The 56063-nt window shown below is 68.8% G+C and carries 56 protein-coding genes, 1 pseudogene and 1 riboswitch (2 of these 58 running past the window's edge); of the genes and pseudogenes, 29 read left to right on the top strand and 28 right to left on the bottom strand.

Annotation, left to right across the window (positions count from 1 at the left end):
* The 6 genes from OG947_RS06015 to purD all read right to left on the bottom strand — a co-directional run.
* A protein-coding gene (locus OG947_RS06015; RefSeq protein ID WP_328813337.1) for a DUF4012 domain-containing protein crosses the window boundary here: on the bottom strand, positions 1-187 show its start. The gene continues 1601 nt to the left of window position 1, outside the view; the window shows 187 of its 1788 coding nt (coding positions 1-187); its start codon is at positions 185-187; its stop codon lies beyond the left edge, outside the window.
* Positions 188-265: 78 nt separating this feature from the next.
* Positions 266-1588 (bottom strand): UDP-glucose dehydrogenase family protein, encoded by a 1323-nt coding sequence (locus OG947_RS06020; RefSeq protein WP_285187721.1) that lies wholly within the window; start codon positions 1586-1588, stop codon positions 266-268.
* 67 nt (positions 1589-1655) lie between these two features.
* Positions 1656-3077 (bottom strand): adenylosuccinate lyase, encoded by a 1422-nt coding sequence (gene purB / locus OG947_RS06025; RefSeq protein WP_328813338.1) that lies wholly within the window; start codon positions 3075-3077, stop codon positions 1656-1658.
* 53 nt (positions 3078-3130) lie between these two features.
* Positions 3131-3775 (bottom strand): TetR/AcrR family transcriptional regulator, encoded by a 645-nt coding sequence (locus OG947_RS06030; protein ID WP_027504321.1) that lies wholly within the window; start codon positions 3773-3775, stop codon positions 3131-3133.
* An 87-nt stretch (positions 3776-3862) separates the two neighbouring features.
* On the bottom strand, positions 3863-5017 hold the full coding sequence (locus OG947_RS06035; protein ID WP_328813339.1) for a pyridoxal phosphate-dependent aminotransferase: 1155 nt from the start codon (positions 5015-5017) through the stop codon (positions 3863-3865).
* Positions 5018-5019: 2 nt separating this feature from the next.
* Positions 5020-6279, bottom strand: coding sequence for a phosphoribosylamine--glycine ligase (gene purD / locus OG947_RS06040; RefSeq protein ID WP_328813340.1), 1260 nt, complete (start codon positions 6277-6279; stop codon positions 5020-5022).
* Between the two features lie 103 nt (positions 6280-6382).
* Between purD and OG947_RS06045 the strand changes: the two genes are divergently transcribed.
* Both OG947_RS06045 and OG947_RS06050 read left to right on the top strand, forming a co-directional pair.
* Positions 6383-7480, top strand: a complete 1098-nt coding sequence (locus tag OG947_RS06045) for a serine hydrolase (RefSeq protein WP_328813341.1) — start codon at positions 6383-6385, stop codon at positions 7478-7480.
* Positions 7477-7932: an ArsR/SmtB family transcription factor gene (locus OG947_RS06050; protein ID WP_056446646.1), complete on the top strand. Its 456-nt coding sequence runs from the start codon at positions 7477-7479 to the stop codon at positions 7930-7932. Before OG947_RS06045 ends, OG947_RS06050 begins: the two co-directional genes overlap by 4 nt.
* Positions 7933-7988: 56 nt before the next feature.
* On the opposite strand, the gene OG947_RS06055 is transcribed toward OG947_RS06050, so the two are convergent.
* Together OG947_RS06055 and OG947_RS06060 are read right to left on the bottom strand one after the other, a co-directional pair.
* Complete coding sequence (locus OG947_RS06055; RefSeq protein WP_442973094.1) at positions 7989-9974, bottom strand: glycosyltransferase family 39 protein; 1986 nt, start codon at positions 9972-9974, stop codon at positions 7989-7991.
* Positions 9971-11350, bottom strand: coding sequence for a bifunctional glycosyltransferase family 2/GtrA family protein (locus tag OG947_RS06060; protein ID WP_328813342.1), 1380 nt, complete (start codon positions 11348-11350; stop codon positions 9971-9973). Before OG947_RS06060 ends, OG947_RS06055 begins: the two co-directional genes overlap by 4 nt.
* A gap of 94 nt (positions 11351-11444) precedes the next feature.
* On the opposite strand from OG947_RS06060, the gene OG947_RS06065 reads away from it, so the two are divergent.
* Positions 11445-11873, top strand: a complete 429-nt coding sequence (locus OG947_RS06065) for an HIT family protein (protein ID WP_328813343.1) — start codon at positions 11445-11447, stop codon at positions 11871-11873.
* Here OG947_RS06065 and OG947_RS06070 read toward each other — a convergent pair.
* A complete protein-coding gene (locus OG947_RS06070; RefSeq protein WP_056446641.1) occupies positions 11833-12732 on the bottom strand; it encodes a LysR family transcriptional regulator ArgP in 900 nt (299 codons plus the stop codon). The two genes, OG947_RS06065 and OG947_RS06070, sit on opposite strands and share 41 nt — an antisense overlap.
* 76 nt (positions 12733-12808) lie before the next feature.
* Here OG947_RS06070 and OG947_RS06075 point away from each other — a divergent pair.
* A pseudogene (locus tag OG947_RS06075) lies at positions 12809-13342 on the top strand (LysE/ArgO family amino acid transporter); the annotation flags it as partial.
* Here the strand turns inward: OG947_RS06075 and OG947_RS06080 are convergent.
* Both OG947_RS06080 and OG947_RS06085 read right to left on the bottom strand, forming a co-directional pair.
* A complete protein-coding gene (locus tag OG947_RS06080) occupies positions 13232-14872 on the bottom strand; it encodes a sensor histidine kinase (RefSeq protein ID WP_328813344.1) in 1641 nt (546 codons plus the stop codon). The pseudogene OG947_RS06075 and the gene OG947_RS06080 sit on opposite strands and share 111 nt — an antisense overlap.
* Positions 14869-15585, bottom strand: a complete 717-nt coding sequence (locus OG947_RS06085; protein ID WP_328813345.1) for a response regulator transcription factor — start codon at positions 15583-15585, stop codon at positions 14869-14871. Before OG947_RS06085 ends, OG947_RS06080 begins: the two co-directional genes overlap by 4 nt.
* Before the next feature lie 118 nt (positions 15586-15703).
* Positions 15704-15767: riboswitch (guanidine-III (ykkC-III) riboswitch) on the top strand.
* 15 nt (positions 15768-15782) lie between these two features.
* On the opposite strand from OG947_RS06085, the gene OG947_RS06090 reads away from it, so the two are divergent.
* Together OG947_RS06090 and OG947_RS06095 are read left to right on the top strand one after the other, a co-directional pair.
* Complete coding sequence (locus OG947_RS06090) at positions 15783-16097, top strand: DMT family transporter (RefSeq protein WP_328813346.1); 315 nt, start codon at positions 15783-15785, stop codon at positions 16095-16097.
* A 73-nt stretch (positions 16098-16170) separates the two neighbouring features.
* Positions 16171-17043, top strand: coding sequence for a hypothetical protein (locus OG947_RS06095; protein ID WP_051612993.1), 873 nt, complete (start codon positions 16171-16173; stop codon positions 17041-17043).
* A 12-nt stretch (positions 17044-17055) separates the two neighbouring features.
* Here the strand turns inward: OG947_RS06095 and OG947_RS06100 are convergent, their stop codons facing one another.
* The gene (locus OG947_RS06100) at positions 17056-17760 is read right to left on the bottom strand and encodes a dienelactone hydrolase family protein (protein ID WP_328810305.1); all 705 of its coding nucleotides are present in this window, start codon (positions 17758-17760) and stop codon (positions 17056-17058) included.
* An 11-nt stretch (positions 17761-17771) separates the two neighbouring features.
* Positions 17772-18857: an alanine dehydrogenase gene (ald, locus tag OG947_RS06105; RefSeq protein ID WP_328813347.1), complete on the bottom strand. Its 1086-nt coding sequence runs from the start codon at positions 18855-18857 to the stop codon at positions 17772-17774.
* Between the two features lie 104 nt (positions 18858-18961).
* Between ald and OG947_RS06110 the strand changes: the two genes are divergently transcribed.
* Both OG947_RS06110 and OG947_RS06115 read left to right on the top strand, forming a co-directional pair.
* Positions 18962-19492, top strand: coding sequence for an Lrp/AsnC family transcriptional regulator (locus OG947_RS06110; RefSeq protein WP_027504334.1), 531 nt, complete (start codon positions 18962-18964; stop codon positions 19490-19492).
* Between the two features lie 138 nt (positions 19493-19630).
* Complete coding sequence (locus tag OG947_RS06115) at positions 19631-20365, top strand: anti-sigma factor (protein WP_328810307.1); 735 nt, start codon at positions 19631-19633, stop codon at positions 20363-20365.
* 375 nt (positions 20366-20740) lie between these two features.
* Here the strand turns inward: OG947_RS06115 and OG947_RS06120 are convergent, their stop codons facing one another.
* On the bottom strand, positions 20741-21754 hold the full coding sequence (locus tag OG947_RS06120; protein WP_328813348.1) for a proline dehydrogenase family protein: 1014 nt from the start codon (positions 21752-21754) through the stop codon (positions 20741-20743).
* A gap of 3 nt (positions 21755-21757) precedes the next feature.
* The gene (pruA, locus tag OG947_RS06125) at positions 21758-23395 is read right to left on the bottom strand and encodes an L-glutamate gamma-semialdehyde dehydrogenase (RefSeq protein WP_328813349.1); all 1638 of its coding nucleotides are present in this window, start codon (positions 23393-23395) and stop codon (positions 21758-21760) included.
* A gap of 140 nt (positions 23396-23535) precedes the next feature.
* Between pruA and OG947_RS06130 the strand changes: the two genes are divergently transcribed.
* Positions 23536-25218, top strand: a complete 1683-nt coding sequence (locus OG947_RS06130; RefSeq protein ID WP_328813350.1) for a PucR family transcriptional regulator — start codon at positions 23536-23538, stop codon at positions 25216-25218.
* Here the strand turns inward: OG947_RS06130 and OG947_RS06135 are convergent.
* The gene (locus tag OG947_RS06135; protein WP_056446613.1) at positions 25203-25835 is read right to left on the bottom strand and encodes a DUF2461 domain-containing protein; all 633 of its coding nucleotides are present in this window, start codon (positions 25833-25835) and stop codon (positions 25203-25205) included. The genes OG947_RS06130 and OG947_RS06135 overlap by 16 nt on opposite strands.
* 65 nt (positions 25836-25900) lie before the next feature.
* Positions 25901-27037 (bottom strand): acyl-CoA dehydrogenase family protein, encoded by a 1137-nt coding sequence (locus OG947_RS06140; protein ID WP_222627948.1) that lies wholly within the window; start codon positions 27035-27037, stop codon positions 25901-25903.
* 106 nt (positions 27038-27143) lie between these two features.
* On the opposite strand from OG947_RS06140, the gene OG947_RS06145 reads away from it, so the two are divergent.
* The 8 genes from OG947_RS06145 to OG947_RS06180 all read left to right on the top strand — a co-directional run bounded on the left by OG947_RS06145 (position 27144) and on the right by OG947_RS06180 (position 32882).
* A complete protein-coding gene (locus OG947_RS06145; protein ID WP_056447480.1) occupies positions 27144-27716 on the top strand; it encodes a TetR/AcrR family transcriptional regulator in 573 nt (190 codons plus the stop codon).
* Between the two features lie 75 nt (positions 27717-27791).
* Positions 27792-28268: a VOC family protein gene (locus OG947_RS06150; protein WP_027504343.1), complete on the top strand. Its 477-nt coding sequence runs from the start codon at positions 27792-27794 to the stop codon at positions 28266-28268.
* A gap of 43 nt (positions 28269-28311) precedes the next feature.
* Positions 28312-28989, top strand: coding sequence for a phosphodiesterase (locus OG947_RS06155; RefSeq protein WP_328813351.1), 678 nt, complete (start codon positions 28312-28314; stop codon positions 28987-28989).
* Between the two features lie 252 nt (positions 28990-29241).
* A complete protein-coding gene (locus OG947_RS06160) occupies positions 29242-29856 on the top strand; it encodes an FAS1-like dehydratase domain-containing protein (RefSeq protein WP_051612996.1) in 615 nt (204 codons plus the stop codon).
* 167 nt (positions 29857-30023) lie between these two features.
* Positions 30024-30584, top strand: a complete 561-nt coding sequence (locus tag OG947_RS06165) for a pentapeptide repeat-containing protein (protein WP_231476201.1) — start codon at positions 30024-30026, stop codon at positions 30582-30584.
* Positions 30585-30873: 289 nt separating this feature from the next.
* Entirely contained in the window at positions 30874-31083 is a 210-nt protein-coding gene (locus tag OG947_RS06170) for a dodecin (RefSeq protein ID WP_027504346.1), read from the top strand.
* A gap of 78 nt (positions 31084-31161) precedes the next feature.
* On the top strand, positions 31162-32310 hold the full coding sequence (locus OG947_RS06175; protein WP_328813352.1) for a zinc-dependent alcohol dehydrogenase: 1149 nt from the start codon (positions 31162-31164) through the stop codon (positions 32308-32310).
* An 11-nt stretch (positions 32311-32321) separates the two neighbouring features.
* Positions 32322-32882 carry a hypothetical protein gene (locus OG947_RS06180; protein WP_222639617.1) on the top strand — a complete coding sequence of 187 codons (561 nt, stop codon included), beginning with the start codon at positions 32322-32324 and terminating at the stop codon, positions 32880-32882.
* Positions 32883-32894: 12 nt separating this feature from the next.
* Here OG947_RS06180 and OG947_RS06185 read toward each other — a convergent pair whose 3' ends face one another.
* The 3 genes from OG947_RS06185 to OG947_RS06195 all read right to left on the bottom strand — a co-directional run bounded on the left by OG947_RS06185 (position 32895) and on the right by OG947_RS06195 (position 37091).
* The gene (locus tag OG947_RS06185) at positions 32895-34397 is read right to left on the bottom strand and encodes a carboxyl transferase domain-containing protein (protein WP_222629238.1); all 1503 of its coding nucleotides are present in this window, start codon (positions 34395-34397) and stop codon (positions 32895-32897) included.
* Positions 34397-35605, bottom strand: a complete 1209-nt coding sequence (locus OG947_RS06190; protein ID WP_222627958.1) for a CaiB/BaiF CoA transferase family protein — start codon at positions 35603-35605, stop codon at positions 34397-34399. The genes OG947_RS06185 and OG947_RS06190 overlap by 1 nt, the downstream gene beginning before the upstream one ends.
* Positions 35606-35717: 112 nt before the next feature.
* Positions 35718-37091, bottom strand: coding sequence for an SLC13 family permease (locus OG947_RS06195; RefSeq protein WP_222627960.1), 1374 nt, complete (start codon positions 37089-37091; stop codon positions 35718-35720).
* A gap of 208 nt (positions 37092-37299) precedes the next feature.
* On the opposite strand from OG947_RS06195, the gene OG947_RS06200 reads away from it, so the two are divergent.
* The 6 genes from OG947_RS06200 (at position 37300) to OG947_RS06225 (ending at position 42131) form a co-directional block, all read left to right on the top strand.
* Entirely contained in the window at positions 37300-37995 is a 696-nt protein-coding gene (locus OG947_RS06200; protein ID WP_222627962.1) for a FadR/GntR family transcriptional regulator, read from the top strand.
* Between the two features lie 92 nt (positions 37996-38087).
* The gene (locus tag OG947_RS06205; RefSeq protein ID WP_222650934.1) at positions 38088-39149 is read left to right on the top strand and encodes a hypothetical protein; all 1062 of its coding nucleotides are present in this window, start codon (positions 38088-38090) and stop codon (positions 39147-39149) included.
* Between the two features lie 99 nt (positions 39150-39248).
* Positions 39249-40319, top strand: a complete 1071-nt coding sequence (locus OG947_RS06210; protein ID WP_328813353.1) for an amidohydrolase family protein — start codon at positions 39249-39251, stop codon at positions 40317-40319.
* A 28-nt stretch (positions 40320-40347) separates the two neighbouring features.
* Positions 40348-41409 carry a threonine aldolase family protein gene (locus tag OG947_RS06215; RefSeq protein WP_328813354.1) on the top strand — a complete coding sequence of 354 codons (1062 nt, stop codon included), beginning with the start codon at positions 40348-40350 and terminating at the stop codon, positions 41407-41409.
* A gap of 18 nt (positions 41410-41427) precedes the next feature.
* Entirely contained in the window at positions 41428-41781 is a 354-nt protein-coding gene (locus OG947_RS06220) for a TetR/AcrR family transcriptional regulator (RefSeq protein ID WP_222650932.1), read from the top strand.
* On the top strand, positions 41778-42131 hold the full coding sequence (locus OG947_RS06225) for a hypothetical protein (protein WP_307109313.1): 354 nt from the start codon (positions 41778-41780) through the stop codon (positions 42129-42131). The genes OG947_RS06220 and OG947_RS06225 overlap by 4 nt, the downstream gene beginning before the upstream one ends.
* 3 nt (positions 42132-42134) lie before the next feature.
* Here OG947_RS06225 and OG947_RS06230 read toward each other — a convergent pair whose 3' ends face one another.
* From OG947_RS06230 to OG947_RS06245, 4 genes are all read right to left on the bottom strand, one after another.
* Complete coding sequence (locus tag OG947_RS06230; RefSeq protein ID WP_328813355.1) at positions 42135-43121, bottom strand: 2-hydroxyacid dehydrogenase; 987 nt, start codon at positions 43119-43121, stop codon at positions 42135-42137.
* Entirely contained in the window at positions 43118-44314 is a 1197-nt protein-coding gene (locus tag OG947_RS06235; protein ID WP_328813356.1) for a CaiB/BaiF CoA transferase family protein, read from the bottom strand. Before OG947_RS06235 ends, OG947_RS06230 begins: the two co-directional genes overlap by 4 nt.
* A 13-nt stretch (positions 44315-44327) precedes the next feature.
* On the bottom strand, positions 44328-44849 hold the full coding sequence (locus OG947_RS06240) for a MarR family winged helix-turn-helix transcriptional regulator (RefSeq protein WP_328813357.1): 522 nt from the start codon (positions 44847-44849) through the stop codon (positions 44328-44330).
* Positions 44850-45132: 283 nt separating this feature from the next.
* The gene (locus tag OG947_RS06245; RefSeq protein ID WP_328813358.1) at positions 45133-46113 is read right to left on the bottom strand and encodes an iron-siderophore ABC transporter substrate-binding protein; all 981 of its coding nucleotides are present in this window, start codon (positions 46111-46113) and stop codon (positions 45133-45135) included.
* A gap of 176 nt (positions 46114-46289) precedes the next feature.
* Between OG947_RS06245 and OG947_RS06250 the strand changes: the two genes are divergently transcribed.
* From OG947_RS06250 to OG947_RS06260, 3 genes are read left to right on the top strand one after another with little or no spacing between them, the layout of a single operon-like run.
* Positions 46290-46583 (top strand): chorismate mutase, encoded by a 294-nt coding sequence (locus tag OG947_RS06250; protein WP_037184031.1) that lies wholly within the window; start codon positions 46290-46292, stop codon positions 46581-46583.
* A gap of 24 nt (positions 46584-46607) precedes the next feature.
* A complete protein-coding gene (locus OG947_RS06255) occupies positions 46608-46940 on the top strand; it encodes a DMT family transporter (RefSeq protein WP_056446576.1) in 333 nt (110 codons plus the stop codon).
* Positions 46940-47266: a DMT family transporter gene (locus tag OG947_RS06260; RefSeq protein WP_027504356.1), complete on the top strand. Its 327-nt coding sequence runs from the start codon at positions 46940-46942 to the stop codon at positions 47264-47266. Before OG947_RS06255 ends, OG947_RS06260 begins: the two co-directional genes overlap by 1 nt.
* A 13-nt stretch (positions 47267-47279) precedes the next feature.
* On the opposite strand, the gene OG947_RS06265 is transcribed toward OG947_RS06260, so the two are convergent.
* Positions 47280-49634 (bottom strand): transketolase-like TK C-terminal-containing protein, encoded by a 2355-nt coding sequence (locus OG947_RS06265; RefSeq protein WP_328813359.1) that lies wholly within the window; start codon positions 49632-49634, stop codon positions 47280-47282.
* Between the two features lie 314 nt (positions 49635-49948).
* Between OG947_RS06265 and OG947_RS06270 the strand changes: the two genes are divergently transcribed.
* From OG947_RS06270 to OG947_RS06280, 3 genes are all read left to right on the top strand, one after another.
* Complete coding sequence (locus OG947_RS06270; RefSeq protein WP_328813360.1) at positions 49949-50671, top strand: ANTAR domain-containing protein; 723 nt, start codon at positions 49949-49951, stop codon at positions 50669-50671.
* A 36-nt stretch (positions 50672-50707) separates the two neighbouring features.
* The gene (locus OG947_RS06275) at positions 50708-53095 is read left to right on the top strand and encodes an HAD-IC family P-type ATPase (protein ID WP_328813361.1); all 2388 of its coding nucleotides are present in this window, start codon (positions 50708-50710) and stop codon (positions 53093-53095) included.
* Between the two features lie 61 nt (positions 53096-53156).
* Positions 53157-53849, top strand: a complete 693-nt coding sequence (locus tag OG947_RS06280) for a glycosyltransferase (protein ID WP_051612999.1) — start codon at positions 53157-53159, stop codon at positions 53847-53849.
* Here OG947_RS06280 and OG947_RS06285 read toward each other — a convergent pair whose 3' ends face one another.
* The 3 genes in view from OG947_RS06285 to OG947_RS06295 are tightly spaced (each overlapping or abutting the next) and all read right to left on the bottom strand, a layout consistent with a single transcriptional unit that may run on beyond the window.
* Positions 53850-54947, bottom strand: coding sequence for a class I SAM-dependent DNA methyltransferase (locus OG947_RS06285; RefSeq protein ID WP_328813362.1), 1098 nt, complete (start codon positions 54945-54947; stop codon positions 53850-53852).
* Entirely contained in the window at positions 54944-55696 is a 753-nt protein-coding gene (locus OG947_RS06290; protein WP_328813363.1) for a PIG-L deacetylase family protein, read from the bottom strand. Before OG947_RS06290 ends, OG947_RS06285 begins: the two co-directional genes overlap by 4 nt.
* A protein-coding gene (locus OG947_RS06295) for an acyl-CoA dehydrogenase (RefSeq protein ID WP_442973095.1) crosses the window boundary here: on the bottom strand, positions 55693-56063 show its 3' end. It continues 595 nt past the right edge of the window; only the last 371 of its 966 coding nucleotides appear in the window; the start codon falls outside the window, past its right edge; the stop codon is at positions 55693-55695. Before OG947_RS06295 ends, OG947_RS06290 begins: the two co-directional genes overlap by 4 nt.

A 56063-nucleotide genomic window follows, 5' to 3' on the forward strand; every position in this document is an offset into this window, starting at 1 on the left:
TGCCGGCCAGGATCGCCGACCGTGCCGCGAGTGCATCGTCACGGGCGGAGCTCAGCCCCTTGTACGCCGTGGAGACGGTCCACCCGAACCACGCGACCAGAGCCAGGAGGACGACGGCCACGATCCACACCCAGATCGGGACCCGCCGTCGCCGTGCCGTCGTGGTTCCACCGAGCTCATTCGACACGACAATCCTCTGCTCGTTCTCGGACCGATATTCGGCAGGAGTGTATCAATGGCGTTGTCGACTGTCGTTTCGTCGGACTCAGGGTCGTCCGAGACCGCGATAGTGCCACCCGGCAGAACGCCACATATTCACGTCGAGGCAATTGCGTCCGTCGATGATTCTGCGTTCTCGCACCACGCCCTCCAGATCGGCGGGAACCAGCTCGCGGAATTCACGCCATTCGGTGAGCACGAGTACCACGTCGGCCTTCGCGCACGCCTCCAGCGCAGAGCTCGCGTACCCCAGCGTGGGGAACAGCGCGCGCGAGTTGTCGTTGGCCTTCGGGTCGTACACGGTCACACCGGCACCCTGAAGTTGCAGTTGCCCAGCGACATTGAGAGCCGGCGAATCGCGGACGTCGTCGGAATCGGGCTTGAAGGCGGCACCCAGCACCGCGACCTGAGCTCCCAGCAGAGTTCCCACGGTGTCGCGCACGACCTCGACCATGCCGGTGCGACGACGCATGTTGATGTTGTCGACCTCGCGCAGGAAGGTCAGCGCCTGATCGGCTCCCAACTCACCGGCACGGGCCATGAATGCGCGAATGTCCTTGGGCAGGCAACCGCCACCGAAACCGATCCCGGCGTTGAGAAATTTGCGTCCGATTCGATCGTCGTGACCGATTGCGTCGGCCAGAACGGTGATATCGGCGCCTGCCGCGTCACAGACCTCGGAAATAGCGTTGATGAACGAGATCTTCGTCGCGAGAAATGCGTTGGCCGACGTCTTGACCAATTCGGCGGTGGCCAGATCGGTCACGATGAAGGGGATCCCCTCGGCGAGCAGGGGCGCGTAGACCTCGCGCGCGACCTCCTCCGCGCGCCGAGGACGGTTCCTGTCGACCCCGAGCACCAGCCGGTCCGGGTGCAGCGTGTCCTCCACGGCGTGACCCTCGCGCAGGAACTCCGGGTTCCAGGCCACCTCGAGGTCCTCGCCTGCCGGCGAGAGCGCATGGGCCATCGTGCCGAGTCGCTCCGCCGTGCCCACGGGGACCGTGGACTTGCCGAAGAGGACAGCGGGTCCGGTGATCAGCGGTGCGAGGTTCTCCACCACCGAGTTCACGTACGTCACGTCAGCGGCGTACTCGCCCTTCTTCTGCGGCGTGCCCACCGCGAGGAAGAAGATGTCACCGAACGCTGCAGCGTCCGCGTAGGACGCGGTGAAGCGCAGGCGGCCCGCTGCGATGTTGCGCTGCAACACTTCCTCGAGCCCAGGCTCCCAGAAGGGCACCTCCCCCGCCTCGAGCTTGGCCAGCTTGCTCGGGTCGACATCGACCCCGAGGACGTCGTGTCCGATCTCGGCCATGCACGCAGCGTGCGTGGCGCCCAGGTAACCCGTTCCGATGACGACAACTTTGCTCACATGACGAACCGTAGGGTCTGACGGCCGTCACTTCCACCGGGAGACCGCCCCGTCGTCACGGTTCACATCACAGAATGGGAGCCGGTGTGTACCGAGCCGCCTCCGGGTTCGCGTCGACCAGTGTCTGCACCGCGGCGACGACCGCAGCGACCTGAGCGTGCGCGGCGCCGATGAACGCCGACCGATCCGCCAGCGCCGTGTCGAGTGCCGCGCGGTCGAGCGGCAACCGCTCGTCGGCCGCGAGTCGGTCGAGGAGGTCCGGTTCCCTCCCCTGCTCCCGCATCGCGAGAGCGACGGCCACGGCATGCTCTTTGATGGCTTCGTGGGCGGTCTCCCGACCGACGCCTGCGCGGACGGCGGCCATGAGCACCTTGGTCGTCGCCAGGAAGGGCAGATAGCGATCGAGCTCGCGGGCGATCACTGCGGGATAGGCACCGAACTCTGCGAGCACGGTCAGGAAGGTCTCCATCATCCCGTCGATGGCGAAGAATGCGTCCGGCAGCGCGACACGACGCACGACGGAACAGAAGACGTCGCCCTCGTTCCACTGTGCGCCGGCCAGCTCCGCAGCCATGGACCCGTAGCCGCGCAGGATCACCTGCAGGCCGTTGACGCGTTCGCAGGACCGGGTGTTCATCTTGTGCGGCATGGCCGACGAGCCCACCTGACCCGGCTGGAAACCCTCGGTGACCAGTTCGTGTCCGGCCATCAGGCGCACCGTGTGGGCGAAGGAGGACTGCGCCGCACCCACCTGCACCAGCGCCGACACCACGTCGTGGTCGAGGGAACGAGGGTAGACCTGGCCGACACTCGTGAAGACGTGGGCGAAACCGAGATGCTGCGCCACCGCGCGTTCGAGGGTCTCGAGCTTGTCGGCATCGCCGCCGAGCAGATCGAGCATGTCCTGGGCCGTCCCCATCGGACCCTTGATGCCGCGCAGCGGGTACCGGTCGATCAGCTCCCGGAGCCGGGTCGACGCCACCATCAACTCGTCGGCAGCCGACGCGAACCGCTTGCCCAGCGTCGTGGCCTGCGCCGCGACGTTGTGGCTGCGGCCGGCCATGACCACCTCGGTGTACTCGGCCGCGCGCTCGGCCAGACGCGCCGCGACAGCCACGCCGTGCCCGTACACGTGTTCCATCGACCGCAGGATCTGCAGCTGCTCGACGTTCTCCGTCAGATCGCGGCTGGTCAGACCCTTGTGCACGTGCTCGTGGCCGGCAAGGGCGTTGAACTCCTCGATCCGCGCCTTCACGTCGTGACGAGTGACCCGCTCTCGATCCGCGATCGACTCGAGATCGACCCGGTCGGCCACTCGCTCGTAGTCCGCGATGGCCTCCGCCGGGACGTCGACACCGAGATCGGCCTGCGCTCGCAGCACGGCGATCCACAGCTGACGCTCGAGCACGATCTTGTGCTCGGATGACCACAGACGGGCCATGTCGGGACTGGCGTAACGGTGGGCGAGGACATTCGGGATACGGCTCACGAGCGGCCAGTTTACGGTCCCCTCACTGCGCGACCGTCCCCCGGACTGCGCCTCTACTGCGCGACCGTCCTCCGGACTTCCCGCGACAACGGCGCGTGACGGTCCACCGCATCCAGCAGGACGTCCCGCACGCGTGACCGCAGGTCCGCCCCATTCTCACCCAACGCGCCCATCACGACACCGTCGACGAGGGCCAGGAGCGGGCGGACGTGGTCACGGTCGGTGGGCCGACCCGCGGCGGACAGCACGTCGGACAGCATGTCCTCCAGCTCACCACGCAGCCGGCAGTGCAGTTCCTGCAGCTGCGGATGCCGCGCCGCAGCCAGCACCCGCTCGTAGCGCGCCACCATCAGGTCCCGCCGGACCTCGTCGCCGTCGTCCGGACCCACGAGCAGGTCCACCACCAGGTCCACCGTGTCCGCGGTGTCCAACGCAGCCGGCGCGAATGCGGTCATCCGGTCGCGGATCATCGCGATCTCGCGGACCCCGTTCAGTTCCGCGGCGTGCGTGACGAGGTCGTCCAGGGAGTCGAAGTAGTAGGTCGTGGACGCCAGCGGAAGCCTTGCCCTCGCCGCGACGCTCCGGTGCCGCACGGCGTCGTACCCTCCGGCCAGCAGAAGATCCGCTGCGGCCGAGATGAGGGCCTCGCGCCGACGCCGACCCTTGGGCGTCGAGCGGGGAGCGGAGCCGGTCGACATGCGTACACATGCTGCCACCGGCGCTTCTCCCCCGTGCGCCTTTTGCGTATCCCTGGATGCGCAAAGGGCGCACGGGGGCGCAGCCCACTACCGCAGGCGCGGGGTGAGCCGACGCAGCGCCTCGGTGATGTCCTCGGTCGCACCGGCGAAGGAGAAGCGCACCGTGTGGTGACCGTGCACCGTGTCGAAGTCCGCACCCGGGACGACGGCCACGCCGGTCTCGTTCAGGGTGTCGGCGCACCATCGGAACGAATCGTCCGTCAGGTGCCCGATGTCGGCGTACGCGTAGAAGGCGCCGTCCGCGGGAGCGAGCCGGGTGATGCCGGCATCACGGAGACCGCCGAGCAGTTCCTCGCGGTTGCGGGCGTACCGCCGCACGTGACCGTCCAACTCGGCGAGGGACTCGTCCGTGAAGGCGGCGCCCGCGGCGAGCTGCGAGACGGTCGGCGGACACACCGTCATGTTCGAGGCCAGCCGCTGGACCGCTCGGGTGAGCGAACGCGGGAGCACCATCCAGCCGAGACGCCAGCCGGTCATGGAGAAGTACTTCGAGACCGACCCGATCGAGACGGCGCCGTCCGAGAACTCCCGAGCGCTCCGGCACTCGACGTCGCCGTAGGAGATGCCGTGGTAGATCTCGTCGGAGATCAGCAGCGTGCCGTGCTCGTCGCACCATCGCGCGAGCGCGGCCAACTCGTCGGGATCGATGATCGTGCCGGTCGGATTGGCCGGACTGGCGATGATCAGTCCCTTCGGAGGTTCGGGGAGCGCATCGAGCATCGCGACCGTCGGCTGGAAGCGCACGTCCTCGCCGCAGTCCAGCTCGACCACGCGACACCCCAACGCGGACAACGTGTTGCGATACGCGGGATAACCGGGTCGCGCCATCACCACGGTGTCGCCGGCGTCGAACGCCGCGAGGAACAGCAACGTGAACGCACCCGACGACCCGGTGGTCACCACGACGTCCTCGGCCTCGATGACGACCTGCGATCGCCTCGACAGGTAGGCGGCGATCGTCGCCCTCAGCCGCGCGGTACCCAACGTCTCGGAGTAGCCGATCACGTCGTCGTCGAGCGCCGTGCGCATGGCAGCGAGGACCGGCCCGGGCGCACGCGTGGACGGCTGTCCGGCCGCGAGGGACACGACGTCGCCGTGAGTCTCCTGGCGGCGCGCCGCAGCGGCGAACACGTCCATGACGCGGAACGGCTCGATACGCGAGCGCGCGGATTCCTCGACCATCGTCAGGAGGGGATCGAGATCCGGCCCTCGACGGCCGAGAGTCCGATGTCGGTGCGGAAGTGGCCGCCGGTCAACGACACTCGCGCCATGATGTCGTACGCCTCGGTGCGGGCGGCGGCGAGATCCGCCCCGGTGCCGACGACGCTGAGCACGCGGCCCCCGGCCGACACGAGGCCACCGTTCCTGCCGTGCGCCGTCCCCGCGTGCAGCACGCCGGGGTTCTCGGCGCCGGTGATGGCGTCTCCGGTGCGCGGTCGGCCGGGATAGTTCTCGGCGGCGAGCACGACGGTGACCGCCGAACCCTGCTTCCACTGCAGCGGCGGCAGGTCCGCCAATGTTCCGGTGGATGCCGCGTACAGCGCCGCACCGAGCGGTGAGTCGAGCAGTGCGAGCACGGCCTGGGTCTCGGGATCACCGAAGCGACAGTTGAATTCGATGACCGCGGGGCCCTCACCGTCCACCGCGAGGCCCGCGTAGAGCAGGCCGGTGAACGGGCCACCCCGTGCCACCATCTCCGCTGCCACGGGCGCGACCACCTCGTCGACGATGCGCTGGACCATCGAGTCGGGCAACCACGGCAACGGTGTGTAGGCGCCCATCCCGCCGGTGTTGGGCCCGGTGTCGCCGTCTCCGACGCGCTTGTGGTCCTGAGCGGGCAGGAGCGGCACCACGGTCTCGCCGTCGACGAGACAGAACAGCGACACCTCCGGGCCGGACAGGAACGATTCGAGCAATACGGGATGGCCGAGTTCGAGGAGCTCGGCGGCGTGAGCGCGCGCGGTGAGGCGGTCCTGCGTGACGACGACTCCCTTGCCCGCGGCCAGTCCGTCGTCCTTCACCACCCACGTCGGCCCGAAGCGGTTGAGGGCGGCATCGAGCAGTGCAGGCGTGTCCACCACCTCGCTGGTCGCGGTGCGGACCCCGGCCGACGCCATGACGTCCTTCGCGAACGCCTTGGAACCCTCGATCCGGGCGGCGGCGGCGGACGGACCGAAGCAGGCGATCCCGGCCTCGCGCACCGCGTCGGCGACGCCGAGCACCAGCGGTACCTCGGGGCCGATGACGACCAGATCGGCGCCGCGCTCGCGAGCGAGCGCTACGACGGCCTCCCCGGAGGCCACGTCGACGGGGTACGTCTGGGCGACGGTCTCGATGCCGGCGTTGCCGGGGGCGCACATCACCGCGCTCACCTCGGGGTCCGCCGCCAGGGCGATCAGCAGGGCATGTTCACGGGCTCCGGAACCGATGACGAGTACTCGCACGAGAGCAGCGTACTGGCCACGACCTCTGGACCAGCGCACCCGTTCGCGCTATGGTAATTCCGGAATTACGGAATAGCCGAACGATGCGATTCGAGGAGAACCGATGATGCGCACACTCACCGCCGTGACCGCGACGTCGATTCTGCTGGCCGGGTGCTCGTCCGCACCGCCGAGCACGGCCGAGCCGACGTCCACCACGACGTGCGCACCGGCCCCCGTTGCGGACATGACCACACCCGACGGCTGGATCGGCTTCGCCGCCGAGCACCCCGAATCGGTGTCCTTCGCGGTGGACGACGGGCTCGGACACACCGCCGAGCACGACGCGGACACGCCGCACCCCCTCGCCTCCGCCGTGAAGGTCGTACACCTCGGTGCCTACGCCCGCGCCGTGGCCGACGGCACACTGGACCCGGACGAACGCATCCCTGTCGCCGACTGGCAGCGGTGGTACGCACCCGGCACGGACGGCGGTGCCCACATCGCGGCTCTGAATCGCCTCGGCATCGCGAACGACGGAACATCGCCGACGGATCCGGCCGCGACGGTGCGGCTCGACGACATGGTCACCGCGATGGTGCGTGAGAGCGACAACGGAGTGCCCGACTACCTCCGGTACCGCCTGGGCGACGACGCGTTGCGGGACGCCGCCGCAGCGGGCGGGTGGAGCGACTTCACACCACCCACCCTCGTCGGCGTCACGCTCGGCGCCCTCGACGCGACCGTCGACACGGACGATCTGTGGTCGCTCGCACAGCGGTTCGCCTTCGACGCCGACTTCCGCGCGACGTACGGAACGACTGCGCGACCGCACGACGAGACGGAACTCCTCACGTATTTCGATCGGTTCGGCCCGACCGGGACGGCCGCCGAGCTCGCGCGATTCCACACCGCCGTCGCCGACGGTTCCTACGGCTCGGGGGTCGACACCGTCAGGCGCCACCTCGAATGGCAGGACCCGCCTGCGGACGCCGGGTTCGTGGACATGGGGTTCAAGGGCGGGAATCTGCCCGGAGTTCTCACGCACGGCTTCGAGTTCCGCCGCGCGGACGGCGCCCCCGCCGTGGTGGTGTGGCTGAACCATGGTCTGACCGCAGCCGAGTACGAGTCCGCGACGACGAACCTGACCCAGCATCAGACGCTGCTCCTCGAGGCCGCGGCGGATCCGGCGACAGTGGGGCGGCTAGCCTGCATCTCGTGAGCGAGCTGGAGGCACGCGTCGCAGCCCTGGAGGCTCGGGTCGCGGCGCTCGAGGGGGACCCCCGACAGACGGCGGCGTCCACCGGGGGCCTCGTGTCCTACTCGGGTGACGTCCATCTGGCCGGCGACGTCACCTGGTCCATCGAGTACGTGCCCGACGCCGTGCTCGATCTTCCTCCCGACCGGGCGGTCGAGGTGCTGGCGGCGCTCGGCCACCCTGTGAGGCTCGCCGTGGTCCGCGCACTGTTGCGCGGTCCCGCGGTCGCCGCCGATCTGCAGGCGGCGGTGGGACTGTCGTCCGTCGGTCAGCTCTATCACCATCTGAAAACCCTCACGTCGGCGCGGATCGTCGAGCAGCACGGCCGGGGCGACTACCGGCTCGCCGCACGCACCGTCGTGCCCGCGCTGGTGCTGATGCTCGCCTCGGCCGACATCGCCGGAGAACTTCGCTGATGTGAGATCCGGTGCAGTGAACCGTGGCCAGCACGGTTCACTGCACCGGATCCGGGTCAGGCGGTGAGGTCGTACAGTGTCACGCCGTCCACGGTCTGGGCGGTGAAGGTCGCGGTGACCCACTCGCTGATCTCCGCCGAGGTACCGGACGCACCGCCTCCCATACCGCCGCCCGCGATGAACCAGTGGATCTCACCGTCAGCGACGTACTGCTGGAACTCGGCCAGCGTCGGGGAGGGATCGCTGCCGTTGAAACCACCGATCGGCATCACCGGGTCCTCGGTCGCCAACTGGTAGCCCGACGCGGCATTGGACCCGATCGCCGCGGCGACCCAGGTGTACGAGTCCGAGTTCTCCTCGAGCAGGGCGACCATCTCGGCGCTCGGAGTACTGCCATCGAGCAACCCGCCCATGCCGCCGCCACCGTCCGCGCCACCCGGCATCTGCGCGGCGCCACCCGGGAGCTGACCGGGCGCACCCGTCGGCGCCTGTCCCCCGGCGGGCATCCGGCCGGCACCGCCGTCGCGCATGCCGCGCCCGCCGTCCATGCCGCCACGCCCGAAGCCGCCACCGGTGTTCGGCCCGGCCGTGACGATGGAGCCCTGATGCGGTGTCGCGATGGTGTTCGCGGCGTAGGCGGTCGGTCCTGCGAGACCCGCGATCACCGCCGCCAGAACCGTGACCGCGGCGAGCCTGCCGCGAGTCAGCCGCGGAACGAGCAGCCCCACGACCGCGAGCACACCGACCAGCACGACGACGACCTTCAGCCACGGAACGAAGGATGCGCTGCGGGACAACAGGATCCAGGACGTCACCACGGTCGCGACCACCGTCGCGGCGAGAACGATGCGTGCGACGAGGCGCTCGCGGGCCCGCCAGAGCGCCACGCTGCCCATGCCCACCAGCGCCGCGACCGCCGGCGCCAGCGCCACGGTGTAGTACGAGTGGAAGATGCCGGCCATGAAGCTGAACGTCAGCCCGGTGACCAGGAGCCACAGTCCCCAGACGATCAGCGCAGCGCGCCGCTGGTCGGTACGAGGAGCCCTGCCGCGCAGCACGATCGCCGCGATTCCCAGAATCAGCGCAGCGGGAACGAGCCAGGCGATCTGACCGCCCTGCGAGGCGTCGAACATCCGCAGGATGCCCGTCTCCCCCCACATTCCGCCGCCACCACCGCCGCCGCCGGGCGTGACCGAACCGGTCTCCTCACCGTTGAGCCGACCGAGACCGTTGTATCCCAGCGTCAGTTCGAGGATCGAGTTGTTCTGCGACCCACCGATCCACGGCCGCGACGACGCCGGCCAGAGTTCCACGACGGCGATCCACCATCCGGCCGACACGATCATCGCGCCCAGCGCGGCACACAACTGCAGGATGCGCCGTCGCAGCGACACAGGCCCGGCCAGGAGGTACGTCAGCGCCAGAGGGGGAACCACCAGCATGACCTGCAGCTGCTTGGTCAGGAAGCCGAGTCCGACCATCGTGCCGACGACCACGAGCCACCGGGTGCGACCGGTCTCGACAGCCCGCATCATCGCCCACACCGCCGCGATCATGAGCAGCACCAGCAGCGCATCGGGGTTGTTGAAACGGAACATCAGTGCCGCCACGGGAGTCAGCGCGAGAACCAGTCCTGCGAGCAGTCCGGCGGCCGGTCCCCACTGTCGCCGTACGGTGCGCCACAGCAGCGTCACGGAGGCGGCACCCAGCAGGACCTGAGGCACGAGGATCGCCCACGAGTTCAGCCCGAACACCCGGACGGACAGTTCCATGAGCCACAGCGACATCGGCGGCTTGTCGACGGTGATGGAGTTCGCGGCATCGGAGGAGCCGAAGAAGAACGCCTCCCAGGACTGCGAACCCGCCTGCACCGCAGCGGAGTAGAAGGAGTTGGCCCATCCGTTGCTGCTCAGGTTCACGAGGTAGGCGACAGCAGTTCCCAGGATCAGGGCCGCAGCGGCCCATGGTTCCCAACGAGTACGGACCGGGCGCGGAGCCCCGTCGTGCACGTGATCTTCCGGGGCGGTGAGGAGGGTGGTCACGAGGTGGACTCCATCTGACGAGTGCGGGCGGAGGATGCGGCCCGGAAGACCCAGCGCAGCGCGACGAAGCGCGTCACGGTGGCGACCAGGTTGGCGAGAACGAGAACGAGGAGCTCGACGTGCTTGGACGCACCCGGAGCCCACTCGTGCAGAGCGACGAGAGAACCGGCGGTGACGAGCCACCCGAAGGCGAACACCGCGAGACCCTGAAGATGATGCGCCGCAGCCCCGTCGGAGCCTCGGACCCCGAATGTGAAGGCTCTGTTGGCGGCGGTGTTCAGCACTGCGGTGACGAGGAGCGCGACGAAGTTGGCGCCCTGCGCGCCGAGGATCGTGTGCAGGATCAGGTACAGCACCGCGTAGGCGACAGTGCTGGCGACGCCGACGAGCGCGAACCGCACCAGTTGACCGATCATGCCGACGGGCACTCCCCTCAGTTCGGAGACCTCGGTGGTGGAGGCGGTGGACGACAGGGGTCCACGACCCAGGCTGAGACGCAGGTCCGCGATCGGGAGGGCGCCGGTCGCGAGCGCACGCCCGACGCGCCAGCAGCCCTTCAGATCGGCCAGTGCGGTGTCGACGATGTCCACGCTCGAGTCGGGATCGTCGACCCAGTCGACGGGCACCTCGTGAATGCGGAGACCGACACGCTCCGCGAGGACGAGCAGTTCGGTGTCGAAGAACCACCCGGTGTCCTCGATCAGCGGAAGCAGTTCCCGGACGACCTCGGTGCGCGCGGCCTTGAACCCGCACTGAGCGTCGGAGAATCTGGTCCGCAGACCCGTGCGAAGGAGGACGTTGTAGGTGCGGGAGATGAACTCTCGCTTCGCCCCTCGCACCACCCGCGAGGACGAGGCGAGCCGGGACCCGATCGCGAGATCGGAATGGCCCGATGCCAGCGGAGCCAGGAGGGGCACGAGTGCACCGAGATCCGTCGACAGGTCGACGTCCATGTACGCGACGATGTCGGCCTCCGACTCCGTCCACGCCGCCTTGAGCGCGCGACCGCGACCCTTGTCGTCCAGATGTCGCACCGAGACACCGTCGAGCTCCCGGGCGAGGCGCTCGGCGATCGACCGTGTCGCGTCCGTGCTCGCGTTGTCGGCGACGGTGATCACCGTCGACCAGGGAACGTCGGCCCGCAGGAAGGCGTGCAGCCTGCGGACACAGGCTTCGAGCGCGGCCTCCTCGTTGTACACGGGCACCACGAGCTCGACGGTCACCGTCCGCGCCGCACCCCCACCCGGCCCCGGCTCCCGCCCGCGCCCGGGCCCGGGCCCACGGCCTTCCCGCCCGTCACCGGCCGGCCTCCGGCCTTCCCGCCCGTCACCGGCCGGCCTCCGGCCTTCCCGCTCCACCACTGAGTTGGTTGTCATGCACCGAACACTCGTGCGCCGCCCCGGGACCGACCCGGGGCGAACCCGGGAAGTACCCGGGAGCCGATGCGGAGCCGACGAATAGAGTCGGCCCATGACATCCGTGTTCAGCGCAATCATCGCCGGCGACATCCCGGGCCGCTTCGTGTGGGAGGACGACGACGTCGTCGGGTTCCTCACCATCGCCCCGGTCACGCAGGGTCACACCCTGATCGTCCCGCGAGCCGAGATCGATCAGTGGCAGGACGTCGATCCCACGACCTTCGGCTCGCTCACGTCTGTCGCTCAGACCGTCGGCAAGGCCGTCCGGTCGGCGTTCGACGCCCCTCGGGCGGGTCTGCTGATCGCCGGTCTCGAGGTGCCGCACCTGCATCTGCACGTGTTCCCGGCCTTCGACATGGCGGACTTCGACATCTCCGGCGCCGACACCTCCCCGTCGCCCGAGTCGTTGGACGAGGCGCAGGAGAAGATCACCGCAGCGCTCACGGCACTCGGCCACGGGCAGCACGTCCCCCGTCGCTGATCGGTCGTCCGAGAACCGCCCGCGCGGCTCCGACGATCGCCGCGGCCACCGTGTCGAGCGCCGGCGACGACAGCGTCCATTGCTGCCAGTGAAGCGCCACGTCGATCACGGTGTCGTCGAGTTCGACGACGTCGAGTCCGCCGCGCTGCTGGTCCGGCAGCATGCCCCAGCCGAAGCCCAGATGCACGGCACGCGCGTACTCGGTGGACGACGGCACCAGGTGTCGCGGCGGCACCGACGCGGACACGCCGTGTCGCGAGAGGTAGCGATCCTGCAGCGCGTCCTTCTCGTCGAACACCACGACGTGGGCTCGGGCCAGGGCGTCCGGAGTGACGCCGTCGTCCAGGAATCGAGTCACGAACGACGGAGACGCGCAGGGGCGGTACCGCATCGAGCCGAGCCTGGTCGAGGTACAGCCGCGCACAGGTGTGTCCACGGACGTGATCGCCGCCGTCACCGTTCCACCGCGGAGGAGTTCGGCGGTGTGGTCCTGATCCTCTCGATGGATGTCGAGGATCACGGAGCCCGCCAGTGGCGCGAGCGCCGGCAACACCCACGTGGCCAGGGAATCCGAGTTGACGGCCAGCGACACCCGAGCGACGTCGTCCGCGGTGCGCAACTCCCGCACGGCGCCGTCGGTCAGAGTCTGGATCTGCCGGGCGAGCCGGAGCAGCACGACGCCCGACTCGGTCGGCATCACGGGCTTCGTGCGCGAGACGAGAACGGCACCGACCCGCAGTTCCAGCGCTTTGATGCGCTGACTCACCGCCGACGGTGTGATGTGCAGCGACCGCGCAGCCGCTTCGAACGTGCCGTCGTCGACGACGGCACGCAGAGCCTCGAGCTGGTCCGACTGCATGATGTGAAGCTACGCTCATCAGTCCTGAAAAACATGAGCTGGACTACATCGTCGGGTTCGACCTAGCGTTCCGGTCATGTCCTCCCTGTTCGTCGGCTTCGGTGTCGGCCTCTCCCTCATCGTCGCGATCGGCGCACAGAACGCATTCGTTCTCCGTCAGGGCATCGCACGACAGCACGTGCTGGCCGTCGTCCTGGTGTGCGCTCTGTCCGACGCGGTCCTCATCCTCGCGGGAGTCTCGGGCATCGGCGTGGTCGTCGAGACCTACCCCACGGCTGTCACCGTCGTCACGGTCGCCGGCGCCGTCTTCCTCACCGTGTACGGACTCATGGCCTTCCGACGGGCACTGCGCCCGACGAGTCTGACCGTCGGCGGGAACGGAGCGAGTGTGTCGCTGCGGTCCGCGGTCCTCACCTGCCTGGCACTGACGTGGCTCAACCCGCACGTCTATCTGGACACCGTCGTCTTCCTCGGCTCCGTCGCCAATCGCGAGACCGGGTCAGCGCGCTGGTGGTTCGCCCTCGGCGCGACGCTGGGCAGCATCGTCTGGTTCACGGCCCTCGGATTCGGCGCGCGATTCATGACGCCGATCTTCGCCAGACCCGTCGCGTGGCGTGTGCTCGACGTCCTGATCGGTGTGGTCATGCTCCTCATCGCCGTCGTCCTGGTCGAGGGGCTCGTCTCCGGCTGACTCCACCCGTCCACCCGGACGCCGGCCCGCCAGGGGCAGCTCCACGCGGAACGTCGCACCCCGGCCGGGCGCGCTCGCCACCGAGACCCGACCGCTGTGGGCCGCGACCAGCGCGGACACGATCGACAGACCCAGACCACTCCCGCCGCTCTCTCTCGTGCGCGAACGATCCGCCCGATAGAACCGCTCGAAGACGCGCTCGGCATCGTCCTCGGTGAGTCCCGGCCCGGTGTCACGAACCTCCAGAACAGCTGTCTCACGGACGGTTCCGACCGCCACGGTGATCGACGCCGTCGGCGGGGTGTGCCGGAGCGCGTTGCCCACCAGGTTGCCGAGAACCTGGCGCAGACGCGCATCGTCCCCCAGCACCTCCGGCACGCCGCTGCCCTCGAGCACCTGCAGACTCACGGCTCGTTCCGGAGCCGTGGCGGCCGCATCGTGCACCGCGTCCGCTGCGATCACGAGGAGGTCCACGGGGCTCCGATCGAGCGGACGCTGGGCGTCCAGCCGCGCCAACATCAGCAGATCTTCGACGAGCAGACCCATCCGCGCCGACTCTCCCCCGATACGGGTCATCAGCAACTCGGTGTCGGTCATGGCCCCCTGCCGGTAGAGCTCGGCGAAGCCGCGGATCGTCGTCAGCGGGGTCCGGAGCTCGTGGGAGGCGTCGGCCACGAAACGGCGCATCCGGTCCTCCGACGCACGTGCCGCGTTCTCGGACTCGCGCGCGGCGTTCTCGGACGCCTCCGTCGCAGCGAAGGCGTGCTGGATCTGGGCGAGCATTCCGTTGAGTGCCGCGGACAGTCGCCCCACCTCGGTGCGCTCGTTCCACTCGGGAACGCGTCGATGCAGATCCCCGGACGCGATGGCCGCGGCCGTCACCTCCACCTCCTGCAGCGGCCGCAGGCTCCGGCGCACCAGGAAGTACGCGGCGACACCCAGCACCACCAGCACTGCGAGACCGATGGACAGTTGCAGAGTCACGAGCCTGGAGACGATGGCCTCGTTGCCTGCCAGCGGAATCGCGACCGTCGTCTGGCCGTCCTCGTTCGAGACGGTCACCGTGCGCCACGACTCGTCGGGATCGCCGACCGATCCGACAGTGGTCGGCGTGGCGGTCAGGACGCCGGTCAGATCGGGCTGATCGTCCCCGACATCGTTCACGGGGGTACGTACGGTGCCGTCCGCCGCCACCGAGCGGACGTAGAACGCCGTGGGCGGACGCTGCGGGTTCGCCTCCTCGGGGGGAGGTCCGAGGAACCGCTCCCCACGAGGTCTGGCCCAGCCGGACGCCGCCTCCATGAGCTGTTCGTCGACACGTTGGGTCAGCGTGTTCTGCAGTGCCGAGGTCACGGCCACACCCGAACCGACGAGACCGAGGGCGACGAGAAGCAGCAGCACCGACACCAGGGTGACGCGGAGCGGGACGGCGCGTAGGTGCCGCTTCACCGTCGCGGTTCCCGCAGGACGTAGCCGACGCCTCGCAGTGTGTGGATCAGTCGGGGTTCCGTCGTGTCGACCTTCCTGCGCAGGTACGACACGTAGGACTCCACGACACCGACCTCACCTCCGAAGTCGTAGTGCCACACGTGGTCCAGGATCCGGGGCTTGGACAGCACCGTCCCGGAATTGACCATGAGGTAGCGCAGGAGCGTGAACTCCGTCGGGGACAACGAGACGGGTTCGCCCGCCTTCCACACCTCGTGGGTGTCGTCGTCGAGCTCGATGTCGGCGAACGTCAGGCGTGACGGCTGCGCCTCCGGACCGCGAACCGACCGGCGCAGGATCACGCGCAGGCGCGCCACCACCTCCTCGAGGCTGAACGGCTTGGTGACGTAGTCGTCCGCACCCATGGTCAGACCGGTCACCTTGTCCTCCACAGAGTCCCGTGCCGTGAGGAACAGTGCGGGCGCGTCGATACCGTCGGCGCGCAGTCGGCGGAGCAGCCCGAAGCCGTCCATGTCGGGCATCATCACGTCCAGGATCAACGCGTCCGGCCGGAAGGTCCGGGCGACGTCCAGAGCCGCGGGCCCACCCAGCGCCGTGCGGACCTCGAAATTCTGGAACTTCAGACTGACCGACAGCAGTTCGACGATGGTCGGCTCGTCGTCGACCACCAGTACCTTCGCCTCGGCGGTGGTCTGCGGTCGGGGAGTCGTCATGACGGAATTCTCGCTCACGAGTGCCATGGTGTCCGGCGTTGCTGGTTCCTGCCCGGGGTGTCGCTGTGAGGTTCCTGTGAGCCCCGATCCGGCGTCGTGTCCGCTTTGCTACCGTGGAGGACAGACTGCGACACAGACCCGGACGAGCGCACCGTACCCGGCCAGCGACAAGACGGTGCCAGGAGAGTCGACTACTCATGGCATGGATCATTCTGGTGTTGTCGGGCGTGTTCGAGGCCGTCTGGGCCACCGCACTCGGCAAGTCCGAGGGCTTCACGAAGCCCATCGCCACCATCGTCTTCGGTACGGCGCTCGTCGTCAGCATGGGCGGTCTCGCCTTCGCCATGCGGACCATCCCGACCGGCACCGCCTACGCGGTGTGGGTGGGCATCGGCGCCTCGCTCACCGTCGTCTACGCGATGGTGTCCGGCACCGAGTCCGCGACGCCGATCCGCATCGCCCTCATCGCAGGGCTCGTGGGGTGCGTCATCGGACTCAAGCTCGCCCACTGACCGCGCCCCCGGCCGTCCCGCCGTCCCATCCCGACCGGCCTCCGGCCTTCCCGCCGCGGGTTAGAGTGACCCCATGAACTGGGTGTCCGCGGTCACACTGCCGGTGCGTGTCGGATTGGCTGTCGCCGAGTCGGCGGTCGGGGTGGCCGAGTCGGCCGTCGCGACCACCCGGATGGCGCTGGCCGCAGGCGCTTCCGGGTCACTCGACGCCATCACCCTGGCCAATCCTCGGAGCGGCCCGCTGCAGCTTCTCGGACAGTTGGCCGAGCTCACCTCCGACGACCGCGCACTGGGTCACGCGCTGCGGCCCGGTGGCCCGCTGGACCGACTGCTCGAGCCCGGTGGCGCCGTCGACAGGTTGACGAGCAAGGGCGGCACCCTTGATCGACTGCTCGAGCCCGGCGGTCCTCTCGAACGCATCCTGGCGGACGACGGCCCCCTCACCCGAGTCCTCGCGGAGGACGGTGCGCTGGATCGCCTCCTCGCCGAGGGCGGTCTGCTCGATCGACTCACGGCCGTCGACGGACCCATCGAGCGCCTCACCGCGAAGGACGGCCCTGTCGAACTCCTGACCAAGGAGGGCGGCGTGATCGAGGCGCTGACCCGTGAGAACGGGGTCATCGACAACGCCCTCGCCAAGGGCGGGCTCGTCGAGACGCTGCTCGGTGAGGAAGGCGCGATCCAGCGGCTGACGGCACGCAACGGTCCGCTGGATCAGCTCGTGACCGTCGCCGAGTCGCTGAGTTCGCTGGCGCCCAACCTCGAGCGCATGAGCGTCAGCGTGGAGATTCTGCAGGACACCGTGGACGTCCTCGCCGCTGCGGTGAACCCGCTCGGCGAGCTGGTGGGCAAGCTGCCGAGCCGCTGGGTCAAGAGTCGCGGCGCGGTCGAGCCCAAGACGGGCGAGGTGCGCGGAGCGCTGCAGGGTCCGGCCGTCGGCCGCTGAGCCTCGTGGACGTCAGCGCGACCGGACGTGCTCGCCGAAGAAGGTGAAGACCCGAGCGAAGGCGTCCTCGGCCTGCTCGTGCTGATAGCCGAATCCGGTGACGCGCATGACCAGTGCACCCGGACCCGATCCGAAGTCGTTCGCGAAACTGTGGCCGGCACCGGGATAGGTCACGACGTCGTGGGCAACGCCCTTGTCCTGCAACACCTTCTCGAGCTTCGGGCCCGCGCCCGGCAGCATCGGATCGCGCTTGCCGAAACTCGCGACCATCGGGCACGTGCCCTCGAGGGCCGACTCGATGTGACGGGGCAGGATGCCGTAGAACGGCGCGCTCGCCTCGAACCCCCGGGGCGCCAGCGCCAGAGCGAAACCTCCACCCATGCAGAACCCGACGATGCCCACCGCGCCGGTGGTGTCGGCGCGCGCGGTGAGGGTGTCGCGGCACGCCAGCAGGTCGTCCACCGCCCGGCCCGAGCGCGCGAGAAGCGACCGGAACACTCCTGTCACACACTTGGCGCGACCACCGCGGGCGTAGAGATCCGGCACCAACGCGACGTAGCCCTGGTCGGCGAAGCGCCGGGCGATGGACCTGATGTCGTCGGTCATGCCGAACACGTCGTGCACGATCACGACGGCGGGCCAGGGCCCCTCCCCTGAGGGGACCTCGAGTGTCGCCTCGATGCGATCTGTTCCGGTGTCGACCTCGATGACAGTCATACCGGCCGACTCTAGCGACCCAGCGCCGTTCTCACGGTGTCCGACAGCAGGTTGCCGGCGTGCACGCTGAGACCGTCTGCGAGCCCGGGAACGGTGGCGCACGCCTGCTCCCAGCCCTGGTCGGCGAGAGCGAGAACGAACGGGAGCGTCGCGTTGGTCAGCGCCTGCGTCGACGTGCGGGGAACCGAGCCCGGCATGTTGGCCACGCAGTAGAAGATCGAATCGTGCACCGGGAAGGTGGGATCGTCGTGCGTGGTGGGACGCGAGTCCTCGAAACACCCGCCCTGATCGATGGCGATGTCGACGAGCACGGACCCCGCCTTCATCCGTGCGACCAGTGCGTTGGACACCACCGTCGGGGCCTTGGCACCCGGGACGAGGACCGCCCCGATGACGAGATCGGCGGCCACGACGGCCTGCTCGAGCTCCCACCTGTTCGACACCATGGTCTTGACCTGGCCGCGGTACTGCGCGTCGATGGTTCGCAGCTTGGCGATGTCGAGGTCGAACACCGTCACGTCAGCACCGAGCCCGTGTGCCATCGCCACGGCGTTGGATCCCGACACCCCGCCGCCGATCACCACCACCTTGGCCGGACTCACTCCCGGAACGCCGCCCATCAGCACACCGCGGCCGCCTGTCTGCGCCATCAGGTGATACGCCCCGGCCTGGGTCGCGAGCCGGCCGGCGACCTCGCTCATCGGTGCGAGCAACGGCAGACTGCCGCCCGCGCCGGTCACCGTCTCGTAGGCGATCGCCGTGGTGCCGGACGCGACGAGGGCATCGGTGCATGCGGCCGACGCGGCGAGATGGAGATAGGTGAACAGGACCTGGCCCGACCGCAGCCGGTGGTATTCGGCCTCGATCGGCTCCTTCACCTTGAGCAGCAACTCGGCCCGCGCCCACACCTCGTCGGCCGAGTTCGAGATCTCCGCGCCGGCAGCCTTGAAGTCGTTGTCCGAGAACGACGATCCCGCGCCCGCCTCGGTCTCGACGACGACGCGATGACCGTGCACGACCATGTCGTGCACTCCCGCCGGGCTCGCCGCCACCCGGTACTCGTGATTCTTCAGTTCCCGAGGTATGCCGATTCTCATGGTGCGCCCTTCGCCTCTACCGGATGACTCGTCATGTCCGATAATCGTGAACTTCGTTCGACCGAGCCGCAATCGAAGTGACGATAATTTCGTAGACTGGCCTCATGGACATCGAATCGTCGAACACAGGTCTGTCCGCCCCGGTGCGACCGAACAATCTTCGGGCGGCATCTCTGGACCGCATCGATCGCGTCATCCTGCGTGAACTGGCGAACGACGCCCGCATCCCCAACAACACCCTGGCCGCCCGCGCCGGGATCGCCCCGTCGACGTGTCTGGGACGCGTCCGTTCACTGGTCGAGCGCGGGGTCGTCCGCGGTTTCCACGCCGACATCGATCCGGCGGCACTGGGGCAGGGCCTGCAGGCCATGATCGCGGTGCGGCTGCTGGCGGGTGCCCGGCGCCACCTGGGCGAGTTCGCGGAGTCCTTCACGACGTTCCCCGAGGTGCTCGACGTCTACTTCATCGCCGGTGCCGACGACTACCTGATCCACGTCGCGATGACGGACTCTGCGCACCTGAGGGACTTCGTCGTCCAGAACCTCAGTGCTCATCCGTCGGTGGCCGCGACCGAGACCACACTGATCTTCGAGCACCTGCGGCCGCGACTGGTCGACGAGGGCGGACCGAGCTGACGCCCTCCGCCCATCCGGTGCGGCGAGCGCACCGAATACCCGGTGTATCAGCCAGGAGAGCACGGCCGTGGATGTGACGGGGGTACTTTTCGCCCACTCTTACTGACCCACCGACCACACGCATGGAGGCAGCCCGAGATGAGCGATCACGGTTCGCCCGAACGACCCGTGCAGCTGCCGGATCGGGACCTTCTCGAGCTCGCGTACCTGTGTGCCCTCGACGCCATGGCAGCCTCGGAGCAGTACGAGACCATGACTCGCCTCGACGACACGGACGCCCACACCAGGCGGAGGTTCGACGCGATCGTGCGTGACGTCCGCGAGACGATGGCCGTGACGTCGGACGCGACACGCACTCCCGCCCCCGCCGATCTCCGGGTCCGCATCCTGGGGGCCGTGGAGGACACGGCGCAGGTCGACCCCGACGGCGCGACAGTCCTCCCCCTTCGTCCCAGCCGCCGACGCGGATGGCGCATCGCCGCGATGGCGGCCGCCGCTGCGGTGGTCGTCGGTGTGGGCGGGGCGGTGGCCGTGCAGCAGAGCGCGACTCCGTCGGCTCCCACCGCGACCGTCGCGGCACCGCTCGAATCCCCGGTGGCCGGAGGCGGCACCATGAGCGTGCAGTACACCCCCGGTGACGAGCGCGCCGTGCTCCGCATGACGGGTGTCGCAGCACCTCCCGCCGGGTCGGTCTACCAGGTCTGGCTCATCGAGGGCTCGCCCGTGTCCGTCGGGACGATGGATGCCGACGACCTCTCCCAGCCGGCATCCGTGCCCGTCGACGGCGCCACCGCACTGTCGGTGACCGTGGAACCCGCGGGCGGATCACCGTTCCCCACCTCGGGCGCCGTGGCGCGCGTCGCGCTCGCCTGATCCGTCCCGGATCGGATCCACCGGAGTCGAACATGTGTTCGACACCGTGTAGGGTGGGTGTCACTGCACCACCCGACGTCAGACCTTCCCTCGTGACGTGTGATTCCCGAGGAGACGTCCGTGATGAACCGTCGGCGCCGACTGCACCTGATGAACGGGGTCTGGCACGAGGAGGCACCGGCCACCTGCGGTAACGGTCATGCGCTGCAAGCGCGTTCGGTTCTCGTGGGAGCCAGGTCGTGCTCGTGCGGCATCGGTCACCATCGCACGCACCACTGCCGCACCTGCGGTGACACCGTCTTCACTCCCGCCCTCGGCGAGGGGTGCCGGGACGGGAGTTTCGACGGACGCGCGAATCGCGCGCGCGGCGAGGGGTCAGGAGCGGGTCAGCAGTGACCGGAGGAAGAACGTCAGGTTCGCCGGACGCTCCGCCAACCGCCGCATGAAGTATCCGTACCATTGCGTACCGAAGGGCACGTACACGCGGACGCGGTACCCCTCCGACACCAGGCGTGTCTGCTCACCGTCGCGGATGCCGTAGAGCATCTGGTACTCCATGTCGTCCGGTCCACGTCCCAGTTCGGCCGCGTCTCGTCGCGCCGCCTCGATCATGCGGGGATCGTGGGACGCCACCATGGGGTAGCCCTCCCCCTCCATGAGCACCCGCAGGCACCGCTCGTACGAGGCGTCCACGTCCGCCTTCTTCTGGAAGGCCACACTGGCCGGTTCGCGATATGCGCCCTTGCACAACCGGATTCGCGATCCGGGACCGGAGAGATCGCGGCAGTCCTGTTCGGTGCGGTGCAGGTACGCCTGCAGGACGGTGCCGAGAGTCGGGAAGTCCTTGCGGAGCTCCCGCACGATCGCGAGAGTCGAGTCGGTGGTGGTGTGGTCCTCGGCGTCGACGGTGACCCACACTCCCGCGGCGTCCGCGGCGGCGCACACCTTGTGGGCGTTGGCGAGGGCGACGGCGTGGCCGTCGTCGGGGAGCGACTGTCCTAGCGCCGAGAGCTTCAGCGAGATCTCCAGCGGGAAGGCCGGAGGCCGACCGGAGGTGGACGAAAAGGCCGGAGGCCGGTTGGAATTGGACGGGAAAGCCGGAGGCTGTGGGGTGTGGAGGCGTGAGTATGCCTGCAGTAGGGACAGATACGCGTCGACGGTCGCGGTGGCCTGCGCCGCGTCGGTGGTGTCCTCACCCAGGTGATCGACGCTGACGACGCGGCCGGACCCGAGCAGGTCGGCGACGGCACCGACCACCTCCGGTTCGGTGCTCCCGGCGATGAAGCGTTCGACGAGCGACCTGGTCAGGACGGACCGCGCGACGACGCGTTCGAGGCGGCGCGATCGCCCGGCGGCGAGCAGGACGGGGCGGAGCGGGTTGGTGGCCATCGGTCAGACTCCCTGGTGAGGGTAGGTGTGGTCCACGGCCGGCACGAAAGTCTCCTTGATGGTGCGCGCGGAGGCCCACCGGAGCAGGTTCTGCGGTGATCCGGCCTTGTCGTTGGTGCCCGACGCGCGAGCACCGCCGAACGGCTGCTGCCCGACGACGGCGCCGGTCGGTTTGTCGTTGACGTAGAAGTTGCCGGCGGCGAAGCGCAGGGCCTCGGTGGCCTGCGTGACGGCGGCGCGATCGTCGGCGATGATCGATCCGGTCAGGGCGTACTTCGACCCGCTGTCGACCATGGCGAGCGTGTTCTCGAACGCATCGGGCTTCGAGTCGTCGTAGACGTGCACGGCGAGGATCGGGCCGAAGTACTCGGTGTGGAACGCCTCGTCGCCCGCGTCGTCACCGAGCAGGATCGTCGGGTCCACGAAGTAGCCGACGGAATCGTCGCAGGTGCCGCCGGCGGCGATGGTGATGCCCGGGGTGGACTTCGCGCGCTCGAGTGCAGCCGCGTTGCGGTCGAAGGCCTTCCGGTCGATGACCGCCCCACCGAAGTTCGACAGATCGGTGACGTCGCCGTAACGCAGCGACGACGCGGTGTCGACGAGCGTGTCCCCCATCCTCTTCCACACCGACGACGGCACGAAGGCCCTCGACGCCGCGGAGCACTTCTGACCCTGGAAGTCGAAGGCACCGCGGATCAGCGCCGTGGTGAGCACGTCCGGGTCGGCGGAACTGTGGGCGACGACGAAGTCCTTGCCACCGGTCTCACCGACCAGTCGCGGGTAGGTGTCGTAGCCGGCGATGTTCTCGCCCACCTCGCGCCACAGCCGCTGGAACGTCGGTGTGGAGCCGGTGAAGTGGATGCCGGCGAGACGACGATCGGCGAGGGCGACCTCGGAGACGAGGGGTCCGTCACCGAGCACGAGGTTGATGACGCCGGGGGGCAGTCCGGCGGCCTCGAGAAGCTGCATCGTCAGGTACGCGGCGACGGCCTGGGTGGGCGACGGCTTCCACAGCACGGTGTTGCCCATGAGCGCCGGCGCCGACGGGAGGTTTCCCGCGATGGCGGTGAAGTTGAACGGGGTGATGGCGTAGACGAAGCCCTCGAGGGGGCGGTATTCGACGCGGTTCCAGACGCCGGGCGCGGAGATCGGTTGTTCGGCCATGATCTGTCGGGCGAACGAGACGTTGAAGCGCCAGAAGTCGATCAGCTCGCAGGGTGCGTCGATCTCGGCCTGGTACGCGCTCTTCGACTGCCCCAGCATGGTGGCAGCCGCGATGGTCTCGCGCCACGGCCCGGCGAGGAGATCGGCGGCGCGGAGGAAGACTGCGGCGCGCTCGTCGAAGGGCAGCGATCGCCACGCAGGTGCGGCGGCGGTCGCCGCGTCGATGGCGTCGCGCACGTCCTGGTGGGTGGCATTCGCGAACGATCCGATGACGGACGCGTGCCGGTGCGGTTGCACGACGTTCTCGCGTGGGCCCGTCGCGTCGCGGTGGTCTCCGCCGATGACCTGGGTGATCTCGGTGGGCGTGGCGGCGAGTCGATCCAGATGGTGCGTGAGCCGCGCTCGCTCGGCGCTGCCGGGTGCGTACGTGTGCACCGGCTCGTTCAGGGGGGTGGGTACTGCGGTGACGGCGTCCATGTCGGTCCTCGGTGTCGGGTCTTCGTGCCGGGTCGGTGGGTTCAGCCAAGCGGACACGGCATCCTCGATATTCGGCCCAGCGTCCAAAGAAATACACCGACCCCTGTCCGATCGGATGAAGGACACCTAGAGTGCACGGCATGACCCGCACCTCGTCGACCCTCGACTCGATCGTTCGTGCGCTGCACTCCGCCTTCGTCGAGGTGCTCGTGGCACCGGCGGGGTCGGACGTGCCGATCGGGTCGGTGACGCTCGTCGACGCCGACGATCTGGCCGCCGAGCTCTACACGACCGCCGCCGCGGCGGACCTCTATCTGCTGGCGGGTGTGCGGGAAGCGGACGCCGTGGCGTGGTTCGACGACCTGGCGACGCGGAGCAGCGACCTTCGACCCACCGCGGTGATGTCGAAGATCGCCGCCTCGTCGACGCTGATGCAGCACGCGGCTCGCACGGCCGGCGTCGCTCTCGTCGCGGTGCACACGCAGACCCGCTGGGACCGCCTCCTCTCGATGGTGCGCGGCGTGCTCGACCATTCCTCGCCGTCGATCACCACACCTCCACCGTCGTCCGCGGAACCGTCCGAACTGGCGGGACTGGTGGGCGCGGACACCGATCTCTTCGGGCTGGCGCACACCGTCGCGGTGCTCACGCGCGGGATGGTGAGCATCGAGGACCAGCGGTCGCACGTGTTGGCGTACTCGGCGTCGGACGATCAGGCGGACGAGCTGCGGACCCTGTCCATTCTCGGACGAGAGGGCCCCGCGGAGTATCTCCGGCGACTCGAGCAGTGGGGTGTGTACGACGCGGTCCGCCGTTCCGACGAGGTCGTCGAGGTGCCGGCGCACTCCGATCTGGGTATCCGACGGCGACTGGTCGCCGGTATCAGAACGACTGCCACGCAGGATGGTTCGGGCACACCACGACTGGTCGGCACGCTGTGGATCCAGGAAGGTCGTCGCCCGCTCACCGACGATGCTCCGAGCGTGCTGCAGGGGGCGGCCGCGGTGGCGGCACGGTTGATCACGCGCATCCTCGAGGCACCCACCAACGAGGCGGTGCAGATCCAGCGACTGCTCGGCGCTCGTGGCGGTGGGGTCGACGTGCCCTCACTCGCCGCGGCGCTGTCCATCCCGACGGACGGGCCGGCGGCGGTGATCGGTCTCGCCGCGCTGGACGGCGCCGCGCCCGATGCCCCCTCGTCGGCCACGATGGCCGATCTGTCCGGCGCGATCCGACTGCACGCCAGTTCCTTTCACCGACTGTCCCTGGTCACCACTCTCGGCGACCGCATCTACGTCCTCGTTCCACGGACCCGCGCGGAGACCTCGGTGCCGTCGTGGACTCGCCGGTTGCTCGAGGGCATCGAGGGACGCACGGGGATCCGGTTGCGGGCCGCGGTGGCATCGCCGGTGGCCGCCCTGTCCGAGGTCGCCGCCGCTCGCCGCGAGGTCGATCGCGTCCTGGACGGGACCGCCGGAGCAGACGACAGGGTGACCACACTCGCCGATTCGCGGACGTCCGTGCTGCTCGGTGAGATCGTCGATCTGCTCCTCGCGCACCCCTCGCTGCACGATCCGCGCATGGCGGCGCTCGTCGAGTACGACGCACGCACGTCCTCGTCGCTACGCGAGAGCATCGCGACGTATCTGCGGCACCCGTCCGACGTGCGCCGGGCCGCGGCCGACCTGCACGTGCACCCGAACACGTTGCGCTATCGGGTCCGACGGGCCGAGGAGATCACCAAGACGGACCTGTCGGATCCCGCCGCGCGACTGCTGATGGAACTCCAGTTGGCCGTGCTGGCACGTCAGGCCAGTACCTGACGGCACCATTCGAGAAGTGGTGTGAGATCACGCCAGGCGCCACGGATGTGATCGGCGCACTCTGCTGTGTCGAGCCACGGCGGGCAGCCGAAGGACCGTCCTGCCGTCAGGGACTTGTGGCGCAGCAGATCGATGCGGGGATGATCCGCGTCGTAGCCGCGCGGCGAGGTCTTCAGCCGGTCACCGCCGCGGTCGTAGCCGCGGCTCTCGAGATCGGCCACGATTCGCGCGAGCTCCGACCCGCGGACCTCGTCGTCGACGACGGCGCGGAACTGGGCGATGGAGTCGGACGTGGACGCGTAGAACCCGCCGGCGACCATGAGGCCGGAGGCGTCGACCTGCACGTACCACCCCGTGGACGGGGCCACCTGCACGTAGGCACCCTGGTGCGTCTTGTACGGCACCTTGTCCTTGGAGAAGCGGACGTCGCGGTGCGGCCGGAAGAGCTTGGCCGTCCCGAACTCCTCGGCCAGTAACTCCGTGAGCGCGGTCATGGGCGCGCGGACCGATTCGTCGTAGACGTGCTTGTGTTCGGCCCACCAGGTCTTGCTGTTGTCGACCTCGAGATCCTCGTAGAAATCGAGGGCGGCCTCCGGGATTCCGGTGAACGAGCTCATAGCGGGAGGCTATCGCCCCGTGCGCCCTGTGCGTACCGCTGGATGCGCATAGTGCGCACGGGGGGTCAGGCCAGCGACCGGCTGATCACCAGACGCTGGATCTGGTTGGTGCCCTCGAAGATCTGCGTGATCTTGGCGTCGCGCATGTACCGCTCGACCCGGAAGTCTCGGGTGTACCCGTAGCCTCCGAACACCTGCACGCCGTCGGTCGTCACCTTCATCGCCGCGTCCGTCGCCACGAGCTTGGCCACGGAGGCCTGACGTGAGAACGGCAGTCCGGCATCCTTGCGGCGTGCCGCGTCGATGTACGTCGCCCGGGCCGAGTCCACCGCCGCTGCCATGTCGGCCAGCACGAACCCGAGCCCTTGATGATCGATGATCTTGCGGCCGAACGTCGTTCGCTCCTGCGCATAGGCCACGGCATCATCGAGCGCGGCCTGGGCGATGCCGACGGCGACGGCGGCGATGCCCAGCCTCCCGGCGTCGAGGGCACTGAACGCGATGCCGAGCCCCTGCCCCTCCTCGCCGATGCGGCGATCTGCCGACAGCACCGCGCCGTCGTAGTGGGCGGCCGTCGTGGGTATCGCGTGCAGCCCCATCTTCTCCTCCGGAGCTCCGAAGGAGAGCCCCTCGAGGTCGGCGGGCACGAGGAAGCAGGAGATGCCCCGCGAGCCCTCGCCGGTGCGCGCGAAGAGCGTGTAGAAGTCCGCCTTGCCGCCGTGCGTGATCCAGGCCTTCGACCCGGTGACGGTGTACCCGTCCGGACCGGCCACGGCCTTGCAGGAGAGGGCGGCCGCGTCGCTGCCGGCCTGTGGCTCCGAGAGGCTGTAGGCGCCGATCGTGCGCCCACCGAGCATGTCCGGCAGCCACCGCGACTTCTGGTCCTCCGACCCGAAGGACATCAGCGGGTGGCACGAGAGCCCGTGCACGCTCACGGCGACGGCCACCGCGGCCCAGCGCGACGCCAGTTCCTCGAGCACCTGCAGATAGACCTCGTAGGACTGACCGCCGCCGCCCCACTCCTCCGGATACGGCAGGCTGAGCAGCCCCGCCTCGCCGAGCGTGGCGAAGACGCCGTCGGGATAGGTCTCGGCCTTCTCGTGTTCGTCGACGATGGGGTCGAGGACCTTGTCCGCGATGTCGCGGGTCAACTGGAGAAGGTCACGTGCGTCGTCGTTCGGCAGCAGTCGTTCGACAGCCATGGGTCCTCGTCTCGGTCGCGGATCGGATGAGGCGGCACCAGTACTGCAGCGGGCCCCTCAGTACTACGACAGTACTGCATGGCGTTCTGCAGTACTGTCGCTCACCATGACAGCAGCTCACGCGACGGCGCGGCGCGCGCAGCTCTTCGATTCCGTGGTGGCCCTGTTCCTGGCCGAAGGCTTCGCGCACCTCACTCTCGACGACATCGCCGCCCGCCTTCGGTGCTCGAAGAGCACGCTGTACACCCTCGCTGCGAGCAAGGACGACCTCGTCCGCTCCGCCGCGGTGCACTTCTTCACCTCGGCAGCGGTCCGCGTGGACGCGGCCTCCGACGCCGCGACGGGCACCCGCGAGCGCCTCGCGGCGTATCTGGGCGCGGTCGGTGAAGCACTCGCGCCGGCGTCGGAACGGTTCATGACCGACCTCGCCGACTTCGAGCCGTCGAGGCTCGTCTACGAACGCAACACCGCCATCGCGGCCGAGCGAGTCCGCGGCATCATCGACGACGGGGTCCGCGCCGGCGACGTGCGGGACGTCCACGCCGCGTTCGTCGCCGACGTCGCCGCGTCCGTGATGGTCTCGATCCAGAGCCGTGCCCTCGCCCGTCGCACGGGTCTGGACGACGCCGCCGCCTACCGGGAGCTGGCCACACTGCTGACCGCCGGCATCGCGCGATGACTTTCGCCGTCGGCCGGAGTCGACACGGCTGACGGGTCGAGTTCGCTCCGCCATCCGAAGACGAAGGACCTCACGATGCAGAAGATCACCCCCACACTGTGGTTCGACGACCGGGCCGAGGAGGCCGCGGAGTTCTACCTCTCGACGTTCGGCACGGGAGCGATACTGAACGTCAGCCGCTACGGCGACGGTGGACCCGGCGCCCCGGGCCGCGCGATGATGGTCGACTTCGAGCTCTTCGGTCAGCGATTCAACGCCCTGAACGGGGGACCACAGTTCCCGTTCACCGAGGCCATCTCCATGGCTGTCAGCTGCGACGGGCAGGAAGAGGTCGACCGCTACTGGAACGCGCTCACGTCCGACGGTGGATCCGAGGGCCGGTGCGCCTGGTGCAAGGACAAGTTCGGGGTCTCCTGGCAGATCGTCCCGGTCCAGCTGATGCAGCTGATGAGCACCCCGGATCCGGCGGCGTCCCAGCGCGTCGTGCAGGCCATGCTGTCGATGTCGAAGATCGTGGTCGCCGACCTGCAGAAGGCCCACGACGGAGCCTGAGCGGCGACGTTTCCTCACGTCACACACCGGGCAATCCCCGAGCGTGAACGAGACGTCGATGCCCGTGCGCGTGCTCGCCCTGCCGTTCGGGCTGGGGTCGGCGCTGCGCCACGCCAAGCTGTTCCATCCCCACGGGAAGGTTCTGACGGGCACACTGCGCCGTACCGCCGAGGGCGACGCCGGACTGCCCGTGTGCACGTGCGAGGTGACGGTGCGCCTGTCCACCGCGCTCGGGCTGCCCCGACGAGTTCCCGACGTCGCGGGTCTCGCGTTGCGTCTTCCGCAGACCGACCGGGCCGACGGTGCCTGGGACATCCTCCTTGCCAGCGCCGGGCGGGACGTCGTGACGCGGTGCGTTCCGCTCCCGGTGCTCGCGTTCGAGACGGCCTCCTTCTCGACGCTGATGCCGCTGCAGTTCGAGGGTGGTCAGTGGTGGGTCCGCGCGCGGGCCGTCGCCGCGCCGCCGCTGCCCACCCTGGACTCCATCGTCGACGCCGTGCGTGCGCGTCCGCTGGTCTTCGAGTTCGAGCAGGCCGAGGGCACCGGGGCGTACGTCCCGTTGGCCGAACTGACGCTCGGCTCGGTCGACCAGTCCGGTGGCGACCTGTCGTTCGACCCGATCCGGCGCACTCCCGACAGTGTCCGGCCCGGTCCGGAATGGCTGCGGTCCCTCAGGGCGAGGGCCTACCTCGACAGTCGACGCGGCCGGTCCGACACCTGACCGGAATGCGACCGACTCAGGTTCCCTGACCGATCTCGCGCCCACACCCCACTCAGCGCGCCACACCCCTGTCGACACGCGGCACAGAGTGTGCCCCTGACGAAACCCGTGCACGCCGGCGGCGACCACGCACCCGCGCACCCGACCGACGGGGTTCGACTGCCGCATTTGTGGATATTCACACGCGAAGTAGGATTTGTTCACATACGCGTGTGCCGATGGGGGTGGGCGCGTCCCAGGGGAAGGCTCCACGTGACCAGCAATTCGGTGACCGACGACTCCGTGACAGGTGCTCACGAGACTCGCCCGCTCGTTCCGCACGAGCCCGATCACCGGTTCGAACGCAGCTCCCGCCTGGTCGGACACGCCTACGTCATCCCCGACTACTACGAGGTCGGCCGCGAGAAGATCCGCGAACTCTCCCGCGCCATCCAGAACGAACATCCGGCGCACCACAAGGAGGCCGCTGCGGCCGAGTTGGGATACGAGGGACTCGTCGCGCCCGCGACCTTCGTGAGCGTCGTCGGATCCATCGCCATCGACTATCTCTTCGCGCACATCCTCGTGGAGTACGAGATCACGGCAGTCATGCAGACCGATCAGAGCTTCGTTCTGCATCGCCCGGTCATGCAGGGAGATCAGCTGGTGTCCACTCTCCAGGTGCTGTCGATCCGCCAGTTCGCGGGCAACGACATCCTGGTGGTCCAGAACCATCTGACGTCGCACGGCGAGGACGTGTGCACCAGCACCACGACGTTCATCGCCCGGACCGATGCCGACGTGGACCCGCGAGCGGCGGCTCTCGTCGACGCCGTGCTCCCCGCCAGCGTGCCGCGGATGGGCCCCACCGCCCGCCCGACCGCCTGACCGCCTGACCGCCTGCATTCCGACCGGCCTCCGGCCCTCCCGCCACACCCCGACCGGCCTCCGGCCCTCCCGCCACACCCCGACCGGCCTCCGGCCTTCCCGCTAGAGTCCCCCGTGTGGAGGACGAATTCGCCGACCGGTCGTTCGAGGACGAGAACTACAACGAGATCGACGCACACGGCCAGCGGTGGGACAGGCGTTCGTACACGTCCTGCAGCTTCATCGACGCGGACCTCGGCGGTCTGACCACCCACGGTGTCGTCTTCACCGACTGCGACTTCTCCGGCGTGGATCTGACGGACTCGACGCACATCGGGTCGGCCTTCCGCAACTGCGAGTTCCGGCGGAGCCGATTGTGGCACAGCACTTTTCGCAGCACATCGTTCCTCGGTTCCGCCATCGCGGACTCGCGCATCACGCCCGCGGTCTTCGACGAGGTCGACCTCATGCTCACCTCGCTCGGCGGTCTCGACCTCCGCGGACTCGACCTCACCGGGGCGCGCCTGCGTGACGCCAACCTCGTCGGGACCGATCTCCGCAAGGCCACGCTCCGCGGCGTCGACTTCGGCGGTGCCCGCACCTCCGGGCTCCGGTTGAACGATGCGGATCTGCGGGGCAGCATCGCCGATGCCACGTTCTGGACGTCGGCCGTGCTCGACGGAGCCCGCATCGACACGGTCCAGGCACTCGCCTACGTGCACGCGCACGGTCTCACCGTCTCGGACTGAGTAGATCCGACCTCCGCCCGACTCCGAATAAGAGACGGAAACGGCCTCCCCGCCCGCGTGGTCCGTGCGGGAAGGCCGTTCCATCGGCAGGCTGTGGTCTCAACCTCACCGGGCGTCCACGCCGACGCACGCGCCGCCGCTGCCGCCGCACGTCTTCTACCCGAGCCACCCACTTCCGAAACGGACACAGGTGCTCGACCGCGTCGAACCGCGATGATCGGAACCCTGGACCGGACGACACCCGAGGACGCACGATGACGGGGAACTGTCACCGAGTGAAGGGCACACCATGAGCGACAACGTCTACCGCGTCACCGAGATCGTCGGAACCTCGACGGAGGGTGTCGACGACGCCATCCGCAAGGCCATCTCCCGCGCGAGCAGCACACTGCGGGAGCTCGACTGGTTCGAGGTCACCGAGACCCGCGGACACATCGAGAACGGCGCGGTCGCGCACTTCCAGGTGACGCTGAAGGTCGGCTTCAAACTCGACGACTGAGTGATCGGCGGGCACCGAATCGAGATTCACCCACCTGTTCGGTGTTTCCCCGCACGCGGGTCGGGTAGATCGCACCGCGTGAAAGCCATGACTTATCGAGGCCCGTACAAGGTCCGAGTGCAGAACAAGGACATGCCGACCATCGAGCATCCGAACGACGCCGTCGTCCGGGTCGAGATGGCGGCCATCTGTGGATCCGATCTCCACCTGTATCACGGCATGATGCCGGACACCAGGGTCGGGACGACGTTCGGTCACGAGTTCATCGGCGTGGTCGAGGAGGTCGGGCCGTCGGTCCGGAACCTGACACCGGGCGATCGGGTCATGGTGCCGTTCAACGTGTACTGCGGGTCGTGTTTCTTCTGCGCACGCGGCCTGTACTCCAACTGCCACAACGTCAATCCGAATGCGACGGCCGTCGGCGGCATCTACGGGTACTCCCACACGTGCGGCGGGTACGACGGAGGTCAGGCACAGTACGTCCGGGTACCGTTCGCCGACGTCGGGCCCTCGATCATCCCGGACTGGATGGACGACGAGGACGCGCTCCTGTGCACCGATGCCCTCGCCACCGGATACTTCGGCGCGCAGCTCGCGGACATCGTCGAGGGTGACACCGTGGCGGTGTTCGGAGCCGGTCCCGTCGGGCTGTTCGCCGCCACGTCTGCGTGGCTGATGGGCGCCGGCAGGGTGATCGTCGTCGACCACCTCGAGAACCGTCTCGCCAAGGCCCGCACCTTCGCCCACGCCGAGACGATCAACTTCGCGGAGCACGACGACCTCGTGGTGACCATGAAGAGGGCCACCGACCATCTCGGTGCGGACCGCGTGATCGACGCGGTGGGCGCCGAAGCCGACGGGAACTTCCTCCAGCACGTCACCGCCGCGAAGTTCACACTCCAGGGCGGGTCCCCCATCGCCCTCAATTGGGCCATCGACAGTGTCCGCAAGGGCGGGACGGTCTCGGTCGTGGGCGCGTACGGGCCCATGTTCAGTGCGGTCAAGTTCGGCGACGCGATGAACAAGGGGCTGGCCCTGCGCATGAACCAGTGCCCCGTCAAGCGCCAATGGCCACGCTTGTTCTCGCACATTCGTAACGGCTACATCAAGCCCAGCGAGATCATCACCCATCGAATTCCGTTGGAGCACATCGCCGACGGTTACCACATCTTCTCGTCCAAGCTCGACGGCTGCATCAAGCCGATCGTGCTGCCGAACGCGAGCTGAGAGGACCACCCATGGTCTACCGTGCCGATCACCCACCCGTACCCGACCACGACGAGTTGCGCGCACGAATTCCCGGATGGGGTGTCGACCTCGATCCCGCAGACCGTCCGTCCGTGCCGCGAGAACGATTCGACCCCGGCGCGACCGGTGCGCACTGGGACTTCCCGGAGCGTCAACCCGAACTGCGTCCCCGCGAACGATCCATCGAACACGGAACTCTTCCGCCGGTCTTCGGCACGACGGCACCTCTGCGCGGGGTGTCCGGCGCCGTGCGCCGGTTCGCTTATCGCTACAGCGAGGGCCGGGCGGCGCACTGGCTGCTACTCCTGGCGGGCGACCGCGTGGACGCCGTCGAATCCCACCTGCGTTCGCTGACCACCGTGCACCCCGACAACCCGATCACGCAGACCGGGATCCGCACCGAGATCACCCACCACGGGGTGCGGTCGAGGCGGGGAACCACCCGCGTCGACATGCACCACGCGTGGATCGATCCGATCATCGTCGGCGGTCCGTGGGTTCTGGCGGGCGTGGCGGCCACCACGATCGTGCGCTCCCTCCGGAGGCGCTGACAGGGTTCCTCGTCACACCGCCGTCATGGCGGAACCGATCCGGTCGAAGCGCTTCTCCCGGGCGATCCTGCGCATGTCCGGATCTTCGGCCAGCAGATCGGCCAGCTCCCGGTGCAGCACCGAACCCACGCGATCGCAGAACGGCTGGACCTCGTCGGCGGCGTCGGGGTACTCCGGCACGATCAGATCCACGATGCCGGCGCCACGGAGGTCGAGCGACCGGACACCCTGGCGCACAGCCATGTCGGGGGCATGAGCGGTGTCGCGATGCACGATGGCGCTCGCACCTTCGGGTGGCAACGGAGAGAGCCACGCGTGCTGTGCCGCCAGGACGCGGTCCGCCGGAACCAGCGCGAGGGCGCCACCACCGGTGCCCTGGCCGAGCAGCACCGAGATGGTCGGCGTGTCCAGATCGACCATGTCCGCGATGGAGCGCGCGATCTCCGCGCCGAGCCCACCTTCCTCGGCCTCCTTCGACAGCGCGGCGCCCGCGGTGTCGATGACGGTCACCAACGGCAGTCGTAGTTCCGCAGCCAGGCGCATTCCCCGCCTCGCTTCACGCAGTGCTGCCGGACCCAGCGGGGTCAACGGCGTCTGGCCCCGGCGATCCTGCCCCAGCAGCACACAGGGCATGTCGCCGAAACGCACCAGCGCGAGAATCAGTCCGGGGTCCGTCTCACCCTGCCCGGTCCCGTTGAGCGGCAGCACGTCCGAGGCCGCGTTGTAGAGCAGCTCGCGGACACCCGGGCGGTCGGCCCGCCGGGACGCCACGATGGAGTCCCAGGCCGGGACGTCGTCGATCGACCACTCCGGCGCCGGCGCCGGCCGCGGGCGTGTCCCCGCCGGAAGCGTCATGATGCGCAGAGCGCGATCCACCACCTCGCCGAGTTGATCCGGTCGCTTCACCGCGTCCACGAGTCCGTGCGCCTGCAGGTTCTCCGATGTCTGCACCCCCGTCGGGAACGGCGTGTCGTAGAGGGCCTCGTACACCCGCGGGCCGAGGAACCCCACCAGCGCACCGGGTTCGGCGATGGTGACGTGACCGAGCGATCCCCAGGACGCGAACACTCCGCCGGTGGTGGGGTGCCGGAGGTAGACGATGTACGGAAGATGTGCCGCTTTGTGGGCGGTGACCGCAGCCGTGATCTTGACCATCTGCAGGAACGCCACCGTGCCCTCCTGCATTCGCGTGCCGCCCGACGTCGGGAGCGCCAACAGCGGAAGCCGCTCGGCGGTCGCCCGGCGTACTGCCGTCGTCAGACGTTCCCCGGCCGCGACCCCGATGGAACCGCCGAGGAAACGGAACTCGCACAACAGGATCGCCACCCGCCGACCGGAGATGGTGGCGACACCGGTGATCACCGACTCGTCGAGTCCGGTCTTCTCCCGCGCCGCCGCGAGTTCCGCGGTGTACGCCTCGTCGACCGGATGATCGTGCGGGGTGGAGTCCCACGACTCGAAACTTCCCGCGTCGACCACGATGTCGAGCAGAGCGAGGGCACCGACGCCGGCCATCAGACGCTCTCCGCCAACCATGCGCGGACCAGATCCTCGTCGGCGCCCAGAACGGGCGGAGCGAGGTGCCGGGTCTCGGTGGTCTCCGCTCCGTCGGCGTCGAAGAAGCGCAACGGCGGTCCGGGGAGCGTCACCTTCCCGAGCGTCTCGTGCTCGACGTCGACGAGAAGACCCTGCGACCGGGTCTGCTCCCATTCGTAGACTTCCTGGACGTTGCGTACCTTGCCGGCCGGGACGCCGATCTCGTCGAGAAGAGCGAGCAGCGGCTCGGTCTCGTACGTGCGGAAGATCTTCGACACCAGCTCGACGACGTCGTCCCGGCTACCGACGCGCTGCGGGTTGGTGGCCATGCCCTCGAGGTCCGGATCGATGCCGAAGCCGTCGCAGAAGCGATGCCACAGACCCTCGCTGCCCACCGAGATCTGCACCGCGCCGTCGGAGGTCGGGAACAGCCCGTACGGGCAGATGGAGGGGTGGTGATTGCCCTGCGCCTGTCCGATCTCCCCCGCGACGGTCCACTTCGTGCCCTGGAAGGCGTGCACTCCCACGACGCTCGCGAGAAGCGAGGTGCGCACCACCTTTCCGCGCCCCGTGCGATCTCGTTCCCGAAGTGCGGCGAGCACTCCGAAAGCTCCGTACATGCCCGCCAGGAGGTCGGCGATGGGAACGCCCACGCGTTGGACGTCGTCCGGCCCGGAGCCCGTGAAGGACATGAGGCCGGCCTCCCCCTGTGCGATCTGGTCGTAGCCGGAGCGGCCGCCCTCCGGACCGTCGTGGCCGAAACCGCTGATGGACAACACGACCAGGCCGGGATTGAGCTCGGCCAGTCGCTCGGTCGTGAATCCCAACCGGTCGAGAACACCGGTGCGGAAGTTCTCGAGCAGAACGTCAGCCTTGGCGATCATCGCCTCGAGGGCGTCGCGACCGTCGTCCGTCTTGAGGTCGAGGGCGATCGACCGCTTGTTCCGATTGGCGGAGAGGAAGTAGGTCGATTCGCGGTCGGCGTGACCGTCACCCGGCTCCGGTGTGACGAAGGGCGGGCCCCACACGCGGGTGTCGTCACCACCCTTGGGCGATTCGATCTTGATGACGTCCGCACCGAGATCGCCGAGCATCATCGCGGCGTGCGGTCCTGCGAGGGCGCGGGTGAGATCGACGACGACGGTGCCGTCGAGGGGGCCGGTCCTGCCCGTGGTGTTGAGAGGCATGGCGTTTCTCGATCCTGTCGGAGAGCATGGCTTTGGTTCGGTGACCTAGTGGCCTAGCCAATTAAGGAGACCACGACGCCCACGTGATGTCAACGGAGCGTCGGCGGAGCGGTTACATCCAGCCGGGGACGACGAGCACGGCCCAGGCCACCAGTGGTCCGATGGCCACGACCAGCGCGCTGTACTTCAGAATCTGCCGGTAGAAGACGTCGCGATCGACGCCCTGCGCGTTGGCGAGCACCAACGCGCCGTTCGTCGAGAACGGGCTGACGTCGACGATGGTGGACGAGATGGCGAGCGCGACGATCACGCCGACGGCACCCACCTCACCTGCCAGCAAGAACGGCACTGCCAGCGGAATGGTGACGCCCAGGATCGCGGTGGAGGATGCGAAGGCGGACACGATCGCACCGATGTAGCAGAGCAGGACGGCGACGAGCAGCGGGATGCCGATGCCGGCGACGGCGTTACCGACGTACTCGACCGTGCCCGCTTCCTGCAGCACCCCGACGAAGGTCAGAATTCCTCCGATCAGAAGGACGGTGGACCAACTGATCTGGTTGATCGCACCCTTCTGCGCCTTCGGCGACGCCAGTGCCAGCACCACCGCGACCGTCATGGACACGAAGCCCACGTCGAGATCGAGGATCAGCGACAGGACTGCCAGCGACACGAGTCCCACGAGGGTGAGAATCTGATCGGGCGTGATCGCCTTGACCGCCGTGGCCAGCGGAGGCGCGTTCTCCACGGTGACAGTCTGGGACGGACGCTTGGTCGTCGTCGCACCGAAACCGCGCATCACGGTCGTCCGCGTGGTGCCGCCGCCCACGGAACCCGGATCGCCGTCCGGCCTGAGACCGTCGTCGTCGTGGACGCTGCGCCCGATGAGCGACCGTCCGCCCAGGAACGTGAAGAGCAGTGCTCCGATGGCCGCGTTGAACAGCAGACTTCCGAGGAACAGAGTCAGCGGACTGTTGGTGAGCCCGGCGTCGGCCGCGATGCGGTTGACGGTGACGCCGTAGATGCTGATCGGCGAGAACCCGCCCGCCTGGGCACCGTGGATGACCATCATGCCCATGAGCAGCGCATTGATCTTGTAGCGCGCCGCGAAGCCGAGGGCGATGGGTGCCACGATCGCCACGGCTGCGGGGCCCAGTGCCCCGATCGCCGTGAGAACGCCGGTGATACCGAACATCACCCACGGAATGAGCGCGACCCTCCCCCCGACGAGTCGTACGGCGCCACGGACCAGGAGGTCGACGGTGCCGTTGTTCTGGGCGATCGCGAAGAGATACGTGATGCCGACGAGGGTGAGGAAGAGACTGCTCGGGAATCCCCCGATGATCTGGTCCGTGTCCATGCCGACGGCGAGCGTGCCGACGAGGAACGCTGCGACGAAGCCCAGGGCGCCCATGTTCACCGGCAGCACCGTGGCTGCGAGGAACATGACGACCAGCGCGAGAATGGGTATCAACTCGGTCGACATCGATGGTCTCCGGTCCGTGTGAGTGTCTCGCGGGCGTCTGCCCGAGAGCGTCAGTGGCGAAGTGGACTAGCCACTGAGACACCGATGACTCTGGCAGTGAACTGGGTCACTGTCAACCCTCACTGTGGGCGGAGTAACGACGCCGTGGTGGCGCTACTCTGTGGGTGAGTGGAGCAGAGCACGAGTGACGTAGAGAACGGGTGACCCAGTGGCCGACCAGATCCGTCCGGTGAACCGCCCGCGGTTGTACGAGGTGATCGTCGAGCAGTTGTGCGACCACATCGCGGCGCGCGACATGCAGGTCGGCGAACGATTGCCGGCCGAGCGCGAACTCGCCGGCCAGCTCGGCGTCAGTCGCGCGTCCCTCAGCCAGGCCCTGGTGGCTCTCGAGGTGCAGGGCATCCTGTCCGTGCGGCACGGCGACGGAGCAGTACTGGTTCGTAGACCGGTGGGCGACATGGCCATTCGGGCGCTCCGCGAGCACGCCGATCGCCTTCCCGAGGTCATCGAGGCGCGTGAGGCACTCGAGGTCAAACTGGCCGAACTGGCCGCGGCCCGGCGCAGTGACGACGAGATGCGCGCCATCGACCACGCCCTGGACGTCATGGAGGCGGAGATCTCCGGCGGTGAGCGAGGAGTGTCGGGGGACGAACTGTTCCACCGGGCCGTGACGGCCGCGGCGCATTCCCCGCTCCTCGCCCGGTTGATGGGCGAGATCGCCGAACTGATTCGCGAGACCCGCATCGAGTCGCTGTCGCAATCGGATCGCCCACGATCGTCTCTCGAAGGTCATCGGCGTATCGCCGAGGCCATCCGGCGCGAGGACACCGTGGAAGCCGGACGTGCGATGGCCGATCACATCCGCCTGGTCTCCGACGTGGAACTACTTCGGGCCGAACGCTAGCGAGCGCGGTCTCGCGCGAGAGAGGCCGCGACGCAAGGGCTGGAGTCGCCGCCGCGCCGTTTCCGAACGACCGACACGGGTAGCCGACCAGGATGCCCGTCGTCAGAGTCGCGTCCGATCCCGGCTTCGCCGCCACCGTCGCCGATTCCGTGGTCGTGGGCCTCGACGGATCGGCCACGCGCGACGGGGACGTGCTCGGCGTCGAGAGGATCACGATCCCGCTGCCACCGGTGCAGAGCGGCAGCCCCGATCTCGACACCTGGGCGTCCCTGCTCGGCCATACCGGGGGCAGCGAGGACATCCTCACCGTGTGCGTGTCCGAGATACCGCGGCGCGTGCGGTCCCGCCCCGTACTCGCCGAGATCGTCGGGCCGTCGATGGTGGTCGTCTACGTTCCGTCGTTCGGGACCCACCGAGTCGCGCCGCGGGCGCGCGCCGTCACGCTGGCCGCGCTGGAAGCGCTACGCGACGCCACCGGTGTCGACAGGCCCGATCCCGCCACGGGTCTCGCGCACTGGTCCACCGTCTCCGGCCACGACGCCCTGGTGGCGCCCGCCCTGGCGGGACGAGCGCGAGTGGTCGCGGGCATGATCCGCACCAACCGCCCGTGGCGGTTGATGCCGACGTTGTCCGGCGCACTCGCCGCGGCGACCGCGACGTCCGCGTTCGGCCTCTTCTACTCGAGCATCTGGCAGATGGCGGCCTCGATGTCGATCGTGCGTCTGTCAGCGGTGTCCGCCACCGCCCTCGTGGCCGTGACGACATGGCTCATCGTGCCGAACGGACTGTGGGAGAGGCGCGCTCGACGCGAGCGTGGGTTCGATCGCACGATGTACAACCTCGCCACCCTCGGTACGGTCGTGTCCGGGGTGGCCGTCATGTACGCGGTCCTGTTCGCGGTGGTCGGCGCGGCGGCCGCGGTGGTGATCTCTCCGTCGTTCCTGTCCGAACAGATCGGGCGTGCGGCGAACCTCTCCGATTACGTTCGCCTGGCCTGGCTCTCGGCATCACTCGGCACCGTGGCGGGCGCCGTCGGCAGCACCGTGGCCGACCGGGAGCAGATTCTCCGTGCGACGTTCGGACACCGCGAGGTCCTTCGTCGACGCGCAGCTGCCGGCCGACTGGACGACACGCAGGACCACGTCGACTCGTGACCGGTCCCGAATTCCGATGAAACCATCAGGAGTGGCACCGACGCCTGTTACGTTGCCGCGGAGCCGGGGGGACGGCTTCCGCACACGGGGGGAACGACGATGGCGACACGACGACAGGCTCTGCAGACTCTGATCGGCGGAGGCGTGCTCGGCACGGGGCTGCTCGCGGCCACGGGACCGACGGCCTCGGCCGCTCCCACAGGCGCGTATCGAGTGGACCTACACGCGCACATGATCCCGCCGATGTATCGGGAGGCCGTGCTGCGCGCCGGGCTTCTGGTTCCGGGCGGCCTACCGCTGCCCGCGTGGTCGCCGGAGTCCGCTCTCGCGTTCATGGACGAGTTCGGCATCGCGGCCCAGGTGCTCTCGATCTCCGACCCCGGAGTGCGGTTCGTGCGAGGCCTCGAGGCGGTGCGCCTCGCGCGCTCCTGCAACGACTACGCGGCCGACCAGGTTCGACTGCATCCCACTCGTTTCGGCTCCCTGGTCACCGTGCCACTTCCGGACGTGCCGGCGTCCCTCGCCGAGATCGCGTACGGCCTGGACGTGCTGGGAATGGACGGGGTGGCACTGCTGTCGTCGTACGACGGCATCTACCTCGGTGACCCACGCTTCGAGCCGATCATGGCGTTGCTCGACGCGCGGTCCGCCCTCGTCTTCGTGCACCCCGGCGAGCTCCCCGCGGGTTCGGCTCCCCCACTGCCGCTTCCGAGCTTCCTCCTCGAGTTCCCGTTCGAGACCACACGGACCGCGGTCGAGATGATCGCGGCCGGCACCCTCGACCGGTATCCGAACATCCGCTTCGTCCTCGCTCACGCGGGCGGTTGCCTGCCGTACCTCGCCACGCGGCTGGGTGCGCCCCGCGCCGTCGCACCGGATCAGATCCCGTCCGTGTCGCTGCTCGGCCTCGAGGGTGCACTGCGACGCTTCCATTACGACACCGCACTGTCCGCCTCGGCGTCGTCGCTGCGATCGGTGCTCGAAGTGACCGACGTCGACCACATCGTCTTCGGAACCGACTGGCCCTTCAGCGGACTCACCTACTCAGCCTCGGACACGGACGACCCGGCCCCCGGACTGTCCGACGTGTTCGACGGCGACGGCCGGGCACGGGTGGAACGCGCCAATCCCCTCGCACTGCTCCCTCGGCTGGCGGCGGAGCTGCGGTAGCCGGTCGAGGTTCTGCCACCATGGGGGTATGGCCACGAGCACCACTGCCCCACTCACCGGATATCTCAGCGACAACGCTGCGGGCACCGCCCCGGAGATACTCGCGGCCATGGCGGAGGCATCGACCGGGCTCGCAGCCCCGTACGGCAACGATCCGACGTCCGCTCGTCTCACGACGCTGATGGCCGACGTCTTCGAGCGTCCCGTCGACGTGTTCGTCGTCGGAACCGGTTCGGCGGCCAACGGACTGGCGCTGGCCGCGTGTACACCGCCGTGGGGCAGCATCCTCACTCATCCCGACGGCCACATCACCAACGACGAGGCCGGCGCTCCGGAGTTCTTCACCGACGGCGCCAAGATCGTCCTCGTGGACGGCCCCCGTTCGACGATGGATCCCACCGCACTGCGCGCCGCGGTCGTGCGACGACGCGGCGACGTCCACAGTGTCCAGCCGTCGGTGGTGAGCCTCACGCAGGTCACCGAGACGGGCAGCGTCCACACCCTCGACGAGTTGCGTGAGGTGTCGACCATCGCGCACGATGCCGGACTCCGCGTGCACATGGACGGCGCCCGGTTCGCCAACGCGCTCGTGGCCCTCGAGTGCACGCCGGCCGAGATGACCTGGCGAGCAGGCGTGGACATCCTGTCCTTCGGCGCGACGAAGAACGGCACGATGACCGCCGAGGCCATCGTGTCGTTCGATCCCTCGTTGTCCACCGAACTGGCATTCCGACACAAGCGCGGTGGCCAGCTGACGTCCAAGATGCGGTTCCAGAGCGCGCAACTGGTCGCGTACCTGGAGAACGACCTCTGGATGCGTCATGCGCGGAACGCCAACGCGATGGCCGCGCGGCTCCGAGACGGGCTCCGACAGATCGGGGGCATCGAGGTCGTGGGCGACGCGTCGGCGAACATGTCCTACTTCCGCTTCCCCGCTGCTCTGACACAGGCACTGCACGACCGCGGATTCACGTTCTACGACGACCGGTGGGAGCCGGGGGTCGTGCGTCTCGTGACGTCGTTCGCGCACACTGGGCGCGACGTGGACGCGTTCGTCGATGCCGTGCGGGCACTCGCCATTATTGACTGATCAGTCTAGAATGGGTGCATGCCGAGACCGCGCGAGTTCGACACGGACACTGTGCTCGCGGCCGCGGTCGACACGTTCGTCCGTCACGGTTACACCGGCGCGTCCGTCGATCAGATCCTCGACGCCGTCGGCATCCGACGGGCGAGCCTCTACAACGCGTTCGGAAGCAAGCGCGGACTGTTCCTCACCGCACTGCGCTCGACGCACTCCACGATGCCTCTGCTTCTCGTCGCTCTCATGGATCTGGCCCCCTCCGATCCCTCGGTGAGGCAGGAGATTCACGAGAAGTTGGTTGCCGAGAACATCGACGCACAGGCACTGGGCGACGCGGTACTCACGCGCGCCTGCATCGAGAGAAAGGGCACAGCATGAACACCGTGACCATCGTCGACGGCCGACTGGTCGTCGAACCCCGCGGCCTCGACAAGCTCTGGAGCTTCACGCGCCGACTCGACATCCCGCTGTCCGAGGTGAAGGGCGCCACCGTCGACACCGGTGTACGGCGTGAGCCCAGGGGCATCAGGGCTCCGGGCCTCTCGATACCGGGGAAATACGCCGGCACCTTCCACCGTGACGGCGAGAAGGTGTTCTGGAACGTCGGGGACCCGGTGCGCAACATCGTGATCGAGCTCGACGGCACCGGACGGTTCGATCGCCTCGTCCTGACGGTGGACGATCCGACCGGGACGGAGAACGCGGTCAACTCCGCACTCGCGACCTAGTTCTCACAGGTCCCCCCATGCCTCCGGATTGACTGCGTGGGGCGGCATCGTGCCGGCGGCCATCGCGACGGCGTTCTCCGCGCACAGACGCGCCATCTCGCTCCGCACCGACACCGTCGCGCTCCCGACATGCGGCAACAGCACGGTGTTGGCCAGCTCCGACAGGCCGGGTGCAATGGCTGGTTCGTCCTCGTAGACGTCGAGCCCCGCACCGGCGATCACGCCGTCGCGCAACGCCTCCACCAGAGCAGACTCGTCGACCACCGGCCCGCGCGCGGTGTTCACCAGAATCGCGGAGGTCTTCATCGCGCCGAGAACCCGAGCATCGACGAGGTGGTACGTCGCCTCGGTCAGCGGAACGTGCAGGGACAGGAAGTCGCTCGTCGCCACCAACTCGTCCCACGAGACGTGCTCGACACGACCGCCGAACTCGCCGAGCTCCGCATCGTCGACGGGCCTGTCGGACGGAGGCCGGGGGCAGAACCGCACCGTCATACCGAATCCGAGAGCGCGCCGCGCCGTCGCGCGAGCGATGCGCCCGAATCCTGCCAGTCCCAGCACCCGCCCGGACACGTCCGTGCCGAGCATCAGGTCCGGTGCCCATCCGGTGAACTCACCGGCGCGCACCATCCGGTCCGCCTCGAGCGCCCGACGCGCTGTGGCCAGCATCAGCAGGAGAGCGATGTCCGCCGTGGAGTCCGTCAGGACGCCCGGAGTGTTCCCGACGACGATGCCTCGGACGGTGGCGGCGCCGACGTCGATGTTGTCGACACCCACCGCGTAGTTGGAGATCCCACGCAGGCGCGCACTGGCGAGTGACACTCTGTCGAACCGGTCTCGGAGCTGGGCCACCACCACGTCGTAGTCGCCGGAGGCGCATCGCTCCACCAGCGCGACGTGATCGAGCGCGATCACGTCGACGTCGGCGGCGCGGCGCAGAATCTCCATACCCGGTTCCGGAATCGGCAGGGTGACCAGGATCCGCGTCATGCGTCGTTCTCGCTCTCGGTGCGTCCCAACCGTTCCCGCAGCACTTCGGCGGTGTGCTCGCCGAGGTCCGGTCCGAGCGATCGGATGGGAACGGACGCATCGCCGATGACGGGCACCACACCGACGAAACCCACGTCCACCGGAGTCTCACCACCGACGTCCACGGGGAACGTCTGAATCATGTTGCGCGCTCGGTACTGTGGATCCCGCACGATGTCGGCGGCCGTGTAGATGGGCCCCGACGGCACACCGGCCCGATCGAGCACCGCCAACGCCTCGTCGCGGGAGTGCAGCATGGTCCAGGCGGAGATGGCCGCGTCCAGTTCGTCCCGACGTCGCCAGCGGCCGGCGTTGGCGGACAGCTCGGGATCCGCGCCGAGATCCGGCCGACCGATCGTCTCCATGTAGCGCTGGAAGATGGCGTCGCCGTTGCCGGCGATGATGATCGAGTGACCGTCGTTGCACGGGTACGCATTCGAGGGCGCGATGCCTTCCATCCGCCCACCGGTGCGCTCGCGTTCCACTCCGTAGGCGAGGTAGTCGGGTACCAGCGATTCCATCATCGACAGAATCGACTCGTTGAGCGCGACGTCGATCGAGCGTTGCTCGAGCGAGAGCTCGCTCGACGCGGTCTGGCGTCGGAACAGAGCCATGACACAACCGAAGGCGGCGTAGAGGCCGGCGATGGAGTCACCGATCGACACTCCGACGCGAACCGGTGGTCGGTCGGGGTCGCCGACGAGGTTGCGAAATCCCCCGTAGGCCTCGGCGACGGCGGCGAAGCCCGGACGCTCGGCCATCGGACCGGTCTGCCCGAAAGCGGAGATGCGGGTGATGATGAGATCAGGGTTCCTCTCGCTCAACCGCTCCGGCGAGAGTCCCCATTTCTCGAGAGTGCCGGGCCGAAAGTTCTCGAGCACGATGTCGCACTGCGCGGCGAGATCCAGCACGTCCTGCCGCCCCTGCTCGGTGCGCAGATCGAGCACGATCGACTTCTTGTTGCGGTTGATCGTCCGGTACAACATCGACGTGGTACCGGAATAGAGACGCCAGTTCCGGATCTCGTCGCCGGTGCCGGGTCGCTCGACCTTGATCACCTCCGCGCCGAAGTCCGCGAGCATGCGTCCCGCGGTCGGCGCGGCGATGTAGTTGCCGAGCTCCAGCACTCGAATGCCGGTCAGCGGTAGCGACATGGGGTCCTCTCCGTCAGTCCCGGTCGTCCGGGCGCACGTCCTGCTCGGGATACCGGTCCATCAGCATCCTGTGGACCGCCGGGTTCGCACCCTCGAGCACCCGGCCCGCGAGTCGCCCGAGCTCGAGTGCGTCCTCACGACCGAGGCGGTCGACGACCAGTTCTCGCACCTGCGCGACGTGACCGGGAGCCGCGCGACGAACGATCTCCATGCCCTCGTCGGTCAACGTCACCGCGGACTGCCCACCGGGGCCTCCGCGTGGCCCCCGTTCGACCCACCCCCGCGACTCCATACGCGTGAGTGCGTGGGAGACCCGAGAGAGTGATCCTGCGGCGAAGGCAGCGATCTCACTCGTCGGCGAACTCCGACCAGGCGACTCGGACAGACCGGCCAGAAGCATGTATTCGAAGTGGTTGACCCCCGCGTCGTTCTTCAACTGCGAGTTCAGTACTGCGGGGAGCGCCTCGAGGAGGCCTGCGACCGCGAGCCACGCGCGTACCTCGTCGGGTCGCAGCCACTCGACGTCGTCGTTCACGCACCCAGCCTAGGTGTCGTGAACCTTCGCTACCCTCACTTGAAGGTTCAACTCGACGACACTACAGTGTGTTGACACTTCACTACATCGGCAGAACGGCACCAATGCAGATCGGGATCGGCAACTTCGTGTCGGCCGTCGTCGAGTACGACACCGGCCACCGCGTCACCGCTCGCGAGCGGGTGGCGCATCTCTTGGACGGACCATGCTGCGGGGCATCGAGTTGCTCGGCACCGAGGTCGCGCCGCTGGTGAAGGCACGCGTGAGCGATCGCCTCCGAGCATCACGACCGGAGCGCCTCCGCCAGCATGGGCACCACGGTGTCGAGTGCGTACTGCAGCGAGAGCGCCGAGTTGGTGGAGTAGGACTTCGCCACCGCCGGGTCGTCGAACACGATCGCATGCCCCTGCGCCACGGCCGGGATACTGCGGAACAGCGGGTTCTGCTCGATGTCCTGCGCAGTCTTGCCGATCGGAAACATGACGACGAGATCCGCGTCGAGCAGACCCAGCTGCTCGTCCGCGATCGGTACGGAGAACCGCACCGGGGTCATCGATGCGATGGTCGGGTTCTGCCGGAACCCGAGCCGCATCAGGAACTGCACCCGCTCGCTGTCCTCTATGTAGGCGCCGTAGCCGGTTCCGCTGAGGGCGCCCACCGTCACGGTCCTCTCTGCGAACTCCGGATGGTCCGCAGCGGCCGTGCGGAAGCCGTCGTCCAGCCCTGCGATCAGCTCGGCGCCCTTCTCGGGCACACCGAGCGCCGCGGCAACCATGGTGACCTGATCCTCGTAGGACGTCGTGTAGTTCTCCGCACCCTCCGGGATGCCGACGGTCGGGGCGATGGCCGCCAGGCGGTCGTGCCGGCCGACGTCGCCCGAGCTCTTGGTGTCGAGGATCAGATCCGGCTCGAGTGCCGCCACGGCTTCGTAGGACGGTTCCAGGGTTCCGATGATCTCGGGTGGTGTGTCGTAGAGACCCTCCGCCCACGGACCGACGCCCTCTCCGCCGAAGTCGAGCCAGTCGCTGGCACCGACCGGCTGGAACCCGAGGGCCAATGCCGTCTCCGCGTCCCCCCACCCCAGCGCCACGACGCGCGTCGGCGCCGATTCGAGGTCGACGGCGCCGAACGCGGTGTCGACCGTCGCGGGATAGACGCCGCCGGCCGCTGTCTGCGCCGCGTCGCGGCCGTCCTCGGTGGCGGCCGACGAGCACGACACGGTGAGGGCCACCGTCGCGACGAGTACAGGGATCAGTCGCCTCACGGGCGCACACACGGTGAGAAACATTGCGTTAGCCTAACCTAACCTGAGGCCCACGGGCGCACTGCGATCCAGCTCACAATCAGCATCACCGCAGGTGAGACCCGTTCTCGACTGGTCGCCGAAAAATATCTCGGCAGATCGGTAATGAAATTCGGGATGGGCGCGATTCAGTAGACATGAGCATTGCAACCGACTTCGCCACCGCAGACGTCACGCGCAACCACGGTGCCGACACCGCCCACGACATCGACTCCATGCACGACGAGATCGAGCGTCTCGACGCCCAGATCCTGGCCGCAGTGGCACGACGCACCGAGCTCACTCGCACTGTCGGCATGATGGAGCCCCGCTCGGCCGCATCGTCCGCACGCGAGATGTCGGTGCTCCAGCACTTCGGTGATCTCGGCCGCGAGGGCCGCACCCTCGGCATGCTCCTCCTGCGCATGGGCCGCGGACAGATCGCTCGCTAGTCCCGCCCGCGGTAGAACTACCGCATGGTGTGGTTCGTTCTGGCGGCGGCCGTGGTGGCCGAAGTGTCCGCCACCCTGTCGCTCAAAGGTTCCGAGACCCGTCCCGTCCTCTACGTCGTGGTGATCATCGGTTATCTGCTGGCCTTCGTCGGACTCGCGTCCGTACTGCGCCGCGGTATGGCCCTCGGTGTCGCCTACGGTATCTGGGGAGCAAGCGGTGTCGCTCTCACCGCCCTTCTCGCGTCAGCGCTCTTCGGTGAACCGCTGACCATCGTGATGGGTCTCGGAATCGGACTGGTCATCGTCGGTGTACTCCTCGTCGAGACCGGGTCCCACCCCGCAGAGCGGGAACCGTGATGCAGTACCTCTTCCTCCTCGGCGCCATCCTCCTCGAGGTGTCGGCCACGCTGTCGCTCCGCGTGGCGGCCACCGGACGCCCCGCGTTCTACGGGGTCGTCGCTCTCGGCTATCTCCTCGCGTTCGTCGCCCTGCTCGGTGCGCTCCGTTCGGGTCTGGCCCTGGGAGTGGCCTACGGCATCTGGGCCGCGTGCGGAGTCGCCCTCACCGCCGTGGCCTCCCGGTACCTCTTTCGAGAACCCCTGACCCGCCGCATGCTCGGCGGGATCGCATGCATCGTCGTCGGCGTCCTGCTCATCGAACTCGGTGCCGCGGCCGCTCGATGAACCTGCCGAGCAGTCAGTGACCGGTGACGTCGAGTGCGGCCCGGACGATCGAGTCGGTGTCGATCTGATGGTGGCGGTACACCTCGTCGAGTGCGCCGACCTGACCGAACTCACTCACCCCGAGAGACGTGGACGGCACCCGATTCACCGTCGCCAGGAACGCGAGCGTGTGGGGATGACCGTCGAGGACCGTCACCATCGGCGTCGCCCGCTCTGCCGGGAGCAGATGATCGAGAATCCACGACTCCGCCTCGAGATGCCCCTGCCGTGCCTGCACCGCCCGATACAGCTCCCCCGGACTCGTGACGCACAGGACGTCGGCAGCGAGCCCGATCTGTTCGAGCCGCTCCGCCGCGTCGAGGGCCTCGGTGACCATCGCGCCCATCGCCGCGATGGTCACCACCGCACCGTCCCGCCGCACCAGCGGGTATCCCCCGGCGACCACCTGCCGCCGTCGGCGCTCCCGCGCCGCCGGATCCGCCGGAACGTTCGCCAGCGACTGATCGACCGGCCTGGTCGACAGGCGCAGATACGCCGACGTGCCGCCCGGGCGCCCCAACCGTCCGATCGCCGCCAGCAGCGTCCACTCGACGTCGATCGCGAACGCCGGTTCCCAGCTCACGCACCCGGGCTGCTCCAGACCGATCGACGGGGTCTTGATCGACTGGTGCGCACCACCTTCCGCCGCCAGGGTCACTCCCGAGGGGGTGCCGACGAGGATGGACTGTCCGCCTGCGTAGATGCCGTACGACCACGGCTCGAGCGCGCGCTCGACGAACGGGTCGTACATGACTCCGATCGGGAACAGCGGCTCTCCCCACCGGCTCCACGTCGCACCGAGCTCGCCCATCAGTCCGACGAGGTTGGTCTCGGCGATGCCCAGTTCCATGTGTTGCCCCGTGGGGCTCTCGCGCCAGTGCATGATCGTCTCGGCGTCGTCACCGAACCAGTCGTGGCGTTCCGAGGACGACCAGACGCCGATCTTGTTCACCCAGCCGCCGAGGTTGGTGGTGGAGCTGACGTCGGGACTGACGGTGACGACCCGCCGCGCGGCGTCCGGAGCCGCTCTGGTGAGGTCGAGCAGGACGCGACCGAGCGCGGCCTGTGTCGTCGCCGTTCCCTTGGGCGTGCGCCCGATGTCGGTGGGCACCGAGGGAGGCTCGGCCGTGTGTATCGGTTCCCGGCGCAGCCGGTCCGCGGTGTCCGCGCACACCCGCCCGGCCGGACTGTCGTCCGAGAATCGTGCCCAGGGCGCGTCGGGGTCGGTGCCCAGCGCGCCCGCGAGTTCGGCGTACTCCTCGACCGTCAGCAACGACGAGTGATTTTGCGGATGACCCTGCGTCGGCAACCCGAAGCCCTTGACGGTGTACGCGATGATCACGGTGGGACGGGTGTCGTCGATACGGGCGAACGCGGCGCGCAGTGCGGCGAGGTCGTGTCCGCCCAGGTTGCGGACGGCCTCCGTCAGAGCGGCATCGTCCAGATCGGCGACGAGGGCACGAATCCGTTCGGCACCGGGCCCGGCGCCGGGCAGTCGGGTGCGCAGTTCGTCCGCCGTGCAGCGCAGGAGGCGTTGGTACTCCGGGTTGGGCATGTCGACGATGCGTTCGCGCAGGGCCTCGCCGCCGGGACGGGCGAACAATGCGTCGAGAAGGGTGCCGAACGAGACCGTGACGACCTGCCAGCCGGCGGCGTCGAACATCTTCTCCAGCCGCCGCGCAGCGAAGTTCGGCACCACTCGATCCAGCGATTGGCGGTTCAGGTCGACGATCCACACGATCTCGCCGAGGTCGGCGATTCCCGGGTCGATCACCGCTTCCCACACCGCGCCCTCGTCCAGTTCGGCGTCGCCGACGAGCGAGTACTGCCGCCCCCGGAATCCGGTCGCTGTCCGGGCGTCGTCGTGCGCGTCACCGAAGGCGGCGTCGACGTAGCGGCGCGACATCGCGCCCCAGATCGGTGCGGTCGCTCCGATTCCCACGGACCCGGTGGAGTAGTCGACGGTGTCGGGGTCCTTGGCGCGCGACGGGTAGGACTGCAGCCCGCCGTAGGACCGCAGCGTCGTCAGGTACTTCTCGTCCAACTCACCGAGGAGGTAGTTGATCGCGTGCAGCACCGGAGACGCGTGCGGCTTGACCGACACCCGGTCCCCGGGCTGCAACTGTTCGAACCACAGGGAGGTCATGATCGACACCATCGACGCGCACGAGGCTTGGTGGCCTCCGACTTTGAGTCCGCTGGGGTTGGGCCGAATTCGATTGGCGTGGTGAATCATCGAGGTCGACAGCCACAACACACGCTGTGCGATCTCCTCCAGGGTCTCCACCGTCTGTGGCGCTCGATCATCGACATGCTCGTTGCTGGTCATGGCGCTTCCCCCTCAGGACGTCATCTCCGGCTCGATGCTTCGCGGAGATCCCCAGGTGACCACGGTCTTGCCGACTGCGCAAGATCCGGCTCCGCGACCGAGCATTCTGCGCACAGCACCGCATGTCGTCGTGGGTGTTCCGAGCGTGTCGACCACTCGGGTGACCGACGACACCCGGTGAGTGGGCGCCCGTGTTCGAGGACACCGGCCGGATGTGGTGTGCGGAGCCGACGGACGGGTACACGATGAACGGCGAGACACACCCTCAGCTGCGGTCCACGAGCCGGTTACACGAACGCAGCGAAGGACGCCCCATGGCATCGAACTCGGCCCGCGAGCCCCATCCACCAGACGAACGCGTCATGGGCGCCCTGCGGTCCGGACGCACTGCGGAGACATGGCTGGCCGCGTGCGTGCAGTGGTGCCGGGCGGACGGAGCCGCCGTGGTGGCGGAATCTGCGGCCGATGCCGACGTCCGGCTCGTCACGTACGCGACGGACGACCTGGCGGAGCGGCTGGCCGACCTCCAGTACCTGCTCGGCTGCGGACCGCACACCGAGTCGATGGCGGGAGCGGGACACAGCCGACTCGATGTCGAGGACCCTGACCACGGCGTCCGCTGGACCACTCTCGTCGACGAATTGGCGACCCTCGGAGTCGTCGAGGTCGCGACGTTCCCCATCGGTGCACCCGCCACCCCCCTGGGAACGCTCCAGATGTACTGGCGTGGTCGACGCCGCAGCAGCACGCACTCCGACGCCGCCATCGCAGCGCTCGTGGAACGTCGCCCGGAGTTGCTGGCGCCGCGAGTTCCCCTGTGCGACGACCTGGACGGAGACTCTGTCCTCACGGCCGTCGACGGCGGGCCCGACCACGGCTTCGACCTGTCGACCGTGCACCTGGCGATCGGCGTGGTGGTCGCTCGGCACCACCTCGGCGTCCAGGCAGCGTCGGCACTGCTGCGAGCACAGGCCTACAGCGCTGGGACCACGGTCACCGAGCAGGCTCGACGGGTGCTGGACGACCAACGAGGCTGACGACCGTCGTCGCCGACACCCACTAGGCTCCCCTTCATGCTGTCGAGCGACGTCCCCACCGCAGTCGGACTCACCACAGCGGAAGCGGAGACCCTCGCATCGCAGGGTCGGTCCAACGACGTGCCGGCCCGCTCCTCGAGGTCGGTCGCAGACATCCTGCGCGGCAACATCTTCACGCGCATCAACGCGATTCTGGCGGTACTTCTCGTCATCGTGCTGTCGACCGGATCGATCATCGACGCGATGTTCGGTCTGCTCATCGTCGCCAACAGCGGGATCGGCATCATCCAGGAACTGCGCGCGAAGCGCACCCTCGACGCGCTCGCCATCGTGGGCCAGAGTCGGCCCATCGTGCGACGAGACGGCCGTGCACGGGACCTCGCTCCCCACGAGGTGGTGCTCGGCGACGTCGTGGAACTCGGTCCGGGCGATCAGATCATCGTCGACGGCGACGTGATCGAGGCGGACTCGCTCGACGTCGACGAATCACTGCTGACGGGTGAGTCCGACTCGATGACCAAGACCCCGGGCGACTCCGTGTTCTCCGGGTCGTTCGTCGTCGCCGGCCGCGGAGCCTACCGCGTCACCAAGGTGGGGAGGGAAGCGTACGCGGCCCAGTTGGCCGAGGAGGCAGGCAAGTTCACGCTCATCGACTCCGAACTCCGGTCCGGTATCGACCGCATCCTCCGCCACATCACCCGGGTGATGGTCCCGGCCGGCATCGTCATCGTCGTCAACCAGCTCGTCGTCACGGGCCAGCCGCTCGGCCCCGCGCTCAACGGCATGGTGGCGGCGCTGGTCCCGATGGTGCCGGAAGGACTGGTCCTGCTCACGTCACTGGCCTTCGCCGTCGGCGTGGTCCGCCTCGGACGTCGACAGTGCCTCGTGCAGGAGCTTCCGGCGGTCGAGGGGCTGGCCCGTATCGACGTGGTGTGCGCCGACAAGACCGGAACGCTGACCGAGAACGCGATGGTCATGTCGGACCTCCTCGTGCTGTCGGCCGAGTCCGACGAGGACGTCCGGCGCGACCTGTCCGCCGTCGTCGCCGACGACGATCGACCGAACGCCAGCATGATCGCCGTCGCCGACGCGCTTCCGACCGCGCCTGCCCGGACGGCGTCCGCGCGGGCTCCGTTCTCGTCGGAGAAGAAGTGGAGCGGAGTCTCCTTCCCCGACGCGGGCAACTTCCTGATCGGTGCTCCGGACGTGCTGCTGGATCCGGCATCGGAGGCCTCCGCACGCGCCACCGAGCTGGGCGCGGCCGGAAAGAGGGTGCTGCTCTTCGCCACCAGCGACCTCCCGATGGATCACGCCGACGCGCCGGGTGTCGTGACGCCCCGAGCCCTCGTCGTGCTCGAGCAGAAGATCCGGGCGGACGCCGGCGAAACACTGAACTACTTCGCGGATCAGGCCGTCCAGGTCAAGATCATCTCCGGCGACAACGCGGTGTCCGTGGGCGCGGTGGCCGGGTCGCTCGATGCTCTGCCGTCGGGCGATGCGGTCGACGCTCGCAGTCTCCCGTCGAACACGGACGATCTCGCGGACACCATGGAGCGTCATGCCGTGTTCGGACGGGTACGCCCGGAACAGAAGCGGGACATGGTCACCGCCTTGCAGAGCCGTGGTCACACGGTGGCCATGACGGGTGACGGCGTCAACGACGTTCTCGCACTGAAGAAGGCCGACATCGGTGTCGCCATGGGCGCGGGAAGTCCCGCGGCGCGGTCCGTGGCGCAGATCGTGTTGCTGGACAACGCCTTCTCGACGCTGCCCCACGTGGTGGCCGAGGGTCGACGAGTCATCGGCAACATCGAACGGGTCTCCACGCTGTTCCTCACCAAGACGGTCTACTCGGTGGTGCTCGCGGTCCTCGTCGGGCTGTCCGGTCTGCTGTCCCTGGTCGTGAACGTCGACCCGCTGCCCTACCCGTTTCTTCCCCGCCACGTCACCATCGCGGCGTGGTTCACCATCGGCATTCCCGCGTTCCTGCTGTCGCTGGCGCCGAACAACGAACGGGCCCGCTCCGGCTTCGTCCCTCGGGTGCTGCGCAAGGCGGTCCCCGCCGGACTGGTGGTGGGTGTCGCCACGTTCGCGACCTACCTCGCCACCTACGACGGACCCGATGCCTCGCGGGCGGACCGGATCCAGTCGAGCACCTCGGCGCTCATCACGCTGATCGTCGTCGCGATGTGGGTCCTCGGGACGGTGGCCCGGCCCATGCAGTGGTGGAAGGTGACTCTGCTGACCGTGTCCGTGGCGGCCTACGCGGTCATCTTCACCGTGCCGCCGCTCGCCCGCTTCTTCGAGCTCGATGCGGGCAACGTGTCCTACACCGTGCTCGCCTTCGTCTCCGCGGCAGTGGGTATCGCGGTCCTGGAGGCGGTACGCCCCGCCATGCGGCGCCGCGCGCACCGCACGGCGTAGCGCGCACAGCACCGCGTGCTGCGCATGATTGGCGACGACGGGAATCGGGCATTTCACAGGTGTGCATTTCACGCCGGCCCGGGTCGAGCGCATCGTCGCAGTGGTGCCCGCCCACAACGAGGACGCGTCGCTGTCTGCGTGCCTCGATGCCCTGCGCACCGCTCGCACGCTGTCGCCGGTCCCCGTCCGACTGGTGGTGGTGCTGGACGCCTGCAGTGACCGCACCGCGGAGGTGGTGGGTGGGGGCGTCCGGTGCGTCACGACGGACGTCGCGAACGTGGGAGCTGCACGGGCCCTGGGGTTCCGGTCCGAGACGTCGAGCGCCGGATCGTCCACCTGGTACGTCAACACCGACGCCGATTCGCTGGTCGACCCCGACCACTTCCGATCGATCGTGGCGTGCGCTGCGCAGGCACACGTCGTCCCCGGACCGGTGCGCGTCGACGAGGGCCTGCGTGATCCCGTCGTGCTCCGGCGATTCCGGCGCGACTACGCGGACCGTGAACGACGCGGACTCCTGCAGGTCCACGGAGCCAACCTCGCGGTGCGCGCCGACGCCTACCGTGCGGTCGGCGGATTCCGTGCGCTCGCCGTCCACGAGGACGTCGATCTGGTCGCGCGACTCGGACGCCGGGGGTACCGCATACGCCGCACCGGCGCTCCGTGCGTGACCACGTCGGCCCGCACCAGTACGCGCACCACAGGTGGTTTCGCCACGTTCCTCGACGAGATGGCGACTCCCGTCACCGCCTGATCAGTGTGCGCCGGTACCCCGCGTGAAGACGTCGACGAGAACGTCGTCGTCGCGGTACTCCGCCCGGAGGAGCAGGTGCGGTGACGCGCGGAACGCGGTGTGCACCTCGGCCGCAGTGCTCGGGTACTCCGGAACGTCGTGGCGCCAGTGCGCGACGCACACGGTTCCGCCGGGCTCTGCCGCATCGACCGCCTTCGACACCAGAGCGTCGAGCTCCGTCGGGTGGACGTAGTAACACATCTCGCTCAGCACGACGAGATCGAACTGCTCGTCCGGCCACCCGTCGTGCAGCGACTCTCGGCGGAACTCCACGTTCGGAATCCCACGCTCCCGCGCGCGACGCAACGGTGCCTCCGCGATGTCCGTGGAGAGCAGGCGATCGGCTCGGCCCGCGATGAGTTCGGACAGAACTCCGACGGAACACCCCGGCTCGAAGGCCGACCGGTACCGCTCGTTCGGAAGCATTGCCATCGTGAGGGCGTACTTGCGTCGCTCGTACCACCGGCTCTCGAACCCCCACGGGTCCGGATCGGCCTCGTACATGCGCTCGAAATAACTCGCCGGGACACCTCCGGCCTGCCCGCCCGATTCCGACCGGCCTCCGGCCTGCCCGCCCGATTCCGACCGGCCTCCGGCCTGCCCGCCCGATTCCGACCGGCCTCCGGCCTGCCCGCCCGATTCCGACCGGCCTCCGGCCTGCCCGCCCGATTCCGACCGGCCTCCGGCCTGCCCGCCCGATCCCGACCGGCCTCCGGCCTGCCCGCCCGATCCCGACCGGCCTCCGGCCTGCCCGCCCGATCCCGACCGGCCTCCGGCCTGCCCGCCCGATCCCGACCGGCCTCCGGCCTGCCCGCCCGATCCCGACCGGCCTCCGGCCTGCCCGCCCGATCCCGACCGGCCTCCGGCCTGCCCGCCCGATCCCGACCGGCCTCCGGCCTGCCCGCCCGATCCCGACCGGCCTCCGGCCTGCCCGCCCGATCCCGACCGGCCTCCGGCCTGCCCGCCCGATCCCGACCGGCCTCCGGCCTGCCCGCCCGATCCCGACCGGCCTCCGGCCTGCCCGCCCGATCCCGACCGGCCTCCGGCCTGCCCGCTCACACGAACACCGTCTCGTGAGAACGCAGGAGCCGCTCAAGAACCCACGGCGGGAGGATCTCGTCCTCGTTCCCGTCCCGAGTCGTCTGGCTGACGAATCTGCTCACCGCTACCTCCTTGCGCGCGATCGCGTCCGCGTCGAGAGTGATCGTGCGGGCCGACTCCCAGTCCACGGCCTCGTCCCCCGGTTCTGCCCAGTGCCACATCCACACCGGGTACTCGACGAGCGTGCACCCGTTCCGGCTCGCCGCCGCGGCCGACGCGCGCCCGACCGCTTCGTGATCGGGGTGGCCGTCGCCGCGCAGCGTCGTCGCGCACCACACCGTCGTACCGCGCCCCACGGTGTCGAGCACGTCGACGAGAGCGTCGACGAGGGCGCGCTCGTGCTCGGCCACCTGTCCGTCGGGCATGCTCAGCCGACGGATGTCGACGATACCGAGATCCACCAGCGCCGACGCACTCTCGGCTCTGCGCACCGCTTCCAGGTCGGCGCGCGACCGCGCGGGCGTGGGGGTGTGAGACGCGCCCCCGTCAGTGACGGCGACTATCGTCACCGGAACACCGGACGCGGCCAGCATCGATGCCCAGCCGCCCAGACCGAGGACCTCGTCATCGGGGTGCGGAGCGACGAGGACCAGATGCGCCAGCCCGTCGTGGACAAGGTCGGGGTACGTCGGACCGTTCTCGCGCCACACGGACTCCGGCGTTCCACGCTGTGCCACCGGGCGCTCCGCGAACCTGCCCACACTCACGATGCGGAACCCGACGCCGCGACCGCCCGGCCCAGGTTCTCCAGATCGACCTCGGCGTGGCTCTGGCGAAGATACGTCGTCAGGTCTGCCACCCGGCGGGAGTGCTCCGCGTCCAGACCGAGGGGTGCCGCACCCAGCGCGCGGCCGACCCGGTCGAGAACTTCGGTGCAGGCCCGCTCCACGATGGCGCGAACCCGCATGGCGCGGACTCTCGCCTCGTCCAGAGCCAGTGGGTCTCGGTCCACCTCGTCGGCAGCGACGTCGAAGGTGTTGACACAGGCCGTCAGTGCCGCGTCCACTGCTCCGAGGTGCGCGAGCGCATGCGGTCCGGCCCGGTCCGCAGCGGCCCGGCGGTAGAGCGGGTCGG

It is taken from the genome of Rhodococcus sp. NBC_00297, assembly GCF_036173065.1.
Taxonomy (GTDB): Bacteria; Actinomycetota; Actinomycetes; order Mycobacteriales; family Mycobacteriaceae; genus Rhodococcoides.

What these genes read in the sequence shown, in the direction of transcription:
- OG947_RS06065 (WP_328813343.1), top strand. Translation starts at nt 11,445, where the DNA reads ATGACATCCGTGTTCAGCGCAATCATCGCCGGCGACATCCCGGGCCGC.
- OG947_RS06045 (WP_328813341.1), top strand. Translation starts at nt 6,383, where the DNA reads ATGATGCGCACACTCACCGCCGTGACCGCGACGTCGATTCTGCTGGCC.
- OG947_RS06135 (WP_056446613.1), bottom strand. Translation starts at nt 25,835, where the DNA reads ATGAGCTCGTTCACCGGAATCCCGGAGGCCGCCCTCGATTTCTACGAG.
- OG947_RS06195 (WP_222627960.1), bottom strand. Translation starts at nt 37,091, where the DNA reads ATGTCGACCGAGTTGATACCCATTCTCGCGCTGGTCGTCATGTTCCTC.
- OG947_RS06185 (WP_222629238.1), bottom strand. Translation starts at nt 34,397, where the DNA reads ATGGCCGGCGTCGGTGCCCTCGCTCTGCTCGACATCGTGGTCGACGCG.
- OG947_RS06170 (WP_027504346.1), top strand. Translation starts at nt 30,874, where the DNA reads ATGAGCGACAACGTCTACCGCGTCACCGAGATCGTCGGAACCTCGACG.
- OG947_RS06260 (WP_027504356.1), top strand. Translation starts at nt 46,940, where the DNA reads ATGCAGTACCTCTTCCTCCTCGGCGCCATCCTCCTCGAGGTGTCGGCC.
- pruA (WP_328813349.1), bottom strand. Translation starts at nt 23,395, where the DNA reads ATGGACGCCGTCACCGCAGTACCCACCCCCCTGAACGAGCCGGTGCAC.
- OG947_RS06215 (WP_328813354.1), top strand. Translation starts at nt 40,348, where the DNA reads ATGGCCACGAGCACCACTGCCCCACTCACCGGATATCTCAGCGACAAC.
- OG947_RS06270 (WP_328813360.1), top strand. Translation starts at nt 49,949, where the DNA reads ATGGCATCGAACTCGGCCCGCGAGCCCCATCCACCAGACGAACGCGTC.
- OG947_RS06150 (WP_027504343.1), top strand. Translation starts at nt 27,792, where the DNA reads ATGCAGAAGATCACCCCCACACTGTGGTTCGACGACCGGGCCGAGGAG.
- OG947_RS06100 (WP_328810305.1), bottom strand. Translation starts at nt 17,760, where the DNA reads ATGACTGTCATCGAGGTCGACACCGGAACAGATCGCATCGAGGCGACA.
- OG947_RS06225 (WP_307109313.1), top strand. Translation starts at nt 41,778, where the DNA reads ATGAACACCGTGACCATCGTCGACGGCCGACTGGTCGTCGAACCCCGC.
- OG947_RS06275 (WP_328813361.1), top strand. Translation starts at nt 50,708, where the DNA reads ATGCTGTCGAGCGACGTCCCCACCGCAGTCGGACTCACCACAGCGGAA.
- OG947_RS06210 (WP_328813353.1), top strand. Translation starts at nt 39,249, where the DNA reads ATGGCGACACGACGACAGGCTCTGCAGACTCTGATCGGCGGAGGCGTG.
- OG947_RS06130 (WP_328813350.1), top strand. Translation starts at nt 23,536, where the DNA reads ATGACCCGCACCTCGTCGACCCTCGACTCGATCGTTCGTGCGCTGCAC.
- OG947_RS06180 (WP_222639617.1), top strand. Translation starts at nt 32,322, where the DNA reads ATGGTCTACCGTGCCGATCACCCACCCGTACCCGACCACGACGAGTTG.
- OG947_RS06255 (WP_056446576.1), top strand. Translation starts at nt 46,608, where the DNA reads ATGGTGTGGTTCGTTCTGGCGGCGGCCGTGGTGGCCGAAGTGTCCGCC.
- OG947_RS06095 (WP_051612993.1), top strand. Translation starts at nt 16,171, where the DNA reads ATGAACTGGGTGTCCGCGGTCACACTGCCGGTGCGTGTCGGATTGGCT.
- OG947_RS06230 (WP_328813355.1), bottom strand. Translation starts at nt 43,121, where the DNA reads ATGACGCGGATCCTGGTCACCCTGCCGATTCCGGAACCGGGTATGGAG.
- OG947_RS06115 (WP_328810307.1), top strand. Translation starts at nt 19,631, where the DNA reads ATGAGCGATCACGGTTCGCCCGAACGACCCGTGCAGCTGCCGGATCGG.
- OG947_RS06070 (WP_056446641.1), bottom strand. Translation starts at nt 12,732, where the DNA reads ATGCAGTCGGACCAGCTCGAGGCTCTGCGTGCCGTCGTCGACGACGGC.
- OG947_RS06060 (WP_328813342.1), bottom strand. Translation starts at nt 11,350, where the DNA reads ATGACAACCAACTCAGTGGTGGAGCGGGAAGGCCGGAGGCCGGCCGGT.
- OG947_RS06120 (WP_328813348.1), bottom strand. Translation starts at nt 21,754, where the DNA reads ATGGCCACCAACCCGCTCCGCCCCGTCCTGCTCGCCGCCGGGCGATCG.
- OG947_RS06145 (WP_056447480.1), top strand. Translation starts at nt 27,144, where the DNA reads ATGACAGCAGCTCACGCGACGGCGCGGCGCGCGCAGCTCTTCGATTCC.
- OG947_RS06140 (WP_222627948.1), bottom strand. Translation starts at nt 27,037, where the DNA reads ATGGCTGTCGAACGACTGCTGCCGAACGACGACGCACGTGACCTTCTC.
- OG947_RS06090 (WP_328813346.1), top strand. Translation starts at nt 15,783, where the DNA reads ATGGCATGGATCATTCTGGTGTTGTCGGGCGTGTTCGAGGCCGTCTGG.
- OG947_RS06205 (WP_222650934.1), top strand. Translation starts at nt 38,088, where the DNA reads ATGCCCGTCGTCAGAGTCGCGTCCGATCCCGGCTTCGCCGCCACCGTC.
- OG947_RS06235 (WP_328813356.1), bottom strand. Translation starts at nt 44,314, where the DNA reads ATGTCGCTACCGCTGACCGGCATTCGAGTGCTGGAGCTCGGCAACTAC.
- OG947_RS06035 (WP_328813339.1), bottom strand. Translation starts at nt 5,017, where the DNA reads ATGGTCGAGGAATCCGCGCGCTCGCGTATCGAGCCGTTCCGCGTCATG.
- ald (WP_328813347.1), bottom strand. Translation starts at nt 18,857, where the DNA reads ATGAGAATCGGCATACCTCGGGAACTGAAGAATCACGAGTACCGGGTG.
- OG947_RS06085 (WP_328813345.1), bottom strand. Translation starts at nt 15,585, where the DNA reads ATGACGACTCCCCGACCGCAGACCACCGCCGAGGCGAAGGTACTGGTG.
- OG947_RS06250 (WP_037184031.1), top strand. Translation starts at nt 46,290, where the DNA reads ATGAGCATTGCAACCGACTTCGCCACCGCAGACGTCACGCGCAACCAC.
- OG947_RS06110 (WP_027504334.1), top strand. Translation starts at nt 18,962, where the DNA reads ATGGACATCGAATCGTCGAACACAGGTCTGTCCGCCCCGGTGCGACCG.
- OG947_RS06220 (WP_222650932.1), top strand. Translation starts at nt 41,428, where the DNA reads ATGCCGAGACCGCGCGAGTTCGACACGGACACTGTGCTCGCGGCCGCG.
- OG947_RS06265 (WP_328813359.1), bottom strand. Translation starts at nt 49,634, where the DNA reads ATGACCAGCAACGAGCATGTCGATGATCGAGCGCCACAGACGGTGGAG.
- OG947_RS06030 (WP_027504321.1), bottom strand. Translation starts at nt 3,775, where the DNA reads ATGTCGACCGGCTCCGCTCCCCGCTCGACGCCCAAGGGTCGGCGTCGG.
- OG947_RS06190 (WP_222627958.1), bottom strand. Translation starts at nt 35,605, where the DNA reads ATGCCTCTCAACACCACGGGCAGGACCGGCCCCCTCGACGGCACCGTC.